The sequence below is a fragment of the Nonomuraea sp. NPDC049480 genome (assembly GCF_044465905.1).
In the GTDB taxonomy this organism is placed as follows: domain Bacteria; phylum Actinomycetota; class Actinomycetes; order Streptosporangiales; family Streptosporangiaceae; genus Nonomuraea.
Genome location: NZ_JBITMD010000013.1, coordinates 172,076 through 228,375 on the forward strand (window position 1 = coordinate 172,076; position 56,300 = coordinate 228,375).

Sequence of the window (56,300 nt, forward strand, 5' to 3'; positions counted from 1 at the left end):
CGTGCCGTTCGGCGGCTTCAAGCAGTCCGGCAACGGGCGGGACAAGTCCCTGCACGCGCTGGAGAAGTTCACCGAGCTCAAGACCACCTGGATCCAGCTGTGAGACCCCTGATCGCGATTCCCGCCCGGTTCTCGGCAACCGCGGCGGCGCTGCGCTTCGGCGCGGAAGTCAATGCCCGAGCCCTGATCGAGGCGGTCTACCGGGCGGGAGGGGAGCCTTTCAGCATGCATCCGGCCGACGACGGGGAGGCGGCCGCCCGGCTGGCCCGCTGCGACGGGCTGCTGCTGCCCGGCGGCGGCGACCTCGCCCCCCACCACTACGGCGTCGCCGACATCCATGAGAGCAGCTACGACGTCGACGAGGAGCAGGACCTCTTCGACCTCGCCCTGGCCCGCCACGCGATCGGCTCCGGGCTGCCGGTCCTGGCGATCTGCAGGGGCCTCCACGTGGTCAACACGGTGTTCGGCGGCACCCTTCACCAGGACATGGGCGGACACCGGCACGTGATCCACCCAGCCACGGTGGAACCGGGCACGCTGCTGTCCGGCATCACCCGCTCCGACAAGCTCCCGATCTCCTGCTACCACCACCAGTGCGTGGAGCGGCCGGGAGCCGGCCTCGCCGTTTCGGCCCGGGCGGCGGACGGCACCATCGAGGCGATGGAAGCGGCCCGGGGCCGGCTGGTGGCCGTGCAGTGGCATCCCGAGGACCTGGCCGCCACGGATCCGGCGCACCAAGCGATCTTCGATGCCCTCGTGGCCGCCGCGAAGCGGAGCTGATCAGCGGGAGCCGTTGTTCTCCAGGTGCTGGACGATGGTACGCAGAGAGCCGGCGAGCTCCTGCCGCTGCGTGCTGTCCAGCTCCTTGACGACGAACGCCTCCTCCTTGTTGAACTCCGGGAACAGGTCGCGCATCAAGCGCTCGCCGTTGGACGTCAGCGACAGCACGACCCGGCGCTTGTCCGACGGATGGGCGGCCCGCTTCAGGTAGCGATAGGACTCCAGGGTCTTGACCACGCCGGTGAGCGTTCCCTTGGAGATGCCGGCCTCCGCGGCCACATGCCTGCTCTCGCTCTCCCCCCAGATCCACACCACCCACATCACCACGAAACCGGTCCAGGTCAGTCCGGTGTCACGCAGGACCGACTGTTCCAGATGGTTACGGATGGCAGCGGAGGCCCGATAGACGTTGGACACCGCCCACATCGCCTCGAAGTCGAGGTTCAGTTCGCCGAGGCGGCCACTGATGGCTTCTTCGGTCTGTTGGATGGTGTGCGGTTGGGTCATGGAGGGCCTCGTCACGTCAGAGCTGCCAGGTGTACTCATTGAACTCCCAGTCGGTGACCGTCCTCGACCGGGCGCCCCGGCCGGACGCTGTGCCCGCGGCGACGTGATCAAGACGCTCCGAACCCGGTCAGCACCCGCTCGGCCTGCTCCATCATGTCCTTGACGATCTCTGCGGCGGGCTTGACGTCGTGGACCAGGCCGACGCCCTGCCCCATCAGCCAGGGCACCTCTTCCCAGTCGGCCTCCGTCTCCGGAACCGGCAGCAGCAGGCCGAACTTGCGCATCGCCGTCTCCTCCCCCTGGACGACCGTGCTGCCGACCCGTTCCAGGGAGTCGAGATCGGCCGGAATCTCCGCCAGCCGGTCGTCCCACTCCGTCACCACGCGGTTGCGCTGAACCCGCATCGGGTTGAATCGCGGGAACTCCGGTCCGAAGATCGACGTGAGCACCGAGGCGCTTCCCGTGGCGGCGACCAGCCGCCGGTGGTGCTCGGGATGCACGCGCGCCTCGCGCGAGGCGACCATCCGGGTTCCGACCCACACCCCGTCCGCCCCCAGGCACAGGGCGGCGGCGACCTAGAGCGTTGCCGGCGAACTCGCCGGCCTGGAGCTGCCGGTCGAGCGGGGCTGCCCGTTCGCCCCGCCCGCCGAGTACGAGCGACTGCGCGAGCAGGCGCCGATCAGCAAGGTCCGCCTGGTGAGCGGCGCCGACGGGCCACCGGCCGGCGCCCGGTCGACCTGGTGCAGGCGCTGTCGCTGCCGGTGCCCTCACTGGTGATCTGCGAACTGCTCGGCGTTCCCTATGCCGACCACGACTACTTCCAAAGCCGCACCACCGTGGCGGTGCGCCGGACCTCCTCATCGGAGGACCGCCGGCGAGCCCTCGGCGAACTGCGCGCCTACATGGACGATCTGATCACCCGCAAGGAGACCGAACCCGGCGACGACCTGTTCAGCCGGCAGATCGCCCGGCAACGCCAGGAGGGCACCCTCGACCACGCGGGCCTGGTGAGCCTGGCCTTCCTGCTGCTGACCGCCGGACACGAGACCACGGCGAACATGATCTCGCTCGGCGTGCTGGGGCTGCTCAACCACCCGGAGCAACTGGCCCTGATCACGGCCGATCCGGGCAAGACGCCCATGGCCGTGGAGGAACTGCTGCGCTACTTCGCCATTGCGGACATGGTCGCCGCCCGGGTGGCCACCGAGGACGTGCAGATCGGCGGGGTGAGCATCAAGGCCGGCGAGGGCGTCATCGTCTCGAGCCTGTCGGCCAACTGGGACCCCTCGGTGTTCAAGAATCCTGCCGAACTGGATGTCGACCGCGGGGCCCGCCACCACCTCGCCTTCGGATTCGGCCCGCACCAGTGCCTCGGCCAGAACCTGGCCCGCATGGAACTGCAGATCGTCTTCGACACGCTGTTCCGTCGCATCCCCACCCTGCGGCTCGCCACACCGGTCGAGGAATTGCCGTTCAAGACGGACGCCGTCATCTACGGCGCCTACGAACTCCCGGTCACCTGGTGAGCAGGACATGATGCGGATCAAAGCGGACGCGAGCGCGGCAGTACACCCGGGCGGATGACGCGTCCGTGCCGGTGGCCGGGAACGCGCGCACGCGAATACATAGGGGGACCACGGGGAACCGTGGTCCCGTGTCGTTGTTTGACGTATTCGCACCCCACCGAGCACACGCGGACACCCGCCTACGATGGAGCGCCTCACACCGGCAGGCGCGGTCGGCTGATCGGTCTGGCCTATCACCCCTGAGGCGGGGACCGCGCCGTTCCCCGGCGGCGTTCGTGCGCCGGCCCACCGTCGCAGAGTCGAAATAATCCACCCGCCTGTCGGCATATGATCGTTTCATCTGATATCCGCCCGATTGTCGGAAAGGCCTCCATGACCCACCCCCTCAGCCGGCGATCCGCCCTGCTAGGCGCCGCGGCCGTGGCGGGCCTCGCCCTGCGGGACCGGCCGGCCGAGGCGGTCGGCGCCGCCGCGTTCGACGCCGCGCGTGAGCGATGGGTGAGCCTGCTGGCCGGCGGGTCGTACAACCCCGCCTACACCGACAGGACGCAGGCGGTCGAGGGCTCGGCCAATGCGGTGCTGCGCAAGCTGAAGCCCGCCCCCGATCGCCCGAGCCTGTGGCCCGACCTGCCGCTTGATGACCCCCGGACGGGCAACTTCAACCGCGCCTACAACCGCATGCGCACACTGGCGCTGGGCTGGGCCACGCCGGGCACCGCCATGCACGGGGACAGACAGGTCGCCGAGACCGCGGTCAGGGCGCTGGACTTCCTGTACGAGCACGCCTACCACGAAGGGCTCGACCGGCGGGGCAGCAACTGGTTCTGGTGGGAGATCGGCGTCCCCCGCTCGCTGACCGACACCTGCGCCCTGCTGTACGACGGCCTGCCCAAGGACCGCCTCGAACGCTGGCTGCGCCCGTTGCGCCACTGGTGCCCCGACCCGGAGCGCCGCGTCAGCCACCCCGGCGTCGTCGAGACCGGTGCCAACCGGGCGGGCAAGGCCATGGCGGTGGCGATGCGCGGATTGCTCACCCACGACGCACGTCTCATCAAGCGGGCCAGGGACGCGGTCTCCGACCTGCTGCGGCCGACCAGGGGCCCAGGCGACGGCTTCTACCGTGACGGGTCGTTCATCCAGCACGACGTGTACCCCTACACCGGCAGCTACGGCGTGGACTACCTGGAGAGCGTGGCCAAGCTGATCGCCATGCTCGCGGGGTCACCATGGGAGATCACCGGAATCGGGAACGTCTACGACCTCGTGGACCGCTCGTTCGCGCCGTTCATCTTCGACGGGCTGATGATGGACTGCGTACGCGGCCGGCAGATCTCGGTGCAGGGTCACCGCGACTACCACTCGGGGCAGAAGGCGGTCGAGGCCATCCTCAGCTTGCTGGAGGCGGCGCCCGAGCGCCATGCCAGGCGCTGGCGACCGCTGGTGAAGGGCTGGCTCACCCGCAACCAGGCCATCCCCTACGACACGCTCGCACCGCTGGCGAGCATCGCGAGGGCCAAGGCCCTGCTGGAGGACCCCTCGGTGCCGGTCGGCCCGCGCATGACGGGCACGTACGTCTTCGCCGACATGGACCGGGTCGTGCACCGCCGTCCCACCTGGGCCTACGCGATCGCGATGAGCTCGGAGCGCATCGGCGCGGCCGAGGCCATGAACCGGGAGAACCTGCGCGGCTGGTACACCGGCGACGGCATGACCTACCTCTACACGGGCGACCTCACCCACTGGAACGATGACCTGTGGCCCACGATCGACCCGTACCGGCTGCCGGGCACGACGGTCGACACCCGCAGACGCGCCGATCTCCCGCACGGCAAGCGTCGCCTCCCGCCCACCCCGTGGGCGGGAGGCGTGGCACTCGACGGCGAGTACGGCGTGGCGGCCATGAAGCTGATCGCCGACGGCTCCTCGCTGCGGGCCAAGAAGGCGTGGTTCCTCCTCGATGACGCGGTGATCGCCCTCGGCACCGGCATCGCCGCCTCCGATGGCCGCCGCATCGAGACCATCGTGGAGAACCGCAACACACACGACGGGCATCCGCCGCTGACCCGGGGCGACGGCTGGATCCACCTGTCCGGTGTGGCCGGCTACGCACTGCTCGACGGCGCCGACGCGAAGGTGATCCGCAAGAAGCGCACCGGCCGCTGGCGGGACATCGACAAGGGCGCCACCACCGGAGGCGACAAGACCCCCGTCACCAGGCACTACACGACGATCCTCATCGATCACGGCGTCGATCCGCGCAAGGCACGCTACGCCTATGCCGTAGTGCCCGAGGCCTCCATCGCGCAGACCGCCGCCTACGGCCGGCAGATCGAAGTCCTCGCCAACTCCGGAGCGGTGCAGGCCATTTCCCGCGACAACGTGCTCGCCGCCGTCTTCTGGCGCGCGGGAACCGTCGAGACCGCGGATGGACCGCTCGCCGCCGACGGCCCTTGCACGCTGCTGATCCGCCGCGACCACGAGGGGGTACAGCTCGCGGTCTCCGACCCGTCCAGGACCGCCGACGAGGTGAAGATCACGCTGCCCTGGCCGGTGAAATCGGTCAAGGAAGGCGACCGCAGCGTGCGCAAGGCCAAGAGGGCGGTCAAGGTGGAGGTCGGCGGCAGCCGCGGGCACGCCCACACCGCGGTGGTGCACGTCTGAACCTCCGAGGCTCAGGCGGATCGAGCCGCCGATGAGGTTATCGTCCTGTGCCGTGACCGAATCGACCTATCTGCATGCCACCCGAGTGGCCTACGACACCGTCGCTGCCGACTACGCCGAGCTCCTCCGCGACGAACTGGACACCAAGCCGCTGGATCGCGCCATGCTGGCGGCGTTCGCCGAACTCGTGCAGACACCGGACACCGGGGAAGTCGCCGACCTCGGCTGCGGCCCGGGCCGCATCACTGCCCATCTGCACTCTCTCGGGGTGAACGCTTTCGGCATCGACCTGTCGCCGGAGATGGTCGCCGTCGCGCGCCGAAACCATCCGGGTCTGCGGTTCGAAGAGGGCTCGATGACCGCTTTGGATCTGGCGGACGAGGCTGTCGGTGGCGTCGTCGCCTGGTACTCGACCGTCCACACACCGCCAGAGCTGTTGCCGAGGGTTTTCGCCGAAATTCATCGGGTGCTGGCCCCGGGCGGCCATCTGCTGATTGCGTTCAAGGTCGGTGATGAGCGCCGCCACCTGAACAAGGGCTACGGCCACGAGCTGTCGCTCGATGTCTACTGGATGCCTCCTGAGCACATCGCCGAACTGGTGAGCAAAGCCGGGCTTGTCCTGGAGGCTCAGCTGATCCGCGCGCCGGATGAGAGCGAAAAGCCCCGGTCAGGCCGACAAGCCTTCTTCCTGGCCCGCAAGCCCCACGAGTCCTAGCCCGCCCCCAGAGCACCTTGAGCGCCCGGCGCCGGCCGACGGCGAAGGCCATCGTCAGCATGGATGGTGTGATTGATGCGCGTGCGTGTCGGTCCAGCCTGACACGCACGCGCCTGTCAACCCAGCTTTTTCACCCTGACGGCCTGCTTGAGGAAGACGACGCCGTCGATCATGTCGAGCCGGCCCGGGTCCAGTGGGAAATAGGCGAAATCGTGGGAGATGCGCGGGGCGGGCTTCGTGATGGCCTCGGCCAGGCGGCGGGCGTCGATGAGAGAGTGGTCCCACGGGAGCGTGGACAGGAGTCCCTCGACGGTGTCCGGGGACGGAATGTCGTCGCCGACCGTGCCGAGGGCCGAGGCCAGGAAGGCGTACCGGTCGCCCAGGTGCGTCGCGGTGATCGCTCCTGCGCTCCACCACTCCAGCTGCTGGTCGCCGAACGACATGAGGCTCTTGTTCCGCTGCAGGTGGAGGTTGGAGGCGAAGACCAGGGCCGGGCCGTGCTCGGCGACGGCACGCAGGTTGGCGGCCATCATCGCGTCCCTCAGGGCCGACAGCCGGGTCCACCGCACCGGGGACGCGTCGGCCATCCAGTAGTGGTAGCGGAGCAGGCCGGTGGCGGAGCGCCCGTACAGCGCCGCCCGCTCCCTGTCCTCCGCGCTCAGCTGCGGCGCCTGCGTGTCGAGCAACGCCACCAGGTCGTCGGCGATCAGTCGCAGCCGCTGGGCGTCGGCGGACTGGCCGATCGACTGGGACGGATCCATGGCCGTGGCTTCGTTCGACCACCGGTCGTCCGGGCCCAGCAGCGTGTCGAGGGTTTCCCTCGTTACGACAGTGCCAAGGAGCGGGCCGTCGAGGAGCGCGTGGAGGGCGGTGAGCGCCTGGCGCGGGCTCGCCGCCCAATACTCCAGAGGGCCGTCGAAGCCGAAGAACCGGAGCTTTTCGTCATGCTCCTCGTTGTACGCCCGCATCCAGCGTACGAGCTCGCGGTTGGCCGGGAAGGCGCCGAAGCCGTGGCTGAAGCCGCGTTCCATGACGTCGTCGAGCGTGCCCGCGCCCGTCGTGATGTAGTCGTCCACCACGAGGCCCATGAGGCAATCGCTCTCGATGGCGAACGACCGGTAGCCCTCGTGCTCGACCAGATGCCGGAAGATCTCGTTGCGCAGCTCGCCCAGCTCCTCCACGAAGTGCCTGGCCTCGCCCAGGCCGAGCAGCAGGGGCCGGGCGGGCAGCGACCGGAGGAACGCCGATACGCCCGTGCCGTCGATCGGACGGGCTGTGTCCTTGATGTCCATGGCTTAAACGGTATCGTTGAACTTTCGGTGTAAACTTTTCCGGGGAAAGCCCCATTCCCTCGCGTGAACCTTCAATCGGCGATGCATCCACCAGGCCGGTGGACCTTGATCCGAAGTCGTGCAGGCGGTTCTGCGTCGCCCGATCGGACGCCTGCGGGTCCGGCGGCTCCGGCCGGCGCTAGCGACCTTTCCTTGTGCGTGTGACGTGGCGGAACGGCAGTCCGCCCGGAACGGCGAGGATCCCGTGCGCGTCAATGTCGCCGGCGAACCACACCTCGTCCTTGATGCCGGGGCCTGGGACAGGAAAGGTGCATTGGGACTGGCCGTCCGGCTTGAGCAGGACGAGACGGCCCTCGGAACTCCATCGGCGTCCGTTGGCTCGATCGCCTTCCGAGGAGACCACACGAACCTTCTCGCCGCGGCAGGGCCAGACCTCCCACGGACTGGTCTCGAGGATGCGCACCTCCTTGCGCCGCGCCCGCAGCCACATCACGACGAGGCCGAGCGTGACCGCAGTGGTAACGGCGAGCATCAGGCCCAGAAAGCTCGCCGGTCCTCCCTTCGGTATCAGCCATACGCTGAGGCAGAACTGGGCCGCAAGCACAGGCAACCCCCAGAGCAGGCCCGCTCTCGTCTCTTTCCGCACGACGTCCAGCGCTCCCGGCGTCTGCGCCGCGGTGCCGGGCAGGATCTGATATCCGTACTCGCGAGCAGTCATGCTGGTCTCCATCGAGAAGATCCGTCGACGGGATCGGGAAGGGCGCGTAGCGGGTTGCGGCCGCTCCCCTTGAGTATCGCCGAGCCGCATGACGATGACGCCCGCACCGGCCGATCAGGCGCGGGGCCGTAGCTATGATCAACTCATCACAACGCCGTGGGGCATCCGGAATGGAAACGTTCTGCTCAACCCTCCGGCCGCCGGCCTACGGGAAATGGGTGCCGATGCTGACAGGGTTCTTACGCGACCAGTTCTTCACGACGGCCTGGTTCGGGCTGATGGCCTTCGTGTGGTTCGGCTGGGCACAGGAGGACCCGCCCCGGAACTGGCGGATCTGGCTGGGCGCGGGGTCGGTCCTGGGTGTCGGGCTCGCCGTGGCCTTCGGCGTGTTGACCGCTGCGAACTGGGACCAGCCGAGCGCGTTGGAGGGAAAGTACGCCTGGTTCGGCGTCCTGGTCGCGGCCGAGGTCGTCGCCGCAGGAGCCGGATGCCTCGTACTGGCCAGGCGTGGGGCGTCCCGGTGGATGGCGTGGTGGGTCGCGGTCGTCGTGGCGGCGCATTTCCTGCCCCTGGCACTGCTGCTGAACGACATCGGTGTGGCCGTCGTCGGCGTCGTCCAGCTGGTGGCGCTCAGTGTGGTGGTACCACGCCTGCGCGGCAGCACCACACTGAGCAGCCGATCGGCCGGACCGATCATGGGCGCGACTCTGCTGCTGAGCGCAGCGATCAGTGCGGTGATCGCGGCACCGGAACTGTGAGGTGATCGTGGCCGCGGCCGGCACCCGCAGGCGGGGTCAGCCCGACGACAGGCCGTTGGCCTTGGCCCACTCGGCGGCGACCTCGTCAGGGTCCCGGTGGTCGTTGTCCACGAGTGAGTCGAGCTTGGTCAGCTCCTCGGTGGTGAGCACGGTGTTCAGCTTGGCGAGGGCGGACTTGACCGTGTCGGTGGCCTTGTCGGTGCGGATCAGCGGGACGATGTGCTGGTCGGGGATGAGGCGCTTGGGGTCGGCCAGGACGACCCAGCCGTTCTTGACGATGTCCACGTCGGTGCTGAAGAGGTTCCCCACGTGTACGTCGCCGCTCTTCATGGCCCCCTTCACCAGCGGTCCGCTGGCGTCGAGGGATTTGAACGCCTTGAACTCGACACCGTAGACCTCCTTGAGGCCGACCAGGCCGACCTGCCGGGTCTTGTCCTCGGGGGGTCCGCCGAAGACCAGCTTGCCGTTGTGCTTGGCCAGGTCCGCGAGGGTGGTGAGGCCGTACTCGGTCGCGGTTTCCTTGGTGACGGTGAAGACGTCCGCGTCCTCGGCGGCCGACGGCGGCAAGATCGTCAATTCCTGCGGCAGCTTGGCGGCGAGCGCCTTCTGCAGGGCGTCGGAATCGCTCTCGGTGGCCTTGGGATCGAAGTGCAGCAGGAGGTTGCCCTGGTACTCGGGCAGCAGGTCGATGTCGCCGTTCTGCAGCGCGGGCACGATGATCTCCCGCGAGCCCAGGTTGGGCTTGACCGTCGCTTTCACGCCCGCGGACTCCAGGACGTTGGCGTACAGGTAGCCGAGGATCTGGTTCTCGGAGAAGTTGGCCGTACCGATCACGATCGTGGAGTCCGCCGCGGCGGCGGTGGACCCCGCGGCGGATGGCGCGGTCAAGGTGGTCGTGCCTCCGCCGCAGGCGGCAAGCACGGGCAGTACGGCGAGCGCGAGCGCGCCCGCGACGAAGTTCCTGCGCTTCATGCGGTTCATTGGGGGGACTCCATCAGGTAAGGCGGTGGCGGAAGAGGATTCGGTGAATTCCGGCGAGGACGAGGTCGACGGCCACGGCGAGTGCCGCGACGAGGACGGCGCCGCCCAGCACCTGGGTGAGGTCGCGCTGGGCGAGCCCGTCGAAGATGTAGCGGCCGAGACCGCCGAAGCTGACGTAGGCGGCGATGGTGGCCGTGGCGATGACCTGTACGGCCGCCAGACGCAGCCCTGTCATGATCAGCGGGGCGGCGAGTGGGATCTCCACCCGCCACAGGGACTGGAGCCCGGTCATCCCCATGCCGCGGGCGGCGTCCTTGATGTCCGCCTCGACCGCGGCCATGCCCGCGTAGGTGTTGGTCACGATCACTGGGATGGCCAGCGCGACCAGGGATACGTACACCGGGGTCATGCTCAGGCCGCTGACCAGGAAGACCAGCGTGACGATGCCCACGGTCGGGAGGGCACGGCCGAAGCCCGAGAGGTTGATGGCGAAGAACGCGCCTCGCCCGGTGTGGCCGATGAGCAACCCGACGGGGAGGGCGATGAGAGCGGCGACGAGAGTGGAGAGAAGGGAGTACTCCACGTGCTCCAGCAGCCGCCGGCCGATGCCCTCCGGGCCGGCCCACTGGCCGGCGGCGGTCAGCCAGGAGACCAACTGGGCGAAGAGATCCATCATGCGCCTGCTCCCTTGCGAGTCCAGGGGGTGCAGAGCCATTGCACGAGGACGAGCACCGCGTCGGCGGCCAGCGCGAGCACCAGCGTGAGGACGACTCCAGCGAGCACGGGGGTCGGGAAACTGCGCTGGAAGCCGTCGGTGAACAGCTGCCCGATGCCGCCGTAGCCGATGTAGCTGGCCACGCTGACCAGGGAGATGGTCATGACGCTGGCCACCCGGACCCCAGCCATGATCACCGGCAGGGCGAGCGGGAACTCGACTTTCACCAGCGTGCCCAGTCCGCTGATGCCCATGGCGAGAGAGGCCTCCCGGACCTTGACGGGCACGCTGTCGAGTCCCTCGACGGTATTGCGGAGCAGCACGACCAAGGTGTAGACGGTCAGGCCGGCGATCGCCGTGGTCCTGGTCAGTCCCGTGATCGGCAGTAACAGGACGAACAGGGCCAATGACGGCACCGTGAACATGATGTTGGAGATCCCGAGCAGGATTCCGCGGAGCGGACGGATCCGATGAGCGATCACGGCGAGCGGCAGCGCGATCAGCAGGCCGAGCAGTACGGCGGGCACCGCCGTCGCCAGGTGGTCCAGCGTGAGCGCCAGCAGGTCATCGGTGTGCGTGGCGAGCCATTGCCATTCGATGATCATGCGAGGCTCCGCTGATGGGCGTGCACGACGTCATCCCTGGAAACCCCGACGAGCACGCCCGCCGCGTCCACCCGCACCGCCATCCCGGTGGGGGAGGAGACGGTCTCGTTGAGCGCGGAGAGCAGCGAGTCGGAATCGGTCAGGCCGCGTACCGGTGTGAGGGCCGCCTGCCCGATCGAATCCGACCCGTCAAGCGCGTGGACGTCCAGCCAGCCCGCGGGTTTGCCGTCGGGGGACACCACGAGCAGCCACCGCCCCGTCGCCTCCGCGCGCGCCTGCGCGGCCGTGTCCGTGGTCCGCACCGTTGTCGCCGGCTCGTACGGCACGTCCTGCAGCGATATGAGGGAGAGCAGTTTCAGCCCGCGTTCGGCCCCGAGGAATCCGGCCACGAAGTCGTCGGCCGGCTGGGCGAGCAGTTCGGCGGGCGGGGCGCATTGCACCATGTGCCCGCCGGTGCGGAAGACCGCGATGCGATCGCCGAGCCGTACGGCTTCGTCTATGTCGTGGGTGACGAAGACGATGGTCTTGCGCAGCTCGGCCTGGAGCCGGATCAGCTCGTCCTGGAGCAGGGTCCGCACCACCGGGTCGACGGCGCCGAACGGCTCGTCCATGAGCAGGACGGGAGGGTCGGCGGCGAGTGCTCGGGCGACGCCTACACGCTGTTGCTGGCCGCCGGAGAGCTGGTGGGGGTAGCGCTTGCCGGAGTCGGCGGACAGGCCGACGACCTCCATCAGCTCGGCGGCGCGGAGGCGAGCCTTGCGCCGGCCCCAGCCGAGCAGCGTCGGCACGGTGGCGATGTTGTCCAGGACCGTACGGTGCGGGAACAGGCCTGCCTGCTGGATGACGTATCCGATGCCGCGCCGCAGCTGGGCCGCGGGCAGCTCGCGCACGTCGCGTCCGCCCAGACTGACCGTTCCCGAGGTGGGATCGACCATCCGGTTGATCATCCGGAGCGTGGTGGTCTTGCCGCAGCCGGACGAGCCGACGAGCACCGTGATGTGTCCCTCGAGAAACTCCACGGAGAGGTCGTCAACGGCTGTGGCGCCGTTCGGGAACCTCTTGGTGACGGACTCGAATCGAATCATGGACACCCACCCTTGCCGAGTCTGCATGTAGTCATGCAGACTCATGGACGAATGAAGATATGTCAAGCATTTTGATTTGCGCAGGTTAAGGGCGTGTTACGAGGAGTTGAGAATGTGGAGTCTCGGATAGTAGGCATCGATGTCCCACAGATCGAACTCGACGGACACGGTCTCGACAGCGAGACGGTTGCGCTGATCGCTGACGGCGAGGCCTGTGTGGAGGTGTCCCCGCACGCCTTCTGTCAGGTCGAACAGTCGTGGCGGAGGGCGTGCGACCTCGTCGCCACCGGGCGCGTCTACGGGCGCAGCACCGGCGTCGGCGCCAACCGCGTCCTGGATGTCGATCCGGCCGACCTCGGCCTGCACGGTCTGCGCCTGCTTCGCAGTCATGCCGGCGGGATAGGGGAGCCCCTGCCGGCCAGGCAGGTCCGCGCGATGATGATCGTCCGGCTCAACCAACTCCTGGTGGGAGGCGCCGGGCTCCGTCCCGAGGTGGTCCAGGGGCTCACCGCGGCGGTCAAGGCCGGAGTGCACCCGCTCGTGAACGAGTACGGCGCGGTCGGCACCGGCGATCTGGCCGCGCTGTCCCAGCTCGGCCTGGCCCTTGCCGGAGAGCACCCCTGGCAGGGCGGCCGTACCCCGCCGCCCGCGATCGGTCTCGAAACCGGCGACGCGTTGGCCCTGATCAGCAGCAACGCCCTCACCCTCGGACAGGCGTCGCTGGCCCGCCACAGCCTGGACCGCCTGCTCAGGGGCGCCCACGTGGTGGCCGCGCTCTCCCTGCTGGCCGTCGACGGCTCGCTGGAGGCTTTCGCCGAGCCGGTGCACGCGGCGCGGCCGCATCCGGGCAACGTCCGTGCCGCCGCCGAGCTCCGGCGGCTCGTCGGCGCGCCGGCCCGGCCCGGCCCGCCGACCGGCCGCATCCAGGACCCGTACGGCTTCCGCTGCTTTCCGCAGATCCACGGGCCGGCACTGGAGGCCTGCGACGCGCTGGAGCGGGTGCTGGCCATCGAGCTCAATGTCGGTGCGGAGAACCCGCTGATCAGCGCGGACGGCCCGGACGGCAAGCCCGCGGCCTACCATCACGGCGGCTTCTATTCGGCTCACGTGGCGCTCGCGCTCGAGTACATGGTCCTTGCCCTGCTCCCGACGGCGCGGTTGTCCGCGGCGCGGCTGGCGGCCCTGAGCGAGCCGGGCATCACCGGGCTGCGCCCGTTCCTCGCCGGTGGGGCGTCGGCGGGATCCGGGGTGCTCATCCTCGAATACAGCGCGAACGCCGCCATCGCCGAGTTGCGGAACGCGGCGGCTCCGGCCTCGGCCGGCCATGCCGTACTGTCGCGGAGCGTTGAGGAGGCCGCGAGCTTCGCCTCGCAGTCCGCCCGCCAGGTCCTGCGGGCCGTCGAGACGTACCGGCTGGTGCTCGGCTGCGAACTGGTCGCCGCCGTGCGCGCCCTGCGGCAGCGCGGTCCGGACGGCACGAAGCGGGCGGCCTGGGGTGACCGATCGCTGCCGGTCGGCCGCGCGTACGCGCTGGCGGACGCCAAACTTGATCTGTCGATGGAGGACCGGCCGCTCTCGGCGGACGTCTCGGCGGCGGCCGGTCTCCTCGACACCCTGGCCGATCTGTAAACCTCTTGGAGAGTAGTCATGAGCACGGACGATGTCGCGCCTCAGGCCCGCTTGCTGCGCCTGTTCGAAGGGCACCGGCTGACCCCTGCACAGCGGCGGATCGCGCATTGCCTGGTGCAGCACGCCGGCCAGGCGGCCTTCCTGTCCAGCGTGGAAATCGCCGATCTGGCGGGGGTGAGCCAGCCATCGGTGACCCGGTTCGCGATGACCCTCGGGTACGACGGCTACCCCGCGCTGCGTAAGCAGATCCGCGAGCTCGGCCTGCCGGACTCGGCGGCGCCGAGCGGGACGAGCGTGGACGCGGCCCTGAGCGAGCCCCAGCGAGCGGTGCGCGCCGAGATCGCCAATCTCCAGCATCTGGCCGCGGTGCTGTCGGACATGGGGGCGATCGACAAGGCCGCCCGGTTGCTCGCGCCCTCGCGGCCGCTGCTCGTGCTCGGCCTGCGCGCGGCCGCGGCGCAGGCTGCGGGCTTCGCCTACTTCGCCGCCAAGGTCCATCCCGACGTCCGCCTGCTCAACGAGGGCGGTTCCATGCTCGTCGACCGGATCGACCAGGCGGCGGGCGCCGGGGCGACCGCCCTGCTCTGCTTCGCCCTGCCCCGCTATCCCACCGAGCTGATGGACGCCCTGTCCGCGGCCAAGGAGGCGGGGCTGAGCGTGGTGACCATCGCCGACAACGCTTTCGCGCCGTCGGCCGACCTCTCCGACGTGCTGCTGCCGGCGGCGGTCGGCACGGAACTGGTCTTCGACACGGCCTGCGCTCCCATGATGCTGGGCCACGTCCTGCTTGAGGCCATGGTCGACGAGATCCCGGGCGCGGAGGCACGCCTGGAGGCGTTCGAGCACTCGGCGGCCTCGCGTGGATTGTTCACAGAGTAGCTATTGACTGAATCTATTCATTCTCGATAAATATGAATGAATAGATGCCATAGATGGGGAGGGTCAGGAACATGGACCAGAGCAGCGGTCCGCGCCCGGTCCGGGCGCCGCGTGGCACGACGCTCCACACCCGGGGGTGGCAGCAGGAGGCCGCCCTGCGGATGCTCATGAACAATCTCGATCCCGAGGTCGCCGAGCATCCCGACAAGCTCGTCGTGTACGGCGGCACCGGCAAGGCGGCCCGCGACTGGCGCTCCTACGACGCGATCGTCCGCACGCTCGGCACGTTGAAGGCCGACGAGACGCTGCTCGTGCAGTCGGGCCGCCCGGTGGGCGTGATGAGCACGCACGAATGGGCGCCGCGGGTCCTCATCGCCAACTCCAACCTGGTCGGCGACTGGGCCACCTGGCCGGAGTTCCGGCGGTTGGAGCACCTCGGCCTGACCATGTACGGCCAGATGACGGCCGGCTCCTGGATCTACATCGGCACCCAGGGCATCCTCCAGGGCACCTACGAGACGTTCTCGGCCGTGGCCGCCAAGAAGTTCGGCGGCACGCTGGCCGGGACGATCACGCTGACCGCCGGGCTGGGCGGCATGGGCGGCGCCCAGCCGCTGGCCGTCACCATGAACGGCGGGGTGGCCATCTGCGTCGACTGCGACCCGCGATCGATCGACCGGCGCATCGAGCACCGCTACCTCGACGTGCGGGCGAAGGATCTCGACGAGGCGCTGCGTCTCGCCTACGAGGCGCGCGACCAGCGCAGGCCCCTGTCGATCGGCGTCGAGGCGAACGCCGCGCAGGCCGTGCCGGAGCTGCTCGCGCGCGGTGCGGAGATCGACGTCGTCACGGACCAGACGTCGGCTCACGACCCGCTGATGTACCTCCCGATCGGCGTGGCGTTCGAGGACATGGCCGCCGAGGCGGCCAAGGACCAGGAAGGCTTCACGGCCAAGGCCCGCGAATCGATGGCCAAGCACGTCGAGGCCATGGTCGGCTTCCAGGACGCCGGGGCGGAGGTGTTCGACTACGGCAACTCGATCCGGGGGGAGGCCCAGCTCGCCGGGTACGGCCGCGCGTTCGACTTCCCCGGTTTCGTCCCCGCCTACATCAGGCCGTTGTTCTGCGAGGGCAAGGGCCCGTTCCGCTGGGCGGCGCTGTCGGGCGACGCCCAGGACATCGCGAAGACGGACCAGGCGATCCTGGACCTCTTCCCGGAGAACGAGTCGCTGGCCCGCTGGGTCCGGATGGCGGGGGAGCGGGTCCACTTCCAGGGCCTGCCCGCGCGCATCTGCTGGCTGGGGTACGGCGAGCGCGACAAGGCAGGCGACCGGTTCAACGACATGGTGGCCCGTGGCGAGATCTCCGCTCCGCTGGCCATCGGCCGCGACCACCTCGACGCCGGCAGCGTCGCCTCGCCGTACCGCGAGACCGAGGCGATGCTCGACGGTTCCGACGCCATCGCCGACTGGCCGCTGCTGAACGCCATGGTGAACGTGGCCTCCGGGGCGTCGTGGGTGTCCATCCACCATGGCGGAGGCGTCGGCATCGGCCGTTCCATCCACGCCGGGCAGGTCACGGTCGCCGACGGCACACCGCTCGCAGGCGAGAAGATCCGCCGGGTGCTCTCCAACGACCCGGGGATGGGCGTCATCCGGCACGTCGACGCCGGCTATGACCGGGCCGCCGAGGTCGCCCAGGAGCGCGGCGTGCGGATCCCGATGCGCGAAGGCGACGACGCGTGATCGATCTCGAACAGGCCGAGGGAAACTTCCGGGAGATGTGGCGCGAGCTCCTGCCCGTCGGCCGATATGCCGCGACCGGCGGGTATCGCCGCCACGCCTGGACCGCCGCCGACGGCGAATGCCGGGCCTGGTTCAGGGAACAGGCGCTCAAGCGGGGATTGACCTACGAGGTCGACCGGAACGGCAACCAGTGGGCCTGGTCCGGCGACCACACGGCGGGAGACGCCATCGTCACCGGCTCCCACCTGGATTCGGTGCCCGACGGGGGAGCCTACGACGGGCCGCTCGGCGTCGTGTCGGCGTTCGCGGCCCTGGACGTGCTCCGGGATCGGGGCGTCGCCGCCGGCCGCCCGCTCGCCATCGTCAACTTCGGCGACGAGGAGGGCGCCAGGTTCGGCGTGGCCTGCATGGGATCCCGGCTGATGACCGGTGTCCTGGACCCAGGCCACGCGCGGTCTCTCAGGGACGACGGCGGTGTCACGCTCGCCACCGCGATGGAGCTCGCGGGGCAGGACCCCGCCGCGATCGGCCGCGATGACGAACGGCTCGCCCGCATCGCCGCCTTCGTCGAACTCCACGTCGAGCAGGGCCGGAACCTGGGCGACGCGCCGGTCGGCGTGGCGTCGGCGATCTGGCCGCACGGCCGCTGGCGCTTCGACTTCCACGGAGAGGCCAACCACGCGGGCACCACCCGCCTGGAGGACCGCCGCGATCCGATGCCGGCCTACGCCGCCACCGTCCTGAACGCCCGCGAGCAGGCCAAGCTCGCCGGGGCCCTCGCCACCTTCGGGAAAATCTCCGTCGAGCCCAACGGCACCAACGCCATCGCCTCCAGGGTGACCGCCTGGCTGGACTCACGCGCCGCCGACTCCGCCACCCTCGACATGCTGGTGAAAGAGATCATTCACGAGTCGGGGGCGGAGGTCACCCGCGAGTCGTACACCCCGGTGGTCGAATTCGACGGGCCGCTCAGGGACCGCCTGGCCGTGCTGCTCGGCGGCGCCCCCGTCCTGGCGACCGGTGCCGGGCACGATGCCGGCATCCTCGCCTCCGCCGTTCCCACGGCCATGCTGTTCGTCCGGAACCCGACCGGTGTCTCGCACTCTCCGGCGGAACACGCCGAGGACGCCGACTGCCTCGCCGGAGTCGCCGCCCTGGCCGCCGTCCTGGAGGACCTGCTGTGAACGGCCGGTTCTGGGCGAGGTACGCGTGGACCGGCGCCCTGGAGTCCGGCGTTCTCATCGACGTCCGCGCGGGCCGGATCGTGTCCCTTCGAGCCGGCTGCGCCCCCGGCGACGCCGTCGTCCTGGACGGCCTGGTCATCCCCGGGCTGGCCAACGCCCACTCGCACGCCTTCCACCGGGCGCTGCGCGGAGCCACCCAGCTCGGCGGCGGCACCTTCTGGACCTGGCGCGAGACCATGTACCGGGTCGCCGCAGCCCTCACCCCCGACCGGTACCTGGAGCTCGCCCGGGCGGTTTACGCCGAGATGGCCCTGGCCGGGATCACCTGCGTCGGCGAGTTCCACTACCTGCATCACGCTCCCGGAGGCGTCGCCTACGACGACCCGAACGCCATGGGAGAGGCGCTCATCGAGGCGGCCGCCCAGGCCGGCATCCGGATCACGCTGCTCGACACCTGCTACCTCTCGTCGGGGTTCGGCGCCGCACCGGACGAGACCCAGCTCAGGTTCACCGACGGCTCCGGCGGCGCGTGGGCCGAGCGGGTCTCTGGGCTGAAGGAGCGCGGTCACGCCCGCGTCGGCGCGGCCGTCCACTCGGTCCGCGCCGTTCCCGCCGATCAACTCGGCGTGGTCGCCGCGTGGGCGGCGCAGCGCAACGCCCCGATCCACGCGCACGTGTCCGAGCAGCCCGCCGAGAACGAAGGCTGCCTCGCGGCGTACGGCGTCACGCCGACGCGCCTGCTGGCCGATCACGGGGTGCTCGGGCCGCGTGCCACCGCCGTGCACGCCACCCACCTGACCCCGGAGGACATCGCGTTGCTCGGCGGCTCCGCCACCACGGTGTGCATGTGCCCCACGACCGAACGCGATCTCGCCGACGGCATCGGACCCGCCCGTGAGGTGCAGGCCGCCGGGTCGCCGCTGTCGCTCGGCAGCGACAGCCAGGCCGTCATCGACCTGTTCGAGGAGGCTCGCGCGGTGGAGCTGAACGAACGGCTGCGCACCCGTCGCCGCGGCCACTGGACGGCGGACGCGCTCCTGCGGGCCGCCACCGCCGACGGCCACGCGTCGCTGGGATGGCCGGAGGCGGGCAGGCTGAAGGCAGGCGCGCTCGCCGACCTCGTCACCGTCTCCCTCGACTCGGTCCGCACCGCCGGACCGCTGCACGGTGCCGAGACCGCCGTCTTCGCGGCCACCTCCGCCGACGTCAGCGACGTCGTGGCGGGTGGCCGGGTGATCGTACGGCACGGCGTCCACCAACTCGTCCCCGACGTCGCGGGCGCGCTGCGGCAGGCTCTCGCGTGGCCGGGTGAGCGGCAGCTGTGCTGACGGGAGCGAGTCAGTCGATCCGCTGGAAGGGCTCCTTGCCTTCTTCGTCCGGCGCGACTGTGAAGACGACCTTCTCTAACCTTCCGGTGAACGCGAATTCGCCGTCATAGCTGGACGAGGAGGGCGACAGGGTGTCCCGGCCGATGTCGAGGCCCTGCCATCCCAGGAAGTGCGGGAGGACCCGCGGGATGGCCTCGGTGCCGACCGGCTTTCCTGACACGTACAGGTGTCCGACGCCCCGCATGTCACCGGTCTTGACGAATTCGAAGGTCAGCTCCGCCGGGCCGATCGGGAGTTCTTCCGCCGAGGTCACCGCGTACCGGGTGCCGAGGAAGTTGTACTCGTAGACCAGCCGGTTGTCCTTGACGTACAGGACGTATCCGCTGCTGATGTTGCCCAGGGACACCAGGACACCCTCGTCCGACGCGGCGGCCCGGTCGACGAACGCGGTGATGCGGTGCCCGCGGTTCATCACCGGTGGCACCGCGGCGCCGGGCAGATGCGCCATGCCGGGGTAGTAGGTGAACGTGGTGCGCATGCGTGGAGAGCCGGGACGCGGAATCTTCGCCCGGTAGGCGAACCCGTTGTCGTCCAGCGGCAGCACACCGTATTTCCCCGCTTCCACCCAGAAGCGGGAGACCATCTTCTGCAGTTGCCCGGGCCGTGCCTTCGCCAGGTCGTCGCATTCCGAGAAGTCGGTGTCGTGGTGGTAGAGCTCCCATCGGTCCGCGTCGAAGGGCGTTCCGCGTTCGTGGTAGGCGACGGCCTTCCAGCCGTCGTGCCAGATCGCGCGGTGCCCGAACATCTCGAAGTACTGGGCTTCCTTGCGCGTCGGCGCGGCCGGCGAGCCGAAGGTGTAGGCCATGCTGACACCGTGTATCGGCAGTTGCGGGATGCCGTTGTAGACCGCGGGAGCCTGCAGGCCGAGCAGTTCGAAAAGGGTCGGGACGATGTCGGTGACATGGTGGAACTGCTGCCTGATCTCGTCGGTGCGCGGCAGCCCGCGGGGCCAGTGCACGATGAGCGGGCAGCGGACGCCGCCTTCGTGGGTGTTCTGCTTGTAGCGCTTGAACGGCGTGTTGCCCGCCTGTGCCCAGCCCCAGGGGTAGTTGGAATGAGCTCGTGTCGTGCCGATCTCATCGATGCGCGCGACCATCTCCTCCAGGTCCTCGGGGACGCGGTTCTGGAATGCGGTGGGGTTGAGCGAACCCTTCTGCCCGCCTTCCTGGCTGGCCCCGTTGTCCGAGAGCAGGACGGTGATGGTGTTCTCCATCCGGCCTGTCCGCTCCAGGAACTCCATGAGCCGGCCGATGTGGTGGTCGGTGTGGTCGACCATCGCCGCGTAGGCCTCCTGGAGGCGTACGGACAGCTTCTTCTCGTCGTCCGGCAGCTCGTCGAAGGGGACGACCCCGGGGTTGCGCGGCGCCAGTTCGGTGCCGGGCGGCAGGATGCCCCGTTCGATCTGGCGGGCGTGCCGGGTGGCGCGCTCGGCGTCCCAGCCGTGGTCGAACCGGCCTCGGTACTTCTCCAGGTATTCCTGGGGAGCCTGGTGCGGGGCGTGCGCCGCGCCGAACGCCAGGTACAGGAAGAAGGGCTTTTCCGGAGTGACCGAAGTCTGGTCCGTGACGAATTGGATCGCCCGGTCGACCAGGTCCTCACTGAGGTGATAGCCCTCTTCCGGGCTCTTCGGCGGAGCCACGGCGTGGTTGTCGTAGAACAGTTCCGGATAGAAGCTGTCCGTCTCGGCTTCCAGGAATCCGTAGTAGCGCTCGAACCCGCGAGACAGCGGCCACTGGGTGTACGGCCCGGACGCGGTGGTCTCCTCCATCGGCGCCAGGTGCCACTTGCCCACGGCCATGGTGTTGAAGCCGCTGTCGCGCAGCACCTCGGGCAGTGTCGCGGCGGCCTTGGTGATCCGTCCGCGGCCGCTGGGGAAGCCGGTGTCCAGGTTGGACAACATCCGCATTCCGACGGAGTGGTGGTTCCGGCCGGTCAGCAGGGAGGCACGGGTGGGCGAACACAGCGTGGTGGTGTGGAAGTTCGCGTAGCGAAGGCCGCCGGCGGCGAGGGCGTCCATGGCCGGGGTGTCGATGTCCGAGCCGAAGCAGCCGAGGTCGGAGAAGCCGACGTCGTCGAGCACGATCACCACGACATTGGGGGTGTCCTCGGGAAGCGGCTGCGGCTCGGGCCACCACGGAGTCGACTCCTCGTAGGTCATGCCGATCTTGCCGTGGAAAGTACCGCTCGGGGACGGCGGATGCGGAGAGGCGTTGGTCACCCAGGACGCTCCTTTGCGTGGACATTCGAACGTGCGCTGTGCCGGCAGCGGGGGTCCGCACTCATCGCATCTGCTGGGCGGCGCGGCGGTCGGGCGGGCGGAATCCGAAGGCTGGCGCGGCCGGCAATCCCTGGAGGTTCCGAAGAAGATGTCAGTTAACTGGTCCTACCAGTAGCCTGAGTGCAAGTTTGGCCTGCTCCTGTTGCCGTGTCAACCACAGCCATCACCCCACGCCTGCGCGCGGTCCACGGCTTCGGCGAGCCGGCCTCAGGGGAAGGCGACCGCCACGAATGCCCCGCGCCGATGGTGCGACCTGTCGTCGGTGAGGCGGACGACCTTGACGACGTCCAGTGACCGGTTCAAGAACTGAACGAGCTGCCCCAACCTGATCTCGTCTGCCGTGTCCACCTCGACGGTGATCCTCCGCAGCCCGTCGACGGGCGCGGCGACGTTCATGGTGAGCACTTCGAACCGGCGATGCGCCAAGATCGATGCGATTCGAGCGAGCGCCAAGGGCGTGGCGACGGCATCGATGTGCAGCACGGTACCGACATGGTGCGCGTCCGGCTTCACAACTTCAGAGGGGGCAGCGCGTGTTGCTGGTCTTGTCGCGGCTGGCATGAGTGACACAGTTTCAAGGGCCCGATCCGTCCACAACAAAGGTGCGCATGCGATGCGAAGCAGGCTCCTTTCGAGCAGTCCATTCGGGGTGAAGTGAGCATTGAGGGAAGTGCTGCTTACACTTGCGGCATGCCGGCACCCGTACATCTCGACTCGGTCGATCTGCAGATCTTGGACTTGTTGCGAGCCGACGGGCGGCGCACCGTTCGCGACATCGCACGGCTGGTGCAGCTCACGCCGGCGCCGGTCCGCCGGCGCATCGCACGCCTCGAGGAGTCGGGAGTCATCACCGGCTACACGATCACGACGGATCAGGCCAAGCTCGGTCAGGGCCTTCAGGCGGTCACTGAGCTGCGCTTCACGGGCGACACGGACATCCACGACATCGTGGAGTTCGCGTCGACTCTGCCGGAGGTCGACGAGGTGCTGACGCTCACCGGCGACGTGGACGCACTCGTCCGATTGCATGTCGACAATGTCGATGAGCTGCAGAAAGTGGTCAATCGTCTACGTCGTAAGGGTGCCGGTGTGCTGCAGACGAAGACGCTGATCGTCATCGCCTCCTGGCAACGCGGAACTCCCGTGCCCTGAGATCAGACGTGACGAGTCACCGCGTCGGCGTTGTCCGGCGGACACGACGCGGCGATCACCATGGTGGCGGTTCAGGCCTCTTCGTCCAGGAGCGCGAGCAGCAGCCCCTGCTCGTTCTCGGAGACGTAGCCGGCGTAGTAGTCGTAGAGATTGCGCCGCGAGATGCGTGATGCCGCCAGGCCGTCCCCTGCCCGGATCGCCTCGAGCACCTCCTGGTGGTGGTGGAGCGACTCCCGCATGAGCGCCGTGCTGTTGAGCGCATGGGCGACCTTGTCCGAGATCAGCGAGAGGACGGCGCCCCGGACCACCTGGTTGCAGACCTCGATGAGGGAGTTGCGGCTGGCCCGGGCCACCACCTCATGGAATGCGACGTCTGCCTTGCTGAACTCCTCGTACCCCGCCTCGATCGCGTCCGACATGGCGGCAATCGTCCGTTCCATGGAGGACAGCTCCTCCTGGGACCGCAGCCGAGCCGCCAGCAAGCTCGCCGACCCGTCGAGAATCATGCGGAACGAGATCAACTCGGCCATCGACATGGTGTCGAACCGGACGAGCCGGGTCATCTCCTTCGTCAGGCCGGCCGACGAGAACGGCAGGATCTCCGGGCCGTTCGGGTCACCCGGGCGCGAGCGGACGAGGCCGTTGCTCTCCAGCACGCGCAAGGCCTCCCGGACTGTGGGCCGGCTCGCCCCGAACTGCGTCACCAGCTCTCGCTCGCTCGGCAGCCGTTGACCGGGCTTCAGATCACCTCGCGCGATCGCCTGCTCGATCTGCTCCACAATGCGCTGGTAGAGCCGTACCGGCGTGACCTGCCGGAATTGTGCCCCGTCACTCATGGCTTCTTCCCCTCGAGTGTGGTCCATGTCGTCTTCTCCCCGGTGGGCGCTCCGGGGGCGCTGTCCGGCCAGCGCGGGACCGCATCGGCAGGCCGGTTCCGTTCGTACCACGCCGCCGCCCTCAAGACGCCGAGATCGTCGAAGCGGCGGCCCGCGATCTGCACCCCGACGGGCCGGCGGTCCGCCGTAAAACCGCAGTTGACGGTGGCCGCAGGCTGCCCCGACATGTTGTACGGCGCGGTGAAGCCGATGTGGGACATGGTCTTCCCGTCCCCCATGAACGGCATCGGCTGTTCAGCGGGAAACGCCGCCACCGGAGCCACCGGCGAGAGCACCAGATCGTACGGGACGGTCGCCGCCACGGTCTGCGCCTGGATGCGCATGATCTGCTGGTAGCACTGGAGTACCCTCGTGCCCGGCAGGTCCGCGCCCCCCTGGCACCATTGGATGATGTAGGGATGGACGCGCAGCCTGGCCTCGGGCGCCAGCTCGCGGAAGTCGTTCCAGGACCGCACCCGCCAGAACAGATCCAGGTCGTCCAGGAGATCTTGGCTCATGAACGGCTCGACCGGCTCCACGACGGCTCCCGCCGCCTCGAAGACCGCGGCGGCACGGTTCACCGCGGCGAGGATCTCGGCGTCGCACGGCTCCCCGCAGCCGGCGTCCAGGTGCACTCCCACCCGCAGTCCGCGTACATCCCCGTCCAGCGCCGGCCAGTCGATGTCCTGCGGCGGCAGGCTCGACCAGTCCCGGGGATCCGGTCTGCTCAGGACACGCATGAACAGGGCCGCGTCCGCCACGGTGCGCGTCATGGGACCGGCGTTGCGCCCCAGGTACGGGGTGTCCAGCGGGATCCTCCCGTAGCTGGGCTTGAGCGTGGCGAGGCCCAGCCAGGTGCCCGGCAGCCGGATCGATCCCCCGATGTCGGTGCCGACGTGGAGCGGGCCGTATCCCCCGGCGGCCGCGGCCCCCGCACCGGAACTGGAACCGCCCGTGGTCCAGGCGGCGTTCCAGGGGCTGCGCGAAATGCCGTGCCGGCTGGAGACCCCCGAGGAGAGCATGCCCCAGTCCGGCATCACGGTCGACCCGAGTATCACCCCACCGGATTCGACGACCCGCGCGGTGATGGGCGCGTCCACCTCGGGGATGACCGGCTCGACCCCCGCGTTGCCCGAGGGCATGGGGACGCCCTTGCGGGCGATGTTCTCCTTCAGCGTCACGGGCACGCCGTCGACGGGCCCGAGCGGTTCCCCCGCCGCCCATCGGGCCTCGCTGGCCAGGGCCGCCTTGCGGGACTCGTCCGGATCCCGCGCCCAGAACACGTTGAGCACACTCTCGCGCGCCTCGATCACCGACTGGACGGCGTCGTGGACCTGGACCGGCGACAAGGTGCGGTCAGCGAATCCGGCCACCATCTCGACGGCGGGCATGGAGGCCAGGCCGTGTTCCGTGTGCACCCGCACTCTCCTTCGGTCGGATAGGTGAAGCATTCGAACCCTTGACAAGGACGGCTTCAGTCGCCACGGTACCTGCAAGTGAGCTTACTGGTCAGGCCAGTCATAGCGGAAGGTGGCGTCCATGACGCGGGACACCAAGGTCGTGCGGCTCGCCGTCATACCGGGCGACGGAATCGGCACTGAGGTCGTCGCGGCGGCCGTGCCCACGCTCCAGATCCCGTCGCGCCGTCGAGCGGGGCGCGCACCTTTCGAGATGCCAGGCACCGCACGGCCGACCTCGGCGGCAACGCCACCACAGCGGACGTGACATCCCCCGTCCTGAACACGATGGAAGCCAGGGGTAGAACAGATGAGATACAACAAGCAGCTGACGCGGCACACCGGGACGGTCGCGGCCACGCTCGCATGCCTGCTGCTGACAGCGTGCTCGGCCGGGTCCACGGCGGCCGGGAACAACACCGGCAGCACCGGTGGCACCGCCGGCGACACCCTGAGCATCGGCCTCATCGCCGAGCCGGCCAACCTCGACTTCACCAAAACCGAAGGTGCCGCCATTCCGCAGGCCCTGCTCTACAACGTCTACGAGAACCTGGTGAAGCTGGACCAGGCCGGGGAGATACAGCCCGATCTGGCCACGTCGTGGAAACTGTCCGATGACCGCAAGACGTACACGTTTCAGCTGGTGAAGGACGCGAAGTTCAGTAATGGCGCACCGTTCACGGCCGAGGACGCCAAGTTCTCCATCGAACGCGTCAAGTCCGACTGGACGATAGCGCTGAAGTCCCGGATGGACCCCGTCGACACGGTGCAGGCGGTGTCGCCCACCGAACTGAAGGTCACCCTGAAGGAGCCGAGCAACAACTGGCTGTACGGGATGACCACCCGCGTCGGCGCGATGTTCAGCCGGACCGGCGTGAGCAAGCTGGCCACCGAGCCGGTGGGCACCGGCCCGTACACGTTGCAGAAGTGGACCCGCGGCGACTCGATCACGCTGGCCCGCAATGACGGCTACCGGGGGAGCAAACCGCACTTCGCGTCGGTCACCCTCAAGTACTTCAAGGACCCGACGGCCATGCACAACGCGCTGCTCACGGGCACCATCAACGTGATCGGCAACATGCAGCCCCCGGATGCTCTGGACCGGTTCCAGAACAACCCGAAGTACACGGTCACCGAGGGCTCGACCAACGGCGAGGTGGTCCTCTCCTTCAACAACGGCTCGGGCCCCATGAAGAATCCGAAGGTCCGCCAGGCGGTCCGCCACGCCATCGACCACAAAGCCCTGGTGGACACCTGCTGGGCAGGCCGCGGCAAGCTCATCGGCAGCATGGTCCCGCCGACCGACCCGTGGTACCAGGACCTCACCAACGAGTATCCGTACGACCGCAACAAGGCCAAGACGCTCCTCGACGAGTCCGGCGAAGCCGGCAAGACGCTGCGGCTGAGGCTTCCGACGCTGCCTTATGCCACCGCGTGCGGCACCGTGGTCAAGAGCCAGCTCGAACAGGCCGGGTTCAAGGTAGACCTCGACCAGCTGGAGTTCCCCGCCGCCTGGCTGACCACCGTGTTCAAGAACGCCGACTACGACATGTCCATCATCTCCCACGTGGAGCCCCGCGACATCCAGACGGTGTTCGGGAACAAGACCTACTACACCCGCTACGACAACCCTGAATTCCGCGCGTTGCTGAAGAAGGCGGACGAGGGTACCCAGGAGGAGCAGATCACCTCCATGCAGGAGGCCGCCCGGCTCCTGTCCAAGGACGCCGCGGCCGACTGGCTGTTCCTGCTGCCGAACCTGATGGTGGCGGAAAAGGGCATCACCGGCCTGCCCGTGAACTACATCTCCGAGTCAATGGATATCACCGGCGTGGGCAGGTCATGAGAGGCGGCCTCAAGCGATGATCGTCCGTCTGGTGCAGCGGACCGCGATCCTCCTGGCCAGCCTTGTCGTGAGCTCCGTGATGGTGTTCGCGTTCATGGCGGTGCTGCCAGGGGATCCGGCCCGCGTCGCCCTCGGCGTCAACGCGTCGGACACGGCGGTGGCGCAACTACGCGAGGAGTTCGGGCTCAACCGGCCGCTCGTGGCCCAGTACCTCAGCTGGATACAGGGACTGGTGACCTTCGACCCGGGGAACTCCTACGTCTCACACACGGCGATCGGCCCGCAGATCGCCGACCGCCTCCAGGTCACCCTGTGGCTCGTCGGCACCTCGACGGTGGTCGCCTGCATCCTGGCGGTCCCCATGGGCATGCTCATGGCCATGCGGCACCGCAGGCCGTCCGGGCTCATTCTCTCCGCCCTGTCCCAAGTCGGCGTGGCCGTCCCGGCTTTCCTCGCGGGCATCCTCCTGATCACCGTGTTCGCGGTGGAGCTCGGGTGGCTGCCGGCGAACGGCTGGACACCCCCGGCGCAGGATCCGGTCCTGTTCCTCAAACAGCTGGTGCTGCCCGCGTTGTCCCTCGGAGTGGTGCAGGCGGCAGTGCTCACCCGCTATGTCCGCAGCGCCGTGCTCGACGTCCTCCGGGAGGACTATCTGCGCACCGCTCGCGCCAAAGGACTTCGCCCGGCGCAGGCGCTGCTGCGGCACGGCCTGCGGAACGCGGCGGTGCCCGTGGTCACCGTCATGGCGTTGCAGCTCGCCACGCTGCTGGTGGGCGCCGTCGTCATCGAACGGGTCTTCGTCATCCCCGGGCTCGGGAGCCTGCTGCTGGACAGCGTCGCCAACCGGGACCTCATCATGGTGCAGGACGTGGTCATGATCATCGCAATGGCGGTGCTGCTGGTGAATTTCCTGGTGGACGTGATCTATCTGATGATCGACCCGCGGCTCAGGGCGGGTGCGTCATGAGTGCTCCGGACACGGAAGCCGCCGTCGCGTCCGCGGTGCCCGACGGCCGCCGGCGGCGCCGGCGGATGACGGGCAGCCTCCTGGCGGGCGGTCTCATCGTCTCGGTCGTGCTCGGCATGGCGCTGCTGTCCTTCGTGTGGACCCCGCACGACCCGACCCTGGTGAACCCCTCGGCGCGGCTGCAGAAGCCGTCGCTGGAGTACTGGTTCGGCACGGACAAATTCGGCCGCGACGTGTTCAGCCAGATCCTGGTGGGCTCGCGCACCACGCTGTTCGTCGGCTTCGTGGCGGTGGGGGTCGCCGCCCTGGTCGGAGTGCCCCTCGGCATCGTCGCCGGCATGGCCCCCCGCTGGTTCGGCGAGTTCCTGATGCGCGGCAACGACCTGATTCTCGCCTTCCCGGCGCTCCTGCTGACCATCATGTTCGCCGCCGTGTACGGCGCCAGCACGCTGGTCGCGATGGTCGCCATCGGCATCGCGTCCATCCCCCATTTCGCCCGGCTGACCCGCAGCGGCACGCTGCAGGTCATGAAGACCGAATACGTCATCGCGGCGCGCGCGGCGGGCCGCAGGCCGTTCTCGATCGGCCTGCGGCATGTCCTGCCCAACATCAGCAGTCTCGCCATCGTGCAGGCGTCGGTCGGTTTCGCCATCGCCGTACTCGCCGAAGCCGCGCTGTCCTTCCTGGGCTTCGGAACCCCGCCTCCCATACCGTCCTGGGGCCGGATGCTGCAGGAGAGCCAGGAGATGTTGTGGTCCGCCCCCCGGCTCGCCGTGTTCCCGGGCATCGCGATCGCGGTGGCGGTGCTCGGATTCAACCTGCTCGGTGACGGCCTGCGCGACCGTTTCGACCCCAAGCTGGAGGACCGCCGATGACCGCGGCACCTGACACGGCACCGGCCTCCGGGCCGGACGACGTCCTGGCCGTGCGGAAACTGGACGTCGCGACAGGCGGTCTCAAGCTCGTCGAAGACGTCGACTTCACCATCCGGGCGGGCGAGCGGGTCGGCCTGATCGGCGAATCGGGGTCGGGCAAGTCGCTGACCGCGCTGAGCGTCATGGGGCTGCTCCCTGAGGGGCTGCGGGCCACGGGTTCGGTGCGGCTCGCCGGAGTCGACCACGACCTGGTGGGTGCCGACGAGGCGCGGATGTCCCGGGTGCGGGGCAAGGAGATCGCCATGGTCTTCCAGGAGCCCATGACCGCTCTGAACCCCACGATGAGGGTCGGGCGGCAGATCGCCGAGGTGTTGCTGGTCCACCGGACCAGGCCCGACCGCGCGTCCGCTCGAGCCGCCGCCGTGGAACTGCTCGCCCAGGTGGGGCTTCCCGATCCCGCGGCCGCCGCCCAGGCGTACCCGCACCAGTTCTCCGGAGGCCAGCGGCAGCGGGTGGTGCTGGCCATCGCCCTCGCGAACGACCCCGCGCTCCTGGTCTGCGACGAACCCACCACCGCGCTCGACGTCACGGTACAGGCGCGGGTGCTCGACCTGATCGTGCGGGGCGTCCAGGACCGCAGGTCGGCCATGCTCTTCATCACCCACGACCTGGCCGTGGTGGCCACCGTCTGCGAGCGGGTCATGGTCATGTACGGCGGGCGGCTGGTGGAGTCCGGCCCGGTCCGGGAGGTGTTCACGCGCCCCCGGCACCGCTACACCCAGGGCCTGATCGGCGCGTCCGATCTGACCGTGGTCGACGACCGCGGCCGGCTCGCCACGATCGCCGGGTCGGTTCCGCCGGCGGGCCGGTTCCCCGCCGGATGCGTCTTCAGAAACAGGTGCGCTCAGGCGACCGACGTGTGCGCCACCAGGCCGGAATGGGTCCCGACCGGGCCTGACTCCGGCTACGCCTGCTTCCACCCGGTACCCGAGAGCGGCGCACGCGGGACCGGCATCCCCATGGACCAGGAGGCCGGCCGTGGCTGAGCAGCCGACCAGCGCCCCTCTCGCACCCGAGTCGCAGACCGGCTCCGTGGACGCCATCAGCGTCCGCGACGTCACGCGCGACTACCGGCGGCCTCGTACCTCGCTGCGCCGCCCCAGCCCGCCGGTGCACGCCCTGCGCGGCGTCAGCTTCGCCATCCCCCAGGGGCAACGGTTCGGCATCGTGGGCGAGTCGGGGTGCGGCAAGTCGACCCTGCTGCGCATCCTGGCCGGGCTCGACCGCCCCACCAGCGGCAGCGTCGCGATCGACGGCCGGGACATCACCGGGCTCCGGGAGAGACGACTCCGGTTCGTCCGCGAGCGGCTCCAACTCGTGTTCCAGGACCCGATGAGTTCGCTGGACCCGCGCATGCGCGTCGGCGACATCGTGGCCGAGCCGCTCGTCGCGCAGGGGCACGGGAACCGCAAGGAGCGGGTGGCCGAGCTGCTCGAGGCCGTCGGCCTGCGAGCCGACGCGGCGGACCGGTATCCGCACCAGTTCTCCGGCGGCCAGCGGCAGCGCATCTCGATCGCGCGCGCCCTCGCCCCCCGTCCGAAGATCATCGTGGCCGACGAGCCGGTGAGCGCCCTGGACGTGTCCGTACGGGCCCAAGTGCTCAACCTCATCGCCGACCTCGTCGACGAGTTGTCCCTCACCCTGGTCTTCGTCTCCCACGACCTGTCCGTGGTCCGTCATGTGTGCGACCGGGTAGCGGTCATGCATGACGGGAAGATCGTGGAGATGGGATCCACGGAGCAGGTGTACGAGGAACCGCAACATTCCTATACACGCAGGCTCATCGCCGCCGTTCCGACTCTGGGCAAGGCACTGTCCGGAGTGTCGGCGGCCGACCTCAACCGGGAGTACGAACCGTGACCACCCACGTCGAACCCGCCGGCGGTGACAGCCCCGTGGTGAGGGAGTTTCCCGAGGGTCTTCCCATCGGCGACACCTGGGTGGAGGCACCCGCCACCGAGGACGTCCGCTTCCCCTACGACGGGACGCTCGTCGCGCGGGCGCCGGTCGGGGACACCGGCCTCGCACGCCGTGCGGTGGACGCGGCCGTCGCGGTCCGCGAGCGGGTCGGCCGGCTCCCCTCGCACACACGCAGGGCGGCGCTGCTCGCCACGCACGAGGCGGTCGCCTCCCGGCGCGCGGACTTCGAGCGGCTCCTGGTCCTGGAGACCGGAAAGCCGCTGGTCGACTGCCGTGTCGAGGTGGAACGCACCCTGCTGACCCTGCTGACGGCGGCCGAGGAGGTCGCCCGGCTGCACGGGGAGACGGTGCCGCTGGACCTGCTGCCGTCGGGTGAGGGGCTGCTCGGCTTCTGGACCCGCAAGCCGATCGGCGTGGTGGTCGGCATCGCGGGCTTCAACTACCCGCTGCTGCTCGCCGCGCACAAGATCGCGCCATCGCTGGCCGCCGGCTGCCCGGTCATCGCCAAGCCCGCCCCGCAGACGCCGCTGGCCACCCTCTGGCTGGTGCACCTCCTGCGCGAGGCCCTTCGGTCCGCCGGCGCACCGCAAGCCGCGGTGCAACTGGTGACCGGAGGCCCCGAGGTGGGCGCCGCTCTGACCGCCGACCGCCGGATCGGGGCGGTGTCCTTCACCGGTTCCGCCGCCGTGGGCCACCAGATCGCCCGGGACGCCGCACCCACCAAGGTGCTGCTCGAACTCGGCTCCAACGCCGCCTTGGTGGTAGCCGCCGACGCCGACCTCGACGCCGCCGCCGACGCGGTGGTGCGCGGCGGGTACTACGCGTCGGGCCAGGCGTGCATCAGCGTGCAGCGGGTCATCGTGGTGGACGCCGTGCGGAAGGAGTTCGTGGCCCGCTTGACGGAGCGAGTGGCCCAGGTGGTCGTGGGCGATCCCCGCGATCCGGCGACGAGAGTCTCGGCACTCATCGACAAGCGGTCGACCGAGCGGGTGTGCGCGTGGCTGGAAGCGGCGGTGGACGCGGGGGCGTCGCTGGCGGCCGGAGGCGGGGTCACCGACGGGGTGATCGAGCCCGCCGTGCTGCTCGACGTGGACCGCGGCCTCGCCGTCTGGGACGAGGAAGTCTTCGGCCCCGTGGTCGCGGTACGGTCCGTCCCCGATCTGGAGACGGCCTTCGACCTGGTCAACGACTCGCGCTACGGACTGCACGCGAGCGTCTACACCAGCGCCCTCGACACGGCGTTCGCCGCTCTCGACCGCCTGGAGGTGGGGGGAGTGGTCGTCAATGAGGTTCCCGGCTTCCGTTCCGACGTCATGCCGTACGGCGGCGTGAAGGACTCCGGGGCCGGACGGGAGGGCCCGAGGTTCGCCATCGAAGAGCTCACCGTAACCCGTATGGCAGTGATCCGTCCGACTACAACGAAGCCGTGAGGACCATGCAAGCAGAGGACCGCACCGATGCAGTGGAGGCGTACTCCCGCCTGTTCAGGCTCGACGGCCGCAGGGCTGTCGTGGTGGGGGCGGGCAGCGGAATCGGCCGCGAGAGCGCCCTGGCCCTCGCCGCGCACGGCGCCACGGTGGTGTGCGCCGACCATGACCTGACGGCGGCCACGGCGTCGGCGTCGATGGGGCCGGGCCTTTCGGCGTACGCCCTCGACGTGCTCGACGGCGAGGCGGTCGCGCGTGCCGCCGAGGAGCTCGGACCCGTCGACGTGCTCGTCTTCACCGCCGCCACGAACGTGCGCAAACGCCTGCTCGACTACACGGCGGAGGAATTCGAGCGCGTCGTGGCGCTCAACCTGCGCGCGTCCTTCGACCTGGTGCGGGCGTTCGGCCGTGGCATGGCCGAACGCGGCAGGGGAAGCATCATAGGCTTCAGCTCGATCCGCGCGGTGGCCGTCGAGCCGGGACAGGGAGTGTACGCGGCCACGAAGGCCGGCCTCGTCCAGCTGCTGCGTACCGCGGCGGCCGAGCTGGGCCCGTCGGGCGTGCGGGTGAACACCATCGCCCCGGGCATCGTGGACACCCCGCTGACCGCACAGATCAAGGCAGTGCCGGAATGGTCGGAGGCCTATGCGACCAAGAGCGCCCTGGGCCGCTGGTCCCGGGCCGAGGAGCTGGCCGGCGCCGTCGTCTACCTCGCGTCGGACGCGTCATCCTTCGTCACGGGGAGCCAGCTCTTCGTGGACGGAGGCTGGACGGCGATCGACGGACGCTTCACGCCGCCCAACTGACCGGACGTCGCGCGGGCCCTTGCCCACTTGTGCCTTTCCCCGGCCCATCTGACCGTCAGGCAGGGCTGTGCCGCGCTGTGGGCTGCCGCCGGGCCGGTCAGGACTGGTGTGGTACACCGCGCAGCAGCCGCTCCATCACCTGGTCGGCCCGGCCCCGGGCAGCGGCCAGATGACACAGCCGGTGCGCGTCGAAGGTGCTGACCGGCCGGGCCAGATGCAGGTTGAGCTCCAGTCCCTCCGCGGCGCCCAGCGCCTGAATGAGGGCGATGCGGGCCGGCGCCTGATCGCCCCACCAGCCGGCCATGGCCTCGGCGGCCGTCGGGCCGGGAACCCGGCCTTCCTCCGGGGCGAGCTCGAAACCGCGCCAGACGATCTGCACATTTTCCCGGTCGGTGACCTGCTCCAGTGCCGCACTCATGCGTCTCTTGCCGATGTAGCACCACGGGCACAGCACATCGGCGTAAATCTCGACCTTCATGAACGTCCTGGGTAAGAGTGACATTTGGCTGCGGCTGTTCGCTTCGGCCCCGCACGGCGTCCCCGCCAGGTGGCTCATCCTGCAACCTCAACCGCAGTTGAGATCAAGGGCTCCTGCACTGACTTTTCCGCGGCAGGGGACTCCTCTGTCATCGTGCTGCACCAGCCGTGCCGGCGGATCTCCTCTGTCAGCCGAGGATCGCCAGGTCCAGAGGCCGCGTCCGGCGCCAGGGGGCGCCATATACACATTCGCAATACATGAGCGTGCCTCACAACACTGCGTGAAGGCGTCTTTCTACATGTTCCACGATCATGTGATGCCGCCTAATTGATCGGGCGCAGGCGACCGAATCCGAATCGGTCCCGGCATTACCTGATCAACTACCGGAAAGGCACGAGTGACATGCGTAAAGTCACATTCCTCATGACCCTGGCCACGATCGCCATCGGCGCGCAGTTAGCCCTGGCACTTCCCTCGCACGCGGACACCCGCGTCGAGAACCCCACGGGCCACATCAGTGTGTCCGCGAACCCGGGCAAGGTCAACAACATCACGATCACTCCGCTGGACCCCGCCGATCCCGGCGCCGACGTCATCATCAGAGACTCCGGCGACGTGGTCAAGCCGGGCCGCAACTGCGTGGTCCACGGCAACGGCGTGCGCTGCAATGGTGTCGTCCAGTACATCCAGATCTCTTTGGGGGACATGGATGACTTCGTCACCAACCTCAGCACCATCCCCGTCCGGGTGACCGGCGGAGAGGGGAACGACCACGTCAACGGCGGCGCCGGCGACACCCAGTTCCGCGGCGGGCCCGGTGCCGACACGCTCAACGGGGGCAAGGGCGACGACGTCATGCAGGCCGAGATCCTCGCCGACGGCAAGGACACCTTCATCGGCAGGGGCGGCGTGGACTCCGTCGACTACACCTCGCGCATCGGCAAGCTGTCCGTGACACTGGACGGGAGCGCCAACGACGGCCTGGCCGGCGAGGGCGACAACATCGCCGCCGACGTGGAGGACATCTTCGGCGGCAAGGCGGACGACACCCTGACCGCCGTCGCCGATGCCGTGGTCCACCGGATCGACGGCCGCGCCGGCAGCGACACCTGCGCCGGCGGGGCCGAGGACGTCGAGATCTCCTGCGAGTTCTGATCCGAGCGCACGGCCGCCCTTGCCGGTCCGGACAGGGGCGGCCATGCCGGCCTGGGCGTACGCGAACCTGCAGAACCGCTACGTCGCCGAACGCAGGTTCGCCGAGGCGGACAAGTACACCGACGAGGGGCTCGCGTACTGCGGCGACAACGACATGACCTCCTACCAGAGCTGCCTGCGCCTCAGCCGGGCGGCCTGGGGAACAGCGCACGCCGGCGGCGGGCTTAGGGGCGCGCCTAACGGACGTGTGCGGGGGAAGGGCGTCGGTTATGGCATCGCTTCCAGGAGTGCCCGAGTCGTACTGGGTTGAGTCGACGGCCGCGACGTCGTTCCCGTCGCTTTCGCAGGACATCGCCGCCGATGTTGCCGTTGTCGGTGGCGGGATCGCCGGGTTGTGTGCGGCCTGGGAGTTGTCGCAGACCGGCCGCTCGGTCGTGGTGCTGGAGGCAGACCGGATCGCCGCCGCCGTCACCGGTTACACCACCGCCAAGCTGTCCGCTCAGCACACGCTCATCTACGACCGGTTGCGCAAGTCTCATGGGGAGCAGGCCGCCTGGCTGTATGCGAGTTCGCAGCAAGACGCGGTCGAGCACGTGTTCGCCACCGCGGCCGATCTCGATATCGACTGCGACCTGGAGCGCCTGCCCGCCTACACCTATGTCGAGCCCGGCGAGCAGACCGAGCAGATCACCGCCGAGGTGGACGCGGCCCGGCAGGCCGGCCTGCCCGCCTCGTTGGTGACCGAGACGGGTCTGCCCTTCGACGTCGCGGCCGCCGTCCGGGTGGAGAACCAGGCGCAGTTCCATCCCCGCAAATATCTGCTCGCCCTGGTCCGGCAGATCACCCGCAGCGGCGCCCGGGTGTATGAGCGCACCCGGGTGATGGGGCTGGAGGAAGGCGAGCCGTGCCGGCTGGCGTGCGAGAACGGCACCACGGTCACCGCCGCTGATGTGGTGGTGGCCACGCACTACCCGGTGTTCGACCGGGCGCTGCTGTTCGCCCGTCTGCAGCCGCGGCGTGAACTCGTGGTGGCGGCTCCCATCCCAGCTGAACAGGACCCTGGCGGTATCTACATCACTACGCAGCACAACACTCGGTCGATCCGCACCACCCCCTACCGCGATGGGCGGCGCCTGCTCATCATCACCGGTGAGATCGCCTCCCCAGGCTCCGGCGACGCAGGCGAACGATTCCACCGGCTCGCGGCCTGGACCCGCGAACACTTCACCGGTGTGAACATCAGCCACCGATGGGCGGCCCAAGACAACGCCACCACCGACCACCTGCCGTATGTGGGGCACTTCCACCCCGGAGCCGAACACGTCTACGTCTCCGCGGGATTCAGCGGCTGGGGCATGAGCAACGGCGTCATGTCCGGCAAACTCCTGGCCGCCCTCATCACCGGCCAGGACCTGCCGTGGGCCAAGCTGTACGACCCCCGGCGGCTCCACCCCCTGCGTGAGGCCGGCCCCATCGTGAAACTCCAGGCCAAGGTCGCACGCCACTTCATCGGAGATCGCCTGCGCTCCACCCACGCCGATTCGGTGGCCGACATCCTCCCGGGGGCAGGTGCCGTGGTCCGCATCGGCGGGCAACGTTGCGCCGTCTACCGCGACACGGCCGGCGCCGTTCACGCGGTCTCCGCCACCTGCACCCATCTCGGCTGCATCGTGGCCTTCAACCAGGCCGAACAGACCTGGGAATGCCCCTGTCACGGATCCCGCTTCGCCACCGACGGAGCGGTTCTGCACGGCCCGGCCACCCGGCCACTGGAACCGATCGACCAGGACGAACCGACGTGAGCTTCCTCCTGCTCCACGGGATCAGGCCGCCCGTCAGTTGACGATCCGAATCTCGGCGGTGAGGGCTCGGCTGGTTAGCTCGTCGAGCTTCCGGGTAGGCGCAATCTCGTACAGAGATGTTCGAGTTATGTGACGGAGGTCGGCATGTCGGAGCGGACCGCGATCGTGATCGGTGGTGGGATCGGCGGGCTCGCCGCGGCGGCAGGGCTGTGCCGTGCCGGGTGGCGAGTCACCGTCTTCGAGCAGGCGCCGCGGTTCGCGCCGGTCGGGGCGGGGATCGCCCTTGCTCCGAACGCGGTCCGGGCGCTGGACTGGCTCGGGGTCGGTGACGCCCTGCGGGAGTGCAGCGTGGCCACCGGCGCCGCCGGGGTACGCACACCCTCCGGGCGGTGGCTGCTGCGTACCACCGTCGAACAGCTCACCGCCCGCCACGGCGTTCCCGCGTACGTGCTGCACCGGGCCGACCTGCACCGGATGCTCGCCGAGGCGTCCGCGCGAGCGGACCTGCGCACCGGGCACCGGGTCACCGGCGTGGGAGGCGGGGAGGTGCGGTTCGTCGCGGACGGGCGGTCCGGGACGGCCTGGGCCGATCTGGTGGTGGCCGCCGACGGGGTGCACAGCCTCACGCGCCGGGTGCTGTTCCCCGGCCATCCTGGTCCGGCGTACGCCGGGGAGATCACCTGGCGCGGCCTCGCCCCGGCGGACGCGGCCCCCGCCGGCCTGCCCGGAGCGTTTCAGACCTTGGGGCGCGGCCAGGGGTTCGGGGCGCTGCCGCTGGCGGACGGCCGGGTGTACTGGTTCGCCGACCGCACCGCCCCGGAAGGTGCCCACACCGGCGACGACCTGGCCGCCGTGGCCGCCCGGTTCGCCGGCTGGCACGATCCCGTTCCGGCCCTGCTGGCCGCCACCCCACCGGATGCGCTGCTGCGCCACGACATCTACCACCTGGCCACGCCCCTGCCCAGCTACGTCGCCGGGCGGGTCGCGCTGCTCGGCGACGCCGCCCACGCCATGACGCCCGCCCTCGGCCAGGGCGCCTGCCAGGCCCTCGAGGACGCGGTCGTGCTCACCGCGCTCGCCGCCGGCTCGGCGGACCTGGCCACCGCGCTGGCCGCCTACGACCGTGCCCGCCGGAGGCGTACCCAGGGGCTGGTCCGCGCCTCGGCCAGAGCGGGCCGCCTCCTCAACCCCGGGAACGCGCTGGCCGCCCAGGTGCGTGACGTGGTGACGTGGGCGCTGCCCACCGCCGCGTTCCTGCGCGCGACCAGCGGCACTTTCGGCTGGCAGACGCCCGCCCGGCCCCACCTGACGAGCCCGACCGGCTCCACCCCTTGACGGAGACGCCGGAGCGCCCACGTCGCGCCGCCCGGGCGGCTCTGGCCGCGACCGCCCCGCTCAAGTGAGTACTTCGCACCCGTGCCTGACTGTCCCGCGTGCGATTTGAGTGAGTTGAGAGGCGTTTGTGCGCAAATTGGCCAACGACCGATATGTCGCCCTGCCGTAAAGATTCCTCCAAGCCCAGGTCAAGTCATGCGTGCCGCTCTGCAAGCGACGAACTTGCCCGCGAAATGGCGGATCCCTTGCCGGAAGCGGGGTTCCGGAGCCGCCTGGAGGGGCGAACTCGGCGACTGCCGGTTTGTCCACTTGTCAGTATTTTGGTTGATGCATTATGTTGTGCACCATACGTCCGGTTTATCTGGTCGTTACTTTGACCTCGCATACATCACAGGTCTGTCTGTGACCGCTGAATCCGCCTGTGGGCGGAACCGGGGACCCAGTCGTTTCACTTGGGGTGAATTGGCACCGAGGTGCCATAGGGCAGCTTCCATGTCCGAACCCGTCAGCTAACCCGGTAAGCGGTATGGAAGCAAGGAGAACTCCCTACCGATGGCCGCCCATCGTCTTACCCCTGCCCCGAAGACCGGCATCGCCCGAACGGCCACTCCCGGCATCCTGGCCAAGTACGCTGCCGCCGCGCTGCTGGCCGTGACCACCGCCGTAGCCGGTGTGTCCGTCGCCGGTCCCGCGCACGCCGACAATGACAAGCTCGTCTACGGCCAGGACGTCTCCAACTATCAGCCGGCGCACGACTGGGCCGCCAGTGACGCCAAGTACGGCATCGTCAAGGCGACCGAGGGCACCTCTTTCATCGACCGCGCTTTCGTTCGTCATTGGGATGAAATGGCCCGGCTGAACATCGTCCGTGGCGTCTACCACTACGGTCACCCGGGCAACGACCCCGTCGCCGAGGCCGACTTCTTCCTCTCCGTCGTCGACAAGCAGCCGGGCAAGACCGGTGACCTCCTGGTCCTGGACCTGGAGACCACCGACGGCAAGTCCGTGGCCGAGGTCAACGCCTGGGCCAGGAAGTGGCTGGAGCGGGTGAAGGACAAGACCGGCATCACCCCGCTGTTCTACTCCGGCTGGAACTTCGCCGGCACCTACGGTCAAGGCCTCGGCCAGTATCCGCTGTGGGTTGCCCACTACAGCAAGGCAAGAGGCGCGGTCACGCCGCCCGCACCGTGGAAGACGTGGACCATCCACCAGTACACCGACAGCCCGGTGGACCAGAACGTCACGTCTGTGAGCCTGGACCAGCTCCGCGCCTTGGGCCGCAAGTAACGGAGTCCCTGGTCGCGCGGCACGCTCGTGCGTGCCGCGCGCCGCCCCCCAGTGCTGCGTACGCATTGCGCCCGACCGGTCTTCTCAAAAGTTCCGTCATCCGGGAATACCCCTAGGGGGTATGGATGCTTGAGGGGGCGTCAGGCCTGCTGGAGCGGGATTCCGGACAGGCGCTCGTCTTCTTCAAGGAGACTGCAATGAGAAAGCTGCCATTGGCGATCTGGGCGATGGTCGTCGGAGCGTTCGCGATGGGCGCCGACGAGTTCATCGTCGCGGGAGTCGTCCGCGAGATCGCCCAAGCACTCGATGTCACGATCGGTGCCGTCGGCGCCTTAGAGAGCGTGTACGCCCTCGGCGTCGCGATCGGCGCCCCCGTGTTCACCGCGCTGGGCACCAGGTTCGGCAGGCGGTCGATGCTCCTGACCACCACCGGGGTGTTCCTGCTGGGCAATCTGCTGTCCGCACTCGGACCGGCGTACGGGACAATCATGGCCGGCCGGATCGTGTCGGCCATGGCCCACGGGGCGTTCCTCGGCATCGCCGCCGTGTACGCCGCCGAGCTGGTCGAACCCTCACGCAAGGGACGCGCGGTGGCCATCGTCTTCTCCGGGCTGACCGCCTCCACGATCCTCGGCGCGCCGATCGGGGCCGCGGTCGGCCAGGCGCTCGGCTGGCGGTTCACGTTCTGGACCCTCGTGGTCTTCGGCGGGATCGCGCTTCTGGGCCTGCTGGCCTCGCTCGGCCGTGCCGCTCCCGCGACGCACGCTCACCACGACCACGCCGCTGAGGCTCACGAGGGGCATCACGGGCCAGGTCACGGCACTCAGAACGCCGCACAGCACGGCGGGGACCACGGTCCGCAGCATGGTGCGGAGTTCGAAGGGCTCGACGCCCACGCGCTGGCCCACCTGGGCGGCGGCGGACAGGGGCCGACCATGCGGGAGCAGCTGGCCGCGCTACGCCGCCCCGCCGTCTGGGGCGCGCTCCTGACCACGATGCTCGGCTACGGAGGCGTCTTCACCAGCTACGTCTACCTTGCTCCGCAGATCACCGAGGTGACCGGGTTTGAAGCGGGATGGGTGACGCCGCTGCTCCTGCTGTTCGGGATCGGCCTGTTCGCCGGCAACCACCTCGGCGGCAAGCTCGCCGACCGGGCCGTCATGCCTTCCGTGATCGGTACCGTCGCCGCTCTGGCGGTCACCTTGTTCGCGATGACGCCGGCCATCGAGAGCAAGCCGGCGACTGTCGCCATGATGCTGGTCTTCGGCACCGCAGCCTTCGCCGTGGTCGCCCCGCTACAACTGCGGGTCATGACCGCGGCGGGCCACGCACCCGACGTGGCGTCAGCCGCGAACATCTCCGCTTTCACGCTGGGCAGCGCCATCGGCATCTACCTGGGCGGCGAAGCGATCGACGGCGGTCTCGGCCTGAGCTCGGTCAATTGGGTCGGCGGCCTGCTCACCACGGCCGGGCTGGCGACCGCTCTGGCCACGTGGGCGCTGCTGGACAGGCGCCGGCAGCCTGATCACCACGATCACCAGGCACCGGTCACGACCACGCACCACCACCACTGAAGGCACGACACGAAGGATCTCCCCGCGCACGGCTGCGGGGAGATCCGCCGTCCTGCCCATCACCCGGGAGCGCGGCTCTTCAGCGCAGCGACTGGGCGAAGTGGAACAGGCCCGCGGGGTCGTAGGCGGCCTTGACTTCCCGCAGCCGCGGCAGGTTGCTCCCGTAGTACGCCTGCGCCCAGTTCTCCAGGTCGGCGTCGGGGTAGTTGGGGTAGACCGCGCCTGAGGCCCACGGCGACACCTGTTCCCACGACCGGCACAACCAGGCGTGCGCGTCCCGTCTGCGGCTGTCAGTGGCGCGGAATCCGACCTGGACGGCCTGCTTGAGCAGGAAGCGCGGGGCGCGGTGGACGAAGGCACTCGCGTCGGGGGCGACACGGGCGATGGCACCCGCCCAGGGCACGAATTCCAGATCCCGGATCTCGCCGTACACACGGTCGGCGGCCAGCCGTCCCAGCAGGTCCTCGATGGCCGCCCGGGGCAGGTGCCCGTCGAAGAAGCCCGACTTGTTCAGCCGCAGCCCGGGCCGCTCGCCGTACGGCAGCTCCGTGACGGCGCCCGACCCGCCGTCGGCGTAGGCGTGGTGACAGGCGGCCGCGGCGCCCTCCAGGCGGGTGAGCCGGAGGCGGTCCAGCGGCACGAGGTCGCCGACCAGCTTCCTGGCCTGCTCGTCCGGGCCGGCGACGATGCCGAAGAGCACGGCGTAGGGCGGTTCTTCCGGCAGGTCGCCGGAGATGACCGCGATTTCCAGGTTGACCTCGTCCGGCGCCTCGGGCGCCCATTGCTGCCATGCGTCGACGAGATCGGCGGCGCGGCCGAAGTCGCAGATGGCCTGGACGGCGGTGAGCGGCACGATGGGCCGGGTGCGCAGCGTCATCCGCGTGACCACGCCGAAGTTTCCGCCGCCGGCTCCGCGCAGCGCCCACAGCAGGTCCTCTCCCGCCTCGACGCGCCGCCCGTCGGCCAGGATCACACGCGCCGCCAGCAGATGGTCGGCGCCGAGCCCGTACAGGCGGCTGAACACGCCGTATCCGCCGCCCAGGACCGCTCCGGCCACGCCGACCGAGGGGCACCAGCCGCAGGGCACCATACGCCCGCTTTCGGCCAGGCGCCGCGCCAGCTCGCCGATCAGCACACCGGGGCCCACCCGCACGCTCTCCGCGCCGACCTCGATCTCCTTCATCGCGCTGAGGTCGACGAGCAGCCCGGTCGTGGAGGAGTGCTCGGCGAAGCTGTGGCCACCGCCACGCAGGGCGAACGGCATGCCGCGGGCACGGACGAGCTCCAGAACGCTCATCACGTCCGCTTCCGAGGCGCAACAGGCCACGGCCGCGGGCAGTTCCTCGGTGAGCGTGCCGAGGAAGGCCTTGCGCCGGGCCTGGTAGCCCGGCTCGCCGGGATGGATCATGCGCGGGCCGGTCATCGGCGGGCGGGCTTCCCGGTCTGCAACGCGTACAGCTCGGCGTAGCGCCCCTGCAGTGCCAGCAGTTCGTCGTGCGTGCCCTCCTCGGCGATGCGCCCCTGGTGCAGCAGGTAGATGCGGTCGGCGTGCCGTACGCTGGTCAGCCGGTGCGTGATGAGCAGGATGGTCCGTTCCCCCGCGATCTTGCGGAGCGTTTCGTAGACGGCGTACTCCGCCTTGGCGTCCAGCGGTGCGGTCGGCTCGTCCCAGATCAGCAGGGACCCGTCGCGGAATAGCCCGCGGGCCACGGCCAGGCGTTGCCACTGCCCTGCCGACAGTTCGTGACCGCCCCTGAAGTGTTTGGACAGCAGGGTGTGCCATCCGGCGGGCATGCCGGCGATGACATCGTCGGCCGCGGCGAGCGAGGCGGCCTCGCGCAGGACGTGGTCTCCCGGGTCCGGGCGGTCGTGGCGGCCCATGCGGACGTTGGTCCTCGCGTCGTGCGGCCAGCGGACGGGGTGCTGCGGAACCAGGACCACCCGGTCGGCCAGGGTGTACGGGTCCAGGTCGGCGCTGTCGAGCCCGTCCCACCGCACCGTGCCGGCGGTGGGCGCGTAGAGCCCGGCCAGGAGCCTGGCCAGCGTGGTCTTGCCGGATCCGTTCTCGCCGACCAGCGCGATCGTCTGGCCGGCGTGGATGGTCAGGTCGATCTCGCGCAGCGCGGGGCTCCGGCTGCCGGGATAGGTGAAGCCGACGCCGTGCAGGGTGATGCGTCCGGGAGAGCGCGGTGCCGTCGTACCTCCCGCCGGTCGCTTCCTGACGTCGGCGTCGGCGAGGAAGTCGTGGTAGTCGGCAACGTACAGGGACTGTTCGAACAGGTGGTTGGCGGCTTGGGCGAGCTGTCTCAGCGCCGCGGCCGCCACCCTGACGGCGATCACCGCGGTGCCCGCCCCGGCCAGCGCGATCCAGCCGGCGTGCAGCATCAGCCCGAGTACGGTCAGCACCCCGGCCATGGTGAGGCCGGCCACCGCGCGGCCCGCGGTTCTGACCCGTGCCATGGACAGCCCGACCTGCGTCTCCTTCTCCTTCAGCACGTCCGCCACCTGGCGGTATTCGGCCAGCACGTACGGCTCGGCCTGGCAGGCCCGCAACTCGCCGGCCGGCTCCCGCTCGGTGGCCAGCTCGGAGAGCATCTGCACCCGGCGGTTCAGCGTGACCATGCTTCTCATGCCCGCGTATCCGGCCTGAGCGGCCTTCAACACCGCCCAGGCCTCCGGGATCACGCCGGCCACGAGCAGCGGCACCAGCAGCGGGTGCAGGACGGCCAGCCCGGCCGCCGCGGCCGTCACCCCGCAGGTGGCGCCGAGCAGGTCGATGGTGTTGCCCACCGCGCGGTCGAGGTGGAACAGCCCGCGGTCACGTGCCCGGTGCAGGCCGTCGTAGAAGTCAGCGTCGTCGAAGTCGGCCAGCTGCACGTCCAGGGCGGCGGCGAACAGCCGCTCCTCAGCCGCCCGCCGCAGCGCGGGCTCCAGCCGCGCTCTGGCCAGCTCCACTGCCGCTTCGGCCGCCCCGCGCAGCGCCAGGATCGCGGCGACCAAGGCCAGGCTGGGCACCGCGGCCAGGAGCCGATCGGGCGCCGCTCCCGCGGCGAGCAGCTCGTCCAGCACGGCCGCCGTCGCCAGCAGTCCGCTGGCCGTCGCGGCGCCCGCGGCGAGCTGAAGGACGAGGATGGTGAGCGCGGGCCGGCGCCCGCACTGCCAGATGAGCCGCAGCACCGGGATGGTGATCGCCGACAGTTGCCACGGCGTGCGCCGAGCACCGTCCGGCCGGTCCAGGTGCCAGTACGGAGTGACGACGAGCTCCTCCTCCACGTGCTCCTTCACCGTGCTCACTCCAGGTCCGGGAGCAGGACGGAGGACAGCGTGCACTCAGGGTGCATGCGGAGCAGCTGGTAGGCCACCCCGCCCAGGCCGGGCAGCAGGCCCGGTGTGAAGGCGTCCCTGGCCAGGCCGCTGATCGGGCCGTTGACCTCCAGGCTGCCCAGGATGTGGGCGTCCAGCCGCGCCCGGTCCACCGGCGCGACCCCGGCCGCTCGAGCCTGCTCGATCGCCTCCCAGCATCCGAGATCGCCGTGGCAGAGCGTGTGGTTCCAGCCGATGCCGTCGGACCAGCAGGAGGCGGCGGCGCGCGCCAGCTTGTCGCGCCATCGGGTGCCGCCCTCGCGGGCCAGCCGGTCGGCGGCGACGATCCCGATCCCGCCCGCGCCGTGGCACCATGCCTTGGCGGTGAAGCCGTCGTTGCGCAGATCCAGCCAGCCGCGCTGGTCCGGGTCGTAGAGGGTGTCCTCATAGGCGAACGCCGCCTCGGCGAGCTCCCGCATGCCCTCGGGGCCACCGGGGGATTCCGCCAGCCGCGCCAGCGCCCAGCCGATGCCGGTGGCGCCATGAGCCAGCCCGCCGAGCCCCTGGGGGAAGCGCGGGCTGGGCCAGCAGACCCCTCCGGAACGGCGCTCCGCCAGCCCTGCGAGGCGTGCTCCGATCGATCGGGCCAGTTCGGCCCACCGCGCTTCCCCGGTCTCCTGGCTCAGCCGCAGAAGAGGGACGATCGCCCCCGCCATCCCGGAGAGCAGGTCGTAGCTGTCGTCGGCCTCGATCGACTCCGGGAGCAGCTCGGCCAGCGCGCGGGCGCGCGTCAGCGCCTCCTCTCCGGCCACGCCGAAGGCGCGCAGCAGCAGCCAGCCCCACACCTGCGAGGCGATCCCGAGGTAGGCGCCGGGGGGCTCCGGCCGGATCCGTATGCCCTCCCGCCGCCTGGCGGCGTCGCGGTCCTCCGAAACGCGGATGGTGCGCAGGACGGCCTCCAGGAGTCCGGGCAGTTCCTGGATCTGCTCGGCCCTGCCGCCCGCGGCCTCCTGGGTGTAGGCGCTCAGCAGGATCGCCACGCCGTGGGCTCCGCCGTACACGTCGAGCGACAGCGGCTGTACGGCCCAGCCGGTGAGGTTGAGCACGGGCGTGATCCAGGTGACCGAGCCGTCCGGGCCGCGCACGACGCTGTCCAGCACGGCGCGCAGGATGCCGGCCGCGGCCGCGCGCCGCCGGGGCTCCAAACGGTCGGTGCGAACGAGGCCGGGCGAGAGCCGATCGAGGTCCGGCATCCAGCCCTCGTTGAGGTAGGCGCTGACCAGGGCCGCCTGCGCCACCCCGCGGTCCAGGCCGTGGTCGCGCGCCCGCCAGCGGGCCACGGCGTCGGCGATCAGATCGTTTTCCGGGCCGCACCTGGTGTCGGCGGGGCCGCGCAGCATGCCGACGCGCGGGGTGGTGTCGAACATCGGGATGTCACCATGGCACAGCTCGTCCACCTCGGCGGCGATGATGACGGGGTCGCCGGGAGCGCCCGGCACGTTCTCCGACATCTTGGCCAGCAGCCTGGCGGCCTTCGCGCGGGCGGGCGCCTCGTCATGGAGCGCGGCGGGATGCCAGAGCATGCGGCCCAGCTCGGCGTACGCCTCGGTGGCGCGCAGCACCGCGCGGACCGGGCAGTCGGCGAAGGCCGCCAGCAGCGGCTCCAGCTTGCCCGACCGGTCCAGTTCGGTCAGGCGGTCGTCGAGCTCGTCGAATCCGGCGATGATCAGGTCCCAGTACTGGCCGAGCACCGGCTCGGGGCTGGGATGGTTGGCCGCCGGGGGCAACTCCACCCGTTCGGTGCCCATCCGGGGGCTGTCGGTGCCCGCGCCGAGCACCACCGGCAGTTCGATCTGCGGCTGCTGTCCGGGCAGCGCGCCCGTCGCGGACATGTCCACACCCCGCCAGCCCAGGGCCACCCCTCGTCCCGGGAGCAGCCCGGTGCGCATCACCGAGGTGTTCACCAGCTCCACCGCCAGGTCGAAGGCCTGGCCGTACCCGGAGGGACGCGCCTTGGCGTGCGGGGTGAACAGGCTCTCACAGTCGACGACCACGGGGTGCGGCCCGCTGGCGATGAGGTTCTCGGCATGCAGGTCGCTCCCGCCGAGCAGGCGCATGAGCGCCAGCCAGTGGCCCATGCCGCGGTAGAACGCGCGCAGCTCTCCGGCGTCGGCGCAGTGGCGGTGCTCGATGTGCTCGGCCCAGCCGTACCCCTGCCTGGTCACGACGGCGGGCACGCGCATGGTGGAGTCGCCGAGGTGGGTGAGCAGGTCGGCGAGCGCCGCGTCCACCGCCAGTGAACGTGGCTTGTAGATGACCCGGCCGTCTTCGCCGTGCAGCACCGCGACCGTCTGCCCGCCCCGGTGGCTGTCGCCGGCGCCGAACTCGACGCGTTCGAGCTCACCTGACGGTGCTCCTGGCAGGGTGGCCAGCACTGAGCGGTCCTCGGCGAAGCGTTCGGCCAAGCGGTTGGCGGCCTCGCATCGATGGCGTATGACCGTCGTGAGCCTGCCCATCATGCCGGGGTACGGCACCGCCAAGTCGTGCCAGAACGCCGGTTTAGCCACACTTTGCTTCCATTCGTCCCATCGTGCGGCGGAGTCGGCGGCGGTCAGGCGTCCGGACAGGCGGGCGGCGTTCAACTCCAGCACCAGCACCCTGGTGATCTTGCGGCGGATCTCCTCCTCGAGGGACAGCGCGGCGCCCGCCAGGATGGCACCGCGCTCGGCCGGGGCAAGGCCGGTGAGCGACCCGAGCCGGGCCTCCAGGTCGGCCAGAGCCGGTCCGATCAGCGGGTCCAGTGGAGGGTCGAACTCACCGGCCATGCGCTCCGCCCCGCTCAGCAGCACTGATAGGTTCTGGAGCCCGAGCAGGCGGTCCCGCATCTGCCGGAGCCACCGGGCCCGGTCATGGTGATCTCGGACTCGGCATACATGCCGGGCAGCAGCGGGCCGACCGGACTGTCCGAATCGTCGCCCGTCCTCCAGGCGGCGATGATCTCCTCGGCCCTTTCGAGGGTGATGGTCATGCTTGCTCCCTTCTCTAGCTTGACGCCATGATCCATTACGAGAACAACGGCCGATAGACGCCATAACTGCGCACTTGACACAACATGCCGAATATGAGAAAGACAGGCGTGATCACCGTATCTGCGGTAGACGATGACCGGATGCTCATCGACGGGCTGGCCGCCTGGCTGGCAGGTGTGCCCGACGTACGGCTGACCGGACGGGCCGCGACCGTCGCCGAGTTGCTCAGAACGGAGCCGTCACCGGCCGACGTGGTGCTGCTCGACCTGCTGCTGGCCGACGGCTCCGACCCGGTCGAGAACGTGCGCACGCTGGTACGGCTACGGCGGAGGGTGCTCGTGGTCAGCGTGGTCACCACGGGTGACATGGCCAGGCAGATGATCGGCGCGGGAGCCGGAGGATACCTCACCAAGGATCACGACCTGGCGGCCCTGGTGGCGAAGGTCAGGGAGGTGGCGAAGGAGGAGGTGGCCATCTCACCTGAGCTGGCGCTGGGCTGGCTGGCCGACCAGGACGACGATCGGCCCGTCCTGTCCCCGCAGGAGCACGCGGTGCTGCTCGCCTACGCCTCCGGCATGACGCTCACCGCGGCGGCGCGCAGCGCCGGCGTGCGGCCGGGAACCGCCAAGAACTACCTGGAACGCGTCAAGGACAAGTACCGGAAGGCGGGCCGTCCCGCCTACACCAAGCTGGACCTCGCCGCCCGGGTCAGGGAGGACGGACTGGCCACCTGAGCTCCACGCACACCCCATCGCCGGGAGCCGTGATGATCTCCGCGTCGCCGCCTGCCTCGCGCATTCGCCCGATGACCGAGGAACGCAACCCGTAGCCGGACTCGACCCCGCCGGGATCGAAGCCCCTGCCACGGTCGACCACGCGGACCGTGACCACGCCCTCCACCGCGACGGCGGTGAGCCACGCCTCCCGCTCCCCGGAGTGCCTGGCCACGTTGTTGAGCGCCTCCGCCACGGCCTCCGCCATGGCCACGCCCACGTCGGCGGGCAGATCCTCGGGCAGCGCCTCGGCGGCGTAGCGCACGCACAACCCCAGCCCCGTCGCCCTGGCCACGGCCCTGGCCAGGCCGTTGGTCAGCCCGGTGGCGGCACCCGAGGCATCCTGCCTGATCAGTGCCCGCACGTAGGCCGCGTCCGCCGCGCACCGGCGCCGCACCTCCTCCGCCTGGTGATCCAGCCCTCCTCGGGCGATCGCGGTCAGCGTGGCCAGGACCGTGTCGTGCAGCTGCCGGTAGTGCGCCAGCCGGGCCTGCTCGGCGATCCGCTCCGTCTCGACCGCCAGCCGCTGCTCGGCCAGCCCGTCCAGCCGCGCGGCCTGGCCGGCCAGGTAGCGACGGATGAAGAAGACGACGATCGCGAACCAGACGTAGCTGTTGATCTGCACGGCCAGTTCCAGCATGGGCGGGAGTCGCTGACCGAGATCGTCGGCGTGCGCGATCACGTAGACCACGATCGGCGGCAGCAGGGCGGCGAACCGGATCGGACGCTCGATGACCGCCCCGATCAGCGCTCCGGTCGCCAGCATCGCGTGCGAGGACCAGTCGGTCACGCACGTACCCGATTCGGGCAGGCAGGCACCGGTGACTCCGATCATGAAGGCGCAGGTGGCCAGGACGTCGATCATCACAGCCGTGGGCGCGAACCAGCCGCGCCGTGCGACCCAGTGGAACAATGTCACGTTCCAGGTCAGGGCCAGGGCCAGCAGCACCGCGTTGCGGCCGCGGCCGGAGAAGAGCGCCTCGTCGGCTAACAGGCTCGCGCACGCCGGCAGCAGATAGCTGAGCCGCTGCAACATCAGCAGCATCGCCACGAACCGGCGCACGCGCTCGCCACTGGGCCTGGACGCCAGGAACAGCGGATCTCGCCAGCCGAGCGAGCCCCGCGCGCCGCCTCCCGTGGCTTGCTCGGCGAGGTCACGCGCTGGTGGTGGCTGCATGTGGAGTGACGCCCCTTCTGACGACCCGGCTTCAAAGATCCATCGAGCTCGACGCGATCTCAAGCGCAGGCCGTAAACGGATGTCCCCGTTGCCGGGATAGCGCATGACCAGTCCGGCGTTACGCCACACCACGAGGTCAGGCCCACGCGGCCCCTGCGCGACCGAGGCGGAGATCCACGGCATCGAGCAGCGCACCGTCACTCCCTCGAACTGCGAGCATGGCTTCGCGCACGTCGCGCCACCTGGCCCGGCACACCCAACCGGAGCGTCCTGATCTCCAAGGTCACGTCCGTGGACGTGACCTGAATGGCCGTGAGTTCCCTCAGCTCGGGAGAACGCGCCGGCGTCGAGCGGTTGTACTCCGAGCCGGCGGCCGGCACTCATGTGCGGCCCGTTAGCCCCGCGATCAATGCCGAGCCACAACATCGGCACTATCCATGATCGCGGCACACACGTTGCGCCAGAGCCGCAGGATCGGGACTGAGTTGTACGAGCGGCCGGCCCGGTCGCCGGCGGCGAAGTCGATGCTGACGGTGATCGTGCCCGGCACGGAGTCGCCGACGGTGTCGTGCTCCAGGGCGAAGGTCACGGCCGAGGGTGTGTCGTTCCCGTCCGGCCCTTTTCCGAGGCGGCGCCCGCCCTCCCCGGGAGGAGGGCGGGCCGCGGGCCCTGATCAGCCGAAGCGTAGCGGTAGCGCATCCGGGCCCTGGATCCCGATGGGGCCTTGCCAGGTGATCGGCCCCACAATGGAGGGCGGGCCCAGCCGCGCGGCGAGGATGGGGAGCGCCTCCCCTATCTCGACGCGGGCGAGAGCGGCGCCCAGGCAGTGGTGCGGGCCCGCGCCGAACTGCAGCGGGGGATTGTCCCTGACGGCCGTGATGTCGAATCGATCGGCGTTCTTGTGCGCACGCGGGTCGCGCTGGGCGACGTTCACGCACATCATGAGGAACGTGCCGCGCGCGATGTGCAGTCCCTCGTAGTCGAAGTCCTCGGCGGCGAACCGGTAGATGGTGCCCGCCGAGGGAAGCCAGCGCATCACCTCTTCGACGGCCTGGGCAGCCAGCTCCGGCTGCTGCCCCAGCAGGGTCCACTGGTCGGGGTGCTCGGAGAAGACGACCATGGCGTTGGCGAGCTGGTGCCGGGTGTTGTCCTGGGCGCCGAACACGAGCGTGACCAGGAGGTTGCGCAGCTCGTCCTCGGTGACGCGGCCGTCGTCGGTCTGATGGGCCGCGACCAGGGCGGAGGTGAGGTCGTCGGCGGGCCTGGCCGACTTCTCCTCGATGAGGAAGTCGGCGTAGCCGTTCAGGCCGCGTACCGCGGCTTCCACCCTGGTGACGACATCGCCCCCGGCCGCGAGGCTGAAGACCAGGCCGATGTCTCTGGTCCAGGTCCCGAAGACGTCGTAGTCCTCGGGCGGCACGCCGAGCAACCGGCACATGACCGCCAGCGGCAGCCGGGCGCCGAAGTCCTCGACGAACTCGCACACCTCGGCCGACGCCAGGCCCTCGATCAGCTGCTCGGTCTGCGCCCGGATGAACGGCCGCAGATTCTCCACGGTGCGCGCGGTGAACGCCTTGCTCGTCAGGCGGCGCAGGCGGCGATGATCCTCTCCATCGTGGTTGACGATCATCGGGACGAACCACTCGTAAATCGGACCGTCGAAGATCCCGTTCGTCTCCAGGTACCGCTTGCCGTTGTGGTCCAGCGTCTGCAATTCTCTATATTTACCTGAGCATTTCCGGCAAATCGGGCGGGCGTGGCCGGGGCGGGCCGTCTGCGTACGGTCCCAGGGGGAGTACGGGGGTGGCCGCGACGCGGTGGAAGCCGGTCCGGTGCTGAGAATCGCGTACAAGCCCTGTACGTCCCGCGGGCGGGCGGGTCGCCTGGGGTGCTTGGCCCGCCGGACGCTGCCCACTCCCGGCGGGGAATGGGGCGGGCACCGTGCGCCGGTCGGGCACACGGCTGGAGGTCTTTGAGGTGTTCTTCGCCGTGCGGGTGGGTCGTTTCGGGGTGGGCCGGTCCTTGGATCGGTCCCGCGCGGCCGGTCGGGGGTGCAGGTCGGTTCGGGTACGGCGGGCGCGGCGGGCGGCCCTGGTGGGTTTGCGCGACCGGCGGGCTCGGGCCACGTTGCCCTCCACCACCTGCGCGATGCTGCGGGTGCCGGTGGCGCGGTCGGTGCGGGTCGCCTGCTGGCCGAGCAATCCGCGGGCGAGGATGCGTTCGGCCGCCGCCCAGTCCCGATCACACGACAGGCCGCAAGCAGAGCAGTACGCCCAGGTCCACCCTTTCTCGGTGACCCGATCGGGGGCCGGGCAATGCTGCAGCAGCGAGGTGCCCTGGCCGCAGCGGGGGCAGTACTTGGAGGTGCCGCGGGCCGGGACCGTGACCACGGCGATCGCGCTCTTGGCCGCCAGATGCCGGATCGCCTCGGTGACCTGCCCGCGCACCTGCCCCGACAGCCGCGCATTGGCCCGTCCCCGCCGCCCACGCGCCTCCAAGGTGGCCAGATCTTCCAGATAGACCACCGTCAGGTTGCGGATGCGCGCGCACACCCGCTCGTGCTCCACCCCGAGGACCTCACAGGCAGCGCTCAGCGCCGCGAAGCGGGCATCGGCGGGCGTGATCCCGGCCAGCAGCCGCTCCTGACGCGTCCGCTTGGCGGCCAGGTGTTCGCGCTCGGCCCGCAACCGGTGCAGCTTGGCCGACACACCACTCGCGTCGTAGATCAACGCCCGCCCATCACCGATCACCCGGCCCTCGGCCAGACGCCCGACCGCGCCGGTCAGCACCGCGTTCAGGCCCCAGTCGAAGCCGCACCCGATCATGTGACCGGTCGCGGGCGCGAACGAAACCGGGCTCTGGAACGGCAGATCCACCCGCACCCGGCCCTTGGCCACGCGCAGGGTAGGGCTGCACACTTTCGTCTGCGCCGGCACGGTCGGCGGCAGGGCGAGCGGCAGCACGTGCCAGGCCCAATCCCGGCCGGAGGCGGGGGATTCGACCAGGGGCAGCTTCACCCGCAACCGCGCGCCATGCTCGCCGGTGCGCTCCCCGGTGCGCTCCAGGGCGGCCAGTTGCCGGTCAGCGGCGGCCAGCACGACCTGCGCCGCAACGTTCGGCGGATCCTCCAGCTCGGTCACATCGCCCGGCAACACCCCGTCGTGCTGGTCGAAGTCGGCGCGGATCTGCCTGCGCCGGTGGCGGACCTGCGACTGCGGTCCATGCCGGCCACGAAGGACAGCATGACCCCCGGCCCGGTGCCCGATCTGGACAGCGTGTTCACCCGTATCGCCCGGGAGTCCGAGGCCGTGTGAAGGGCTCCGGCTTCGCCGCGATCGTGAAGCGGTGGCGGATCGGCCGTACCGGCCGTCCTGGCGGCCCCTGAGCGAGGCGGCGACGGCACGACCGGGCGGCACCTGATACGCGGCAAGACGTTCAAGACCGCCACCGACGAGCAGGGAAACCACGAGTCGCCGGAGCAGACCGGGACGTTCCCTGGGTGGCGATCACGCCGGTCGTCAACGCCATCCGCGTCCTGGAACGCATGGTTCCACCCGGCGGCCTGCTGTTCGACAAAGCCGCCCATGACGTCGCCGGGCGCCACCCGGGCACGGGATCGCTCAAGTTCGACGTACACAGGCACGTACGCGCAGACGTACAAGCTTGGCGCGGTGGCTGGGCAGCGCTGTCTCGTCAACAGAGCCGAGACAGTTTCATAGTTACGAGCCGGCGCATGGCTGGCCTCGCGTATGGTCGTTCGGCGGGAACTAGTCGGCCCCGGCGCGGATCACACCGTTCTCGTACGCGAACACCACTGCCTGCGCGCGGTCACGCAACCCGAGCTTGCCGAGCACGCGTCCGACGTGGACTTTCACGGTCGCCTCGGAGATGTGCAAGCGCGCGGCGATCTCGGCGTTCGAGCGGGCGCGGGCGAGCTCCATCAGCACGTCTCGCTCGCGTGCGGTCAAGGCGTCGAGCGGCGTCGGTGTGCCCGATACCGGTAGGTGGGAGGCGAATGCCGAGATCAGCCGTCGCGTCACCGCCGGGGCGACGGCCGCGTCGCCGGACGCGACCACGCGAATGCCGCTCAGCAGGTCCGCCGGCAGCGCGTCCTTGAGCAGGAATCCGCTGGCGCCGGCGCGTAGCGCGGCGAACACGTACTCGTCCAGGTCGAACGTGGTCAGCATGAGGACCCGGGCCGCGGAGCCGGACGCGACGATCCGCCGCGTCGCCTCGATCCCGTCCATGGCCGGCATGCGTACGTCCATCAGCACGACGTCCGGCCGCAACGCCCTTGTCTGGGCGACGGCCTGCTCGCCGTCGCCGGCCTCTCCGACCACCTCGAGGTCGGGCTCCTGCTCCAGCACCGCCCGGAACCCCAGCCGCAGCCATGCCTGGTCGTCGGCCAAGAGCACGCGGATCGTCATGGCGGTACCGGCAGTCGTGCGTGCACGCGCCAGCCGCCGCCGGGCACCGGCCCGGCGTCCATGTCGCCACTGTAGGAGGCGACTCGCTCGCGCATGCCCGCCAATCCATGTCCGCCGGTCCCCGGCCGGGCGAGCCGGTCGCCGCCGTCGTCGACGACCTCGACGTCCACGTCGGCCTCGCCGTAGCGCAACCGCACCGTGGCCGTGGCCCCTGGTCCAGCGTGTTTCATGGTGTTGGTGAGCGCTTCCTGGACGATCCGATACACCACCAGGTCCAGCACCGTACGGGCGGGACCGTCGCGGATCAGCGTAACCGGCAGCCCGGCACCGCGGACCTGATCGACCAGCGCGTCGACCCGCAGATCCGGAGCGTCGCCGTCGCGCAGCACGCCGACCAGGCGGCGTACCTCCGACAGCGCCTCCCGGCCGGTCACGGCCACCTTGGCCATCAGGTCGGCCGAACGCTCGGGAACGGCGGCGGACGCGACCGCCCCGTCGGCCAGCGCGACCATCACCGCGAGGTTGTGTGCCACGACGTCGTGCACCTCGCGTGCGATCCTGGCGCGCTCGGCCGCCGCGCTGAGCAGGGCCTGCTGCTCACGATCCCGTTCGAGCCAGCGAGCACGCTCCTCCAGCGCCGCCAGATACGCGCGCCGGGTCCGAACCGTCAGCCCCAGCAGGAGACATCCGCCGAACAGCACAGCGACCACGACCGCGTCCCACCAAGGCCCGCCGTTGGACAGCCACCCGATCATGAACGGCACCGCCGGTGACCAGGCCAGCCACAGATGGCGTCTGGGCCCGTACCGGGCGACCAGGTATGCCGCGATCATCGGGCCGATCAGCTGCACTGGGGTCAGCACACCGACCAGCGTCAGGGCGAACGCCACCGCGATCACAACCCAGAAGACCGCAACCGGCCACCGGCGCCGCCACTGATCCGGCATGGACATCATCGTAAGGTCGCCCAGCTCCACGAGAGGAAGCCGGCGATCTGCGCGATCGCCATCCGGCTTTCCGGCGCCTCGTCCGCCACGAGCGGCCACGCGTGCATCATGCCCGGCCAGACCTGTGTCTGCCCGGGCACACCCGCTGCGCGTAGCCGATCGCCGAGCCGGGTCACGTCGCTGAGCAGGACCTCCTGGCTGCCGGCCAGCAACAGCGTCGGCGGGAGTGCGGCGAGGTCGGCGAGGTCGGCGTACAGCGGCGACAGCAGCGGGTCGCGCAGGTCGATCGTGCCGTTGCGGGTGTAGCTGTCGAACGTGAGCTTGCGCGTACCGGGCGTCAGGACGGGGTCGCGATCGGACAGCGTACGGAAGGTCTCGCCCCGCAGCGTGAAGTCGGTCACCCCGGAGAGCGACACGAGCGCGGCCGGCAGCGCGTCACCGCTCCCGCGGAGGGAGAGCGTGGTCGTCAAGGCGAGGTTGCCGCCCGCGGAGTCACCCATGATCGCCAGGCGTGACGCCGCGATGCCCTGGCCGCGGAGCCAGCGGTAGGCGCGCACACCATCCTGCATGGCGGCTGGATAGGGGTGTTCGGGCGCCAGGCGGTAGTGCGCCAGCAACACGCACGCGCCGGTCTCTCGCGAGATCGCCGCGGCGAATCGACGAGGCCCGTTGCCCGCGATCTCGATGAACCCGCCGCCGGGGAGATAGAGGATCATCCGTTCGGTGCCGGCGTCGCCGGCGCAGATCCGTTCGGACGGGACGCCGCCCGCATCGATCCGCTCCATTGTCGCGCCGGCCGGGAGCTCGGGCCGGGTGTCCAGGTCTCGCCGGCGATCGGCGCGCAGCTCCGTCTCGTTCGTCGGCAGCGGCAAGAGCGCCGGCACGGCCATCGTCACCAGGTAGAAAGCCGACCCGATGGCACTCGGCACGGCTGGAGCGCCGTTACCACGCGGTGCCGGGGCGAGGCCGATCGCGGCCGTGGCGTACCCGACAAGGAGGATCGGCGCGAGCAACGCGGAGAGGAGCCTTCGGGTGGTGCCCATGCGGGCCAGCCAGGCCGGCCAGAGCGGGAACGTGAGCAATGCGGCGACGGTCAGGATCGCCGAGGTGAGGTGGAAGCCCCGTTCTGGCGGCAGCATCGCGTTGAGCGCCCACAACGCCGAGCGCGCGGCGGTCAGCAGCAGGCCGGCCGCACCGAGCACACCGAGCACACAACCGCGACCGTCCTGCTTGACGACGCTCATCGTCCAGCCCGCCAGCAGCACCGGCGCGATGATGGCCCCGGCGACGAAGGCGATCCACGACAGAACGGGCACCCCGGCGACCACGTCATTCGCCCACAGCGGGATCAGGAGCAGGCCGAGGACCGCGCTCGTCCCGCAGCACGCTCCTGCGGCGGTGCCGAGCGAACGCACGCGGGTGGCGCCGGTCCGGCGCGAGAGCACCACGAGCACGGCACCTGACGCCAGCAATCCGGCAAGGCTCAGGATGGCGCCGATGGTGTTGCCGGTGACCAGCGTGACCGCGAACGAGCGCGGGTCGAGCAGTATCTCCGGGAAGCGCAGCGTCGCGGACAATCCGACGGCACTGACGATGACGAGAAGAAACAGCACGCGGAGCAATAAGCCCACGTCTTGGGCGGAGACTTTGTCGATCATGGGATCGACGCTAGGACCCGGACCGCCCGCCGCATATTAGCCGGGAAGCGAGCGCTCATCGGAGCGCATACGACTTGAGTCGTATGCGGGATCAGACTCGCCGCTTGTGGACATGAGCCACAGGCGTCGTTGACAGGCCCGCCTATTGACCGGTGAGACCGGTCCCGTCCATGACCTCATCGGCATCGAGACCGCCCGCGCCGTCGCCGACACGGTCATCGGCCTCAACGACCACCTGGCCGGCGGCGGCGGCGTGTCCGGGCCCCGCTGCCCGCCGCGCCCTCAAGGCCGCCGCGTTCCGCTGGTCGTGTGAGGGCGGCGGGTTGGATTTCCGGGGCGATCGGCAGTGGTTTCTCATTGCCCGATTCCGGTGAGCACGGTGGTGACGACGGATTCGACGGAAGGTGGCGCCGCGGCTGTCGCATGGTGCTGGAACAACGCGGGCAGCACTGTCTCGTGACAGACGCCCACGATCATCGCCGCGGCGGCGTCGAGCTGGGCGTCCGCGGCGAGCCGGCCCAGG

Annotated in this window: 53 protein-coding genes and 1 riboswitch (2 of these 54 running past the window's edge); of the genes, 28 read left to right on the top strand and 25 right to left on the bottom strand. The window is 69.9% G+C overall.

Features of this window, described 5'->3' with window-relative positions; translation table 11 throughout:
* Nucleotides 1-103: the 3' portion of an aldehyde dehydrogenase gene (locus tag ACIBX3_RS33440; RefSeq protein WP_397124030.1), read on the top strand. Its footprint begins 1,367 nt before the window's first position; 103 of the gene's 1,470 nt are visible here — the last part of the coding sequence; its start codon lies beyond the left edge, outside the window; it ends in the stop codon at nt 101-103.
* Entirely contained in the window at nt 100-780 is a 681-nt protein-coding gene (locus tag ACIBX3_RS33445; protein ID WP_397124032.1) for a gamma-glutamyl-gamma-aminobutyrate hydrolase family protein, read from the top strand. Before ACIBX3_RS33440 ends, ACIBX3_RS33445 begins: the two co-directional genes overlap by 4 nt.
* Here the strand turns inward: ACIBX3_RS33445 and ACIBX3_RS33450 are convergent, their stop codons facing one another.
* Together ACIBX3_RS33450 and ACIBX3_RS33455 are read right to left on the bottom strand one after the other, a co-directional pair.
* Nucleotides 781-1,287, bottom strand: coding sequence for a MarR family winged helix-turn-helix transcriptional regulator (locus tag ACIBX3_RS33450; RefSeq protein ID WP_397124034.1), 507 nt, complete (start codon nt 1,285-1,287; stop codon nt 781-783). It abuts the gene before it with no gap.
* 107 nt (nt 1,288-1,394) lie between these two features.
* The gene (locus ACIBX3_RS33455; RefSeq protein WP_397124272.1) at nt 1,395-1,850 is read right to left on the bottom strand and encodes an NAD(P)H-dependent flavin oxidoreductase; all 456 of its coding nucleotides are present in this window, start codon (nt 1,848-1,850) and stop codon (nt 1,395-1,397) included.
* 177 nt (nt 1,851-2,027) lie between these two features.
* Here ACIBX3_RS33455 and ACIBX3_RS33460 point away from each other — a divergent pair, with 177 nt between their 5' ends.
* From ACIBX3_RS33460 to ACIBX3_RS33470, 3 genes are all read left to right on the top strand, one after another.
* Nucleotides 2,028-2,813, top strand: a complete 786-nt coding sequence (locus tag ACIBX3_RS33460) for a cytochrome P450 (protein ID WP_397124036.1) — start codon at nt 2,028-2,030, stop codon at nt 2,811-2,813.
* A gap of 372 nt (nt 2,814-3,185) precedes the next feature.
* Entirely contained in the window at nt 3,186-5,474 is a 2,289-nt protein-coding gene (locus ACIBX3_RS33465; RefSeq protein WP_397124038.1) for a polysaccharide lyase 8 family protein, read from the top strand.
* 52 nt (nt 5,475-5,526) lie between these two features.
* Nucleotides 5,527-6,189: a class I SAM-dependent methyltransferase gene (locus ACIBX3_RS33470; protein ID WP_397124040.1), complete on the top strand. Its 663-nt coding sequence runs from the start codon at nt 5,527-5,529 to the stop codon at nt 6,187-6,189.
* A gap of 116 nt (nt 6,190-6,305) precedes the next feature.
* Here the strand turns inward: ACIBX3_RS33470 and ACIBX3_RS33475 are convergent, their stop codons facing one another.
* Nucleotides 6,306-7,481 carry an erythromycin esterase family protein gene (locus ACIBX3_RS33475; protein WP_397124042.1) on the bottom strand — a complete coding sequence of 392 codons (1,176 nt, stop codon included), beginning with the start codon at nt 7,479-7,481 and terminating at the stop codon, nt 6,306-6,308.
* Between the two features lie 178 nt (nt 7,482-7,659).
* A complete protein-coding gene (locus tag ACIBX3_RS33480; RefSeq protein WP_397124044.1) occupies nt 7,660-8,199 on the bottom strand; it encodes a hypothetical protein in 540 nt (179 codons plus the stop codon).
* A 224-nt stretch (nt 8,200-8,423) separates the two neighbouring features.
* On the opposite strand from ACIBX3_RS33480, the gene ACIBX3_RS33485 reads away from it, so the two are divergent.
* On the top strand, nt 8,424-8,957 hold the full coding sequence (locus ACIBX3_RS33485; RefSeq protein WP_397124046.1) for a hypothetical protein: 534 nt from the start codon (nt 8,424-8,426) through the stop codon (nt 8,955-8,957).
* 36 nt (nt 8,958-8,993) lie between these two features.
* On the opposite strand, the gene ACIBX3_RS33490 is transcribed toward ACIBX3_RS33485, so the two are convergent.
* Genes ACIBX3_RS33490 through ACIBX3_RS33505 form a run of 4 tightly spaced genes read right to left on the bottom strand, consistent with a single transcriptional unit; the run spans nt 8,994 to nt 12,343 of the window.
* Nucleotides 8,994-9,938, bottom strand: coding sequence for an ABC transporter substrate-binding protein (locus ACIBX3_RS33490; RefSeq protein ID WP_397124048.1), 945 nt, complete (start codon nt 9,936-9,938; stop codon nt 8,994-8,996).
* A gap of 13 nt (nt 9,939-9,951) precedes the next feature.
* Entirely contained in the window at nt 9,952-10,614 is a 663-nt protein-coding gene (locus tag ACIBX3_RS33495) for an ABC transporter permease (protein ID WP_397124050.1), read from the bottom strand.
* Complete coding sequence (locus ACIBX3_RS33500) at nt 10,611-11,258, bottom strand: ABC transporter permease (RefSeq protein WP_397124051.1); 648 nt, start codon at nt 11,256-11,258, stop codon at nt 10,611-10,613. The genes ACIBX3_RS33495 and ACIBX3_RS33500 overlap by 4 nt, the downstream gene beginning before the upstream one ends.
* Nucleotides 11,255-12,343 carry an ABC transporter ATP-binding protein gene (locus ACIBX3_RS33505; RefSeq protein WP_397124053.1) on the bottom strand — a complete coding sequence of 363 codons (1,089 nt, stop codon included), beginning with the start codon at nt 12,341-12,343 and terminating at the stop codon, nt 11,255-11,257. Before ACIBX3_RS33505 ends, ACIBX3_RS33500 begins: the two co-directional genes overlap by 4 nt.
* A gap of 114 nt (nt 12,344-12,457) precedes the next feature.
* Here ACIBX3_RS33505 and ACIBX3_RS33510 point away from each other — a divergent pair, with 114 nt between their 5' ends.
* The 5 genes from ACIBX3_RS33510 to ACIBX3_RS33530 all read left to right on the top strand — a co-directional run bounded on the left by ACIBX3_RS33510 (nt 12,458) and on the right by ACIBX3_RS33530 (nt 19,108).
* A complete protein-coding gene (locus ACIBX3_RS33510) occupies nt 12,458-13,972 on the top strand; it encodes an aromatic amino acid ammonia-lyase (protein WP_397124055.1) in 1,515 nt (504 codons plus the stop codon).
* An 18-nt stretch (nt 13,973-13,990) separates the two neighbouring features.
* Nucleotides 13,991-14,851 (top strand): MurR/RpiR family transcriptional regulator, encoded by an 861-nt coding sequence (locus tag ACIBX3_RS33515; protein ID WP_397124057.1) that lies wholly within the window; start codon nt 13,991-13,993, stop codon nt 14,849-14,851.
* A 71-nt stretch (nt 14,852-14,922) separates the two neighbouring features.
* Nucleotides 14,923-16,596: a urocanate hydratase gene (gene hutU, locus ACIBX3_RS33520; protein ID WP_397124059.1), complete on the top strand. Its 1,674-nt coding sequence runs from the start codon at nt 14,923-14,925 to the stop codon at nt 16,594-16,596.
* Between the two features lie 35 nt (nt 16,597-16,631).
* Nucleotides 16,632-17,780: an allantoate amidohydrolase gene (locus tag ACIBX3_RS33525; RefSeq protein ID WP_397124274.1), complete on the top strand. Its 1,149-nt coding sequence runs from the start codon at nt 16,632-16,634 to the stop codon at nt 17,778-17,780.
* Nucleotides 17,777-19,108 carry a formimidoylglutamate deiminase gene (locus ACIBX3_RS33530; protein ID WP_397124061.1) on the top strand — a complete coding sequence of 444 codons (1,332 nt, stop codon included), beginning with the start codon at nt 17,777-17,779 and terminating at the stop codon, nt 19,106-19,108. The genes ACIBX3_RS33525 and ACIBX3_RS33530 overlap by 4 nt, the downstream gene beginning before the upstream one ends.
* 10 nt (nt 19,109-19,118) lie before the next feature.
* Here the strand turns inward: ACIBX3_RS33530 and ACIBX3_RS33535 are convergent, their stop codons facing one another.
* On the bottom strand, nt 19,119-21,386 hold the full coding sequence (locus ACIBX3_RS33535; protein ID WP_397124063.1) for an arylsulfatase: 2,268 nt from the start codon (nt 21,384-21,386) through the stop codon (nt 19,119-19,121).
* 267 nt (nt 21,387-21,653) lie between these two features.
* Complete coding sequence (locus tag ACIBX3_RS33540; RefSeq protein WP_397124065.1) at nt 21,654-21,929, bottom strand: ACT domain-containing protein; 276 nt, start codon at nt 21,927-21,929, stop codon at nt 21,654-21,656.
* A 207-nt stretch (nt 21,930-22,136) separates the two neighbouring features.
* Between ACIBX3_RS33540 and ACIBX3_RS33545 the strand changes: the two genes are divergently transcribed.
* Nucleotides 22,137-22,598: an Lrp/AsnC family transcriptional regulator gene (locus ACIBX3_RS33545; RefSeq protein ID WP_397124067.1), complete on the top strand. Its 462-nt coding sequence runs from the start codon at nt 22,137-22,139 to the stop codon at nt 22,596-22,598.
* Between the two features lie 71 nt (nt 22,599-22,669).
* Here ACIBX3_RS33545 and ACIBX3_RS33550 read toward each other — a convergent pair whose 3' ends face one another.
* Together ACIBX3_RS33550 and ACIBX3_RS33555 are read right to left on the bottom strand one after the other, a co-directional pair.
* Entirely contained in the window at nt 22,670-23,434 is a 765-nt protein-coding gene (locus ACIBX3_RS33550) for a FadR/GntR family transcriptional regulator (RefSeq protein ID WP_397124068.1), read from the bottom strand.
* Nucleotides 23,431-24,891 carry an amidase gene (locus ACIBX3_RS33555; protein WP_397124070.1) on the bottom strand — a complete coding sequence of 487 codons (1,461 nt, stop codon included), beginning with the start codon at nt 24,889-24,891 and terminating at the stop codon, nt 23,431-23,433. The genes ACIBX3_RS33550 and ACIBX3_RS33555 overlap by 4 nt, the downstream gene beginning before the upstream one ends.
* A gap of 349 nt (nt 24,892-25,240) precedes the next feature.
* Between ACIBX3_RS33555 and ACIBX3_RS33560 the strand changes: the two genes are divergently transcribed.
* From ACIBX3_RS33560 to ACIBX3_RS33590, 7 genes are read left to right on the top strand one after another with little or no spacing between them, the layout of a single operon-like run.
* Nucleotides 25,241-26,776 carry an ABC transporter substrate-binding protein gene (locus ACIBX3_RS33560; RefSeq protein ID WP_397124072.1) on the top strand — a complete coding sequence of 512 codons (1,536 nt, stop codon included), beginning with the start codon at nt 25,241-25,243 and terminating at the stop codon, nt 26,774-26,776.
* A gap of 16 nt (nt 26,777-26,792) precedes the next feature.
* Nucleotides 26,793-27,743: an ABC transporter permease gene (locus ACIBX3_RS33565; protein WP_397124074.1), complete on the top strand. Its 951-nt coding sequence runs from the start codon at nt 26,793-26,795 to the stop codon at nt 27,741-27,743.
* Nucleotides 27,740-28,618: an ABC transporter permease gene (locus ACIBX3_RS33570; protein ID WP_397124076.1), complete on the top strand. Its 879-nt coding sequence runs from the start codon at nt 27,740-27,742 to the stop codon at nt 28,616-28,618. Before ACIBX3_RS33565 ends, ACIBX3_RS33570 begins: the two co-directional genes overlap by 4 nt.
* Complete coding sequence (locus ACIBX3_RS33575; protein ID WP_397124078.1) at nt 28,615-29,664, top strand: ABC transporter ATP-binding protein; 1,050 nt, start codon at nt 28,615-28,617, stop codon at nt 29,662-29,664. The genes ACIBX3_RS33570 and ACIBX3_RS33575 overlap by 4 nt, the downstream gene beginning before the upstream one ends.
* Entirely contained in the window at nt 29,657-30,538 is an 882-nt protein-coding gene (locus tag ACIBX3_RS33580; protein ID WP_397124080.1) for an ATP-binding cassette domain-containing protein, read from the top strand. Before ACIBX3_RS33575 ends, ACIBX3_RS33580 begins: the two co-directional genes overlap by 8 nt.
* Nucleotides 30,535-32,028 carry an aldehyde dehydrogenase family protein gene (locus tag ACIBX3_RS33585; RefSeq protein ID WP_397124082.1) on the top strand — a complete coding sequence of 498 codons (1,494 nt, stop codon included), beginning with the start codon at nt 30,535-30,537 and terminating at the stop codon, nt 32,026-32,028. The genes ACIBX3_RS33580 and ACIBX3_RS33585 overlap by 4 nt, the downstream gene beginning before the upstream one ends.
* Before the next feature lie 5 nt (nt 32,029-32,033).
* Nucleotides 32,034-32,831 carry an SDR family NAD(P)-dependent oxidoreductase gene (locus ACIBX3_RS33590; RefSeq protein ID WP_397124276.1) on the top strand — a complete coding sequence of 266 codons (798 nt, stop codon included), beginning with the start codon at nt 32,034-32,036 and terminating at the stop codon, nt 32,829-32,831.
* 97 nt (nt 32,832-32,928) lie between these two features.
* On the opposite strand, the gene ACIBX3_RS33595 is transcribed toward ACIBX3_RS33590, so the two are convergent.
* On the bottom strand, nt 32,929-33,309 hold the full coding sequence (locus ACIBX3_RS33595; protein ID WP_397124084.1) for a DsbA family protein: 381 nt from the start codon (nt 33,307-33,309) through the stop codon (nt 32,929-32,931).
* 402 nt (nt 33,310-33,711) lie between these two features.
* Here ACIBX3_RS33595 and ACIBX3_RS33600 point away from each other — a divergent pair, with 402 nt between their 5' ends.
* The 6 genes from ACIBX3_RS33600 to ACIBX3_RS33625 all read left to right on the top strand — a co-directional run bounded on the left by ACIBX3_RS33600 (nt 33,712) and on the right by ACIBX3_RS33625 (nt 40,462).
* On the top strand, nt 33,712-34,464 hold the full coding sequence (locus tag ACIBX3_RS33600) for a hypothetical protein (protein ID WP_397124086.1): 753 nt from the start codon (nt 33,712-33,714) through the stop codon (nt 34,462-34,464).
* Nucleotides 34,465-34,507: 43 nt separating this feature from the next.
* Nucleotides 34,508-34,774 carry a hypothetical protein gene (locus ACIBX3_RS33605; RefSeq protein WP_397124088.1) on the top strand — a complete coding sequence of 89 codons (267 nt, stop codon included), beginning with the start codon at nt 34,508-34,510 and terminating at the stop codon, nt 34,772-34,774.
* On the top strand, nt 34,734-36,266 hold the full coding sequence (locus ACIBX3_RS33610) for an FAD-dependent oxidoreductase (RefSeq protein ID WP_397124090.1): 1,533 nt from the start codon (nt 34,734-34,736) through the stop codon (nt 36,264-36,266). Before ACIBX3_RS33605 ends, ACIBX3_RS33610 begins: the two co-directional genes overlap by 41 nt.
* Before the next feature lie 144 nt (nt 36,267-36,410).
* Nucleotides 36,411-37,601 (top strand): FAD-dependent monooxygenase, encoded by a 1,191-nt coding sequence (locus tag ACIBX3_RS33615; protein WP_397124092.1) that lies wholly within the window; start codon nt 36,411-36,413, stop codon nt 37,599-37,601.
* Nucleotides 37,602-37,998: 397 nt separating this feature from the next.
* Nucleotides 37,999-38,140, top strand: a riboswitch (cyclic di-AMP (ydaO/yuaA leader).
* A gap of 13 nt (nt 38,141-38,153) precedes the next feature.
* Nucleotides 38,154-38,888: a glycoside hydrolase family 25 protein gene (locus tag ACIBX3_RS33620; RefSeq protein ID WP_397124094.1), complete on the top strand. Its 735-nt coding sequence runs from the start codon at nt 38,154-38,156 to the stop codon at nt 38,886-38,888.
* 197 nt (nt 38,889-39,085) lie between these two features.
* On the top strand, nt 39,086-40,462 hold the full coding sequence (locus ACIBX3_RS33625; RefSeq protein ID WP_397124096.1) for an MFS transporter: 1,377 nt from the start codon (nt 39,086-39,088) through the stop codon (nt 40,460-40,462).
* A 79-nt stretch (nt 40,463-40,541) separates the two neighbouring features.
* Here the strand turns inward: ACIBX3_RS33625 and ACIBX3_RS33630 are convergent, their stop codons facing one another.
* The 4 genes from ACIBX3_RS33630 to ACIBX3_RS33645 are packed head-to-tail and all read right to left on the bottom strand — an operon-like array spanning nt 40,542 to nt 46,793.
* The gene (locus ACIBX3_RS33630; RefSeq protein ID WP_397124098.1) at nt 40,542-41,885 is read right to left on the bottom strand and encodes an FAD-binding oxidoreductase; all 1,344 of its coding nucleotides are present in this window, start codon (nt 41,883-41,885) and stop codon (nt 40,542-40,544) included.
* Nucleotides 41,882-43,747, bottom strand: coding sequence for an ABC transporter ATP-binding protein (locus ACIBX3_RS33635; RefSeq protein ID WP_397124100.1), 1,866 nt, complete (start codon nt 43,745-43,747; stop codon nt 41,882-41,884). Before ACIBX3_RS33635 ends, ACIBX3_RS33630 begins: the two co-directional genes overlap by 4 nt.
* A 5-nt stretch (nt 43,748-43,752) precedes the next feature.
* Nucleotides 43,753-46,614: a type 2 lanthipeptide synthetase LanM family protein gene (locus tag ACIBX3_RS33640; protein ID WP_397124102.1), complete on the bottom strand. Its 2,862-nt coding sequence runs from the start codon at nt 46,612-46,614 to the stop codon at nt 43,753-43,755.
* Nucleotides 46,605-46,793 (bottom strand): DUF6229 family protein, encoded by a 189-nt coding sequence (locus ACIBX3_RS33645; protein WP_397124104.1) that lies wholly within the window; start codon nt 46,791-46,793, stop codon nt 46,605-46,607. Before ACIBX3_RS33645 ends, ACIBX3_RS33640 begins: the two co-directional genes overlap by 10 nt.
* Before the next feature lie 93 nt (nt 46,794-46,886).
* Here ACIBX3_RS33645 and ACIBX3_RS33650 point away from each other — a divergent pair, with 93 nt between their 5' ends.
* Nucleotides 46,887-47,528, top strand: coding sequence for a response regulator (locus ACIBX3_RS33650; protein ID WP_397124106.1), 642 nt, complete (start codon nt 46,887-46,889; stop codon nt 47,526-47,528).
* Here ACIBX3_RS33650 and ACIBX3_RS33655 read toward each other — a convergent pair.
* The 4 genes from ACIBX3_RS33655 to ACIBX3_RS33670 form a co-directional block, all read right to left on the bottom strand.
* On the bottom strand, nt 47,503-48,744 hold the full coding sequence (locus ACIBX3_RS33655) for a sensor histidine kinase (protein WP_397124108.1): 1,242 nt from the start codon (nt 48,742-48,744) through the stop codon (nt 47,503-47,505). The two genes, ACIBX3_RS33650 and ACIBX3_RS33655, sit on opposite strands and share 26 nt — an antisense overlap.
* A gap of 407 nt (nt 48,745-49,151) precedes the next feature.
* The gene (locus ACIBX3_RS33660; protein WP_397124110.1) at nt 49,152-49,334 is read right to left on the bottom strand and encodes a hypothetical protein; all 183 of its coding nucleotides are present in this window, start codon (nt 49,332-49,334) and stop codon (nt 49,152-49,154) included.
* Nucleotides 49,335-49,418: 84 nt separating this feature from the next.
* Complete coding sequence (locus ACIBX3_RS33665; RefSeq protein ID WP_397124112.1) at nt 49,419-50,459, bottom strand: cytochrome P450; 1,041 nt, start codon at nt 50,457-50,459, stop codon at nt 49,419-49,421.
* Between the two features lie 10 nt (nt 50,460-50,469).
* The gene (locus tag ACIBX3_RS33670) at nt 50,470-51,885 is read right to left on the bottom strand and encodes a zinc ribbon domain-containing protein (RefSeq protein ID WP_397124114.1); all 1,416 of its coding nucleotides are present in this window, start codon (nt 51,883-51,885) and stop codon (nt 50,470-50,472) included.
* A gap of 21 nt (nt 51,886-51,906) precedes the next feature.
* Here ACIBX3_RS33670 and ACIBX3_RS33675 point away from each other — a divergent pair, with 21 nt between their 5' ends.
* Nucleotides 51,907-52,059, top strand: a complete 153-nt coding sequence (locus tag ACIBX3_RS33675; RefSeq protein ID WP_397124116.1) for a hypothetical protein — start codon at nt 51,907-51,909, stop codon at nt 52,057-52,059.
* A 453-nt stretch (nt 52,060-52,512) separates the two neighbouring features.
* Here the strand turns inward: ACIBX3_RS33675 and ACIBX3_RS33680 are convergent, their stop codons facing one another.
* Genes ACIBX3_RS33680 through ACIBX3_RS33690 form a run of 3 tightly spaced genes read right to left on the bottom strand, consistent with a single transcriptional unit; the run spans nt 52,513 to nt 55,777 of the window.
* A complete protein-coding gene (locus ACIBX3_RS33680; RefSeq protein WP_397124117.1) occupies nt 52,513-53,172 on the bottom strand; it encodes a response regulator in 660 nt (219 codons plus the stop codon).
* Entirely contained in the window at nt 53,169-54,119 is a 951-nt protein-coding gene (locus ACIBX3_RS33685; RefSeq protein ID WP_397124119.1) for a sensor histidine kinase, read from the bottom strand. The genes ACIBX3_RS33680 and ACIBX3_RS33685 overlap by 4 nt, the downstream gene beginning before the upstream one ends.
* Nucleotides 54,120-54,124: 5 nt before the next feature.
* The gene (locus ACIBX3_RS33690; RefSeq protein ID WP_397124121.1) at nt 54,125-55,777 is read right to left on the bottom strand and encodes an alpha/beta hydrolase; all 1,653 of its coding nucleotides are present in this window, start codon (nt 55,775-55,777) and stop codon (nt 54,125-54,127) included.
* A gap of 145 nt (nt 55,778-55,922) precedes the next feature.
* Between ACIBX3_RS33690 and ACIBX3_RS33695 the strand changes: the two genes are divergently transcribed.
* Nucleotides 55,923-56,090 carry a hypothetical protein gene (locus ACIBX3_RS33695; protein ID WP_397124122.1) on the top strand — a complete coding sequence of 56 codons (168 nt, stop codon included), beginning with the start codon at nt 55,923-55,925 and terminating at the stop codon, nt 56,088-56,090.
* A gap of 41 nt (nt 56,091-56,131) precedes the next feature.
* On the opposite strand, the gene ACIBX3_RS33700 is transcribed toward ACIBX3_RS33695, so the two are convergent.
* Nucleotides 56,132-56,300: the 3' end of a TetR/AcrR family transcriptional regulator gene (locus ACIBX3_RS33700; protein ID WP_397124124.1), read on the bottom strand. The gene runs 362 nt beyond the window's last position; only the last 169 of its 531 coding nucleotides appear in the window; its start codon lies off the right edge, out of view; the stop codon is at nt 56,132-56,134.

Coding starts and splice junctions, on each gene's coding strand:
- ACIBX3_RS33450 (WP_397124034.1), bottom strand. CDS start 1,287: ATGACCCAACCGCACACCATCCAACAGACCGAAGAAGCCATCAGTGGC.
- ACIBX3_RS33465 (WP_397124038.1), top strand. CDS start 3,186: ATGACCCACCCCCTCAGCCGGCGATCCGCCCTGCTAGGCGCCGCGGCC.
- ACIBX3_RS33475 (WP_397124042.1), bottom strand. CDS start 7,481: ATGGACATCAAGGACACAGCCCGTCCGATCGACGGCACGGGCGTATCG.
- ACIBX3_RS33480 (WP_397124044.1), bottom strand. CDS start 8,199: ATGACTGCTCGCGAGTACGGATATCAGATCCTGCCCGGCACCGCGGCG.
- ACIBX3_RS33485 (WP_397124046.1), top strand. CDS start 8,424: ATGCTGACAGGGTTCTTACGCGACCAGTTCTTCACGACGGCCTGGTTC.
- ACIBX3_RS33490 (WP_397124048.1), bottom strand. CDS start 9,938: ATGAACCGCATGAAGCGCAGGAACTTCGTCGCGGGCGCGCTCGCGCTC.
- ACIBX3_RS33495 (WP_397124050.1), bottom strand. CDS start 10,614: ATGATGGATCTCTTCGCCCAGTTGGTCTCCTGGCTGACCGCCGCCGGC.
- ACIBX3_RS33500 (WP_397124051.1), bottom strand. CDS start 11,258: ATGATCATCGAATGGCAATGGCTCGCCACGCACACCGATGACCTGCTG.
- ACIBX3_RS33505 (WP_397124053.1), bottom strand. CDS start 12,343: ATGATTCGATTCGAGTCCGTCACCAAGAGGTTCCCGAACGGCGCCACA.
- ACIBX3_RS33515 (WP_397124057.1), top strand. CDS start 13,991: ATGAGCACGGACGATGTCGCGCCTCAGGCCCGCTTGCTGCGCCTGTTC.
- hutU (WP_397124059.1), top strand. CDS start 14,923: ATGGACCAGAGCAGCGGTCCGCGCCCGGTCCGGGCGCCGCGTGGCACG.
- ACIBX3_RS33525 (WP_397124274.1), top strand. CDS start 16,632: ATGTGGCGCGAGCTCCTGCCCGTCGGCCGATATGCCGCGACCGGCGGG.
- ACIBX3_RS33545 (WP_397124067.1), top strand. CDS start 22,137: ATGCCGGCACCCGTACATCTCGACTCGGTCGATCTGCAGATCTTGGAC.
- ACIBX3_RS33550 (WP_397124068.1), bottom strand. CDS start 23,434: ATGAGTGACGGGGCACAATTCCGGCAGGTCACGCCGGTACGGCTCTAC.
- ACIBX3_RS33560 (WP_397124072.1), top strand. CDS start 25,241: ATGAGATACAACAAGCAGCTGACGCGGCACACCGGGACGGTCGCGGCC.
- ACIBX3_RS33565 (WP_397124074.1), top strand. CDS start 26,793: ATGATCGTCCGTCTGGTGCAGCGGACCGCGATCCTCCTGGCCAGCCTT.
- ACIBX3_RS33570 (WP_397124076.1), top strand. CDS start 27,740: ATGAGTGCTCCGGACACGGAAGCCGCCGTCGCGTCCGCGGTGCCCGAC.
- ACIBX3_RS33575 (WP_397124078.1), top strand. CDS start 28,615: ATGACCGCGGCACCTGACACGGCACCGGCCTCCGGGCCGGACGACGTC.
- ACIBX3_RS33590 (WP_397124276.1), top strand. CDS start 32,034: ATGCAAGCAGAGGACCGCACCGATGCAGTGGAGGCGTACTCCCGCCTG.
- ACIBX3_RS33595 (WP_397124084.1), bottom strand. CDS start 33,309: ATGAAGGTCGAGATTTACGCCGATGTGCTGTGCCCGTGGTGCTACATC.
- ACIBX3_RS33600 (WP_397124086.1), top strand. CDS start 33,712: ATGCGTAAAGTCACATTCCTCATGACCCTGGCCACGATCGCCATCGGC.
- ACIBX3_RS33605 (WP_397124088.1), top strand. CDS start 34,508: ATGCCGGCCTGGGCGTACGCGAACCTGCAGAACCGCTACGTCGCCGAA.
- ACIBX3_RS33610 (WP_397124090.1), top strand. CDS start 34,734: ATGGCATCGCTTCCAGGAGTGCCCGAGTCGTACTGGGTTGAGTCGACG.
- ACIBX3_RS33615 (WP_397124092.1), top strand. CDS start 36,411: ATGTCGGAGCGGACCGCGATCGTGATCGGTGGTGGGATCGGCGGGCTC.
- ACIBX3_RS33620 (WP_397124094.1), top strand. CDS start 38,154: ATGGCCGCCCATCGTCTTACCCCTGCCCCGAAGACCGGCATCGCCCGA.
- ACIBX3_RS33625 (WP_397124096.1), top strand. CDS start 39,086: ATGAGAAAGCTGCCATTGGCGATCTGGGCGATGGTCGTCGGAGCGTTC.
- ACIBX3_RS33630 (WP_397124098.1), bottom strand. CDS start 41,885: ATGACCGGCCCGCGCATGATCCATCCCGGCGAGCCGGGCTACCAGGCC.
- ACIBX3_RS33645 (WP_397124104.1), bottom strand. CDS start 46,793: ATGACCATCACCCTCGAAAGGGCCGAGGAGATCATCGCCGCCTGGAGG.
- ACIBX3_RS33650 (WP_397124106.1), top strand. CDS start 46,887: ATGAGAAAGACAGGCGTGATCACCGTATCTGCGGTAGACGATGACCGG.
- ACIBX3_RS33655 (WP_397124108.1), bottom strand. CDS start 48,744: ATGCAGCCACCACCAGCGCGTGACCTCGCCGAGCAAGCCACGGGAGGC.
- ACIBX3_RS33680 (WP_397124117.1), bottom strand. CDS start 53,172: ATGACGATCCGCGTGCTCTTGGCCGACGACCAGGCATGGCTGCGGCTG.
- ACIBX3_RS33685 (WP_397124119.1), bottom strand. CDS start 54,119: ATGCCGGATCAGTGGCGGCGCCGGTGGCCGGTTGCGGTCTTCTGGGTT.
- ACIBX3_RS33690 (WP_397124121.1), bottom strand. CDS start 55,777: ATGATCGACAAAGTCTCCGCCCAAGACGTGGGCTTATTGCTCCGCGTG.